The sequence below is a fragment of the Pseudomonas sp. KH_050 genome (assembly GCF_057838875.1).
Map to the genome: position 1 here is coordinate 2,337,128 of NZ_CM174478.1, position 55,692 is coordinate 2,392,819.

50 protein-coding genes and 3 pseudogenes (1 of these 53 running past the window's edge) are annotated in these 55,692 nt (G+C 60.7%); 24 read left to right on the plus strand and 29 right to left on the minus strand.

Annotation, left to right across the window (positions count from 1 at the left end):
• The first annotated feature begins 655 nt into the window (after positions 1 to 655).
• A complete protein-coding gene (locus AC3IUA_RS10655) occupies positions 656 to 1,807 on the plus strand; it encodes a methyl-accepting chemotaxis protein (RefSeq protein WP_489362305.1) in 1,152 nt (383 codons plus the stop codon).
• 118 nt (positions 1,808 to 1,925) lie between these two features.
• Positions 1,926 to 2,129, plus strand: coding sequence for a hypothetical protein (locus tag AC3IUA_RS10660; RefSeq protein WP_489360706.1), 204 nt, complete (start codon positions 1,926 to 1,928; stop codon positions 2,127 to 2,129).
• 8 nt (positions 2,130 to 2,137) lie between these two features.
• Here AC3IUA_RS10660 and AC3IUA_RS10665 read toward each other — a convergent pair whose 3' ends face one another.
• From AC3IUA_RS10665 to AC3IUA_RS10675, 3 genes are all read right to left on the minus strand, one after another.
• Positions 2,138 to 2,377, minus strand: a complete 240-nt coding sequence (locus AC3IUA_RS10665) for a DUF2789 domain-containing protein (protein ID WP_489360708.1) — start codon at positions 2,375 to 2,377, stop codon at positions 2,138 to 2,140.
• 214 nt (positions 2,378 to 2,591) lie between these two features.
• Complete coding sequence (locus tag AC3IUA_RS10670) at positions 2,592 to 2,822, minus strand: hypothetical protein (RefSeq protein ID WP_489360710.1); 231 nt, start codon at positions 2,820 to 2,822, stop codon at positions 2,592 to 2,594.
• Positions 2,823 to 2,979: 157 nt separating this feature from the next.
• Positions 2,980 to 3,228 (minus strand): hypothetical protein, encoded by a 249-nt coding sequence (locus AC3IUA_RS10675; RefSeq protein WP_489360712.1) that lies wholly within the window; start codon positions 3,226 to 3,228, stop codon positions 2,980 to 2,982.
• A 434-nt stretch (positions 3,229 to 3,662) separates the two neighbouring features.
• Here AC3IUA_RS10675 and AC3IUA_RS10680 point away from each other — a divergent pair, with 434 nt between their 5' ends.
• The 3 genes from AC3IUA_RS10680 (at position 3,663) to AC3IUA_RS10690 (ending at position 5,449) form a co-directional block, all read left to right on the plus strand.
• Positions 3,663 to 4,109 (plus strand): hypothetical protein, encoded by a 447-nt coding sequence (locus tag AC3IUA_RS10680; RefSeq protein WP_489362307.1) that lies wholly within the window; start codon positions 3,663 to 3,665, stop codon positions 4,107 to 4,109.
• Positions 4,109 to 4,312, plus strand: coding sequence for a hypothetical protein (locus tag AC3IUA_RS10685; protein WP_489360714.1), 204 nt, complete (start codon positions 4,109 to 4,111; stop codon positions 4,310 to 4,312). Before AC3IUA_RS10680 ends, AC3IUA_RS10685 begins: the two co-directional genes overlap by 1 nt.
• A 120-nt stretch (positions 4,313 to 4,432) precedes the next feature.
• Positions 4,433 to 5,449: an ABC transporter substrate-binding protein gene (locus tag AC3IUA_RS10690; protein WP_489360716.1), complete on the plus strand. Its 1,017-nt coding sequence runs from the start codon at positions 4,433 to 4,435 to the stop codon at positions 5,447 to 5,449.
• Positions 5,450 to 5,512: 63 nt separating this feature from the next.
• Here AC3IUA_RS10690 and AC3IUA_RS10695 read toward each other — a convergent pair whose 3' ends face one another.
• The 9 genes from AC3IUA_RS10695 to AC3IUA_RS10735 all read right to left on the minus strand — a co-directional run bounded on the left by AC3IUA_RS10695 (position 5,513) and on the right by AC3IUA_RS10735 (position 15,686).
• Positions 5,513 to 7,648, minus strand: a complete 2,136-nt coding sequence (locus tag AC3IUA_RS10695) for a TonB-dependent receptor (protein WP_489360718.1) — start codon at positions 7,646 to 7,648, stop codon at positions 5,513 to 5,515.
• A gap of 90 nt (positions 7,649 to 7,738) precedes the next feature.
• Positions 7,739 to 8,125 (minus strand): DUF2946 domain-containing protein, encoded by a 387-nt coding sequence (locus AC3IUA_RS10700; RefSeq protein WP_489360720.1) that lies wholly within the window; start codon positions 8,123 to 8,125, stop codon positions 7,739 to 7,741.
• 195 nt (positions 8,126 to 8,320) lie between these two features.
• A complete protein-coding gene (locus AC3IUA_RS10705; protein WP_489360722.1) occupies positions 8,321 to 8,689 on the minus strand; it encodes a Na+/H+ antiporter subunit G in 369 nt (122 codons plus the stop codon).
• Entirely contained in the window at positions 8,686 to 8,964 is a 279-nt protein-coding gene (locus AC3IUA_RS10710; protein WP_489360724.1) for a K+/H+ antiporter subunit F, read from the minus strand. Before AC3IUA_RS10710 ends, AC3IUA_RS10705 begins: the two co-directional genes overlap by 4 nt.
• Positions 8,961 to 9,449 (minus strand): Na+/H+ antiporter subunit E, encoded by a 489-nt coding sequence (locus tag AC3IUA_RS10715; RefSeq protein WP_489360725.1) that lies wholly within the window; start codon positions 9,447 to 9,449, stop codon positions 8,961 to 8,963. The genes AC3IUA_RS10710 and AC3IUA_RS10715 overlap by 4 nt, the downstream gene beginning before the upstream one ends.
• A complete protein-coding gene (locus tag AC3IUA_RS10720; RefSeq protein WP_489360727.1) occupies positions 9,446 to 11,131 on the minus strand; it encodes a monovalent cation/H+ antiporter subunit D in 1,686 nt (561 codons plus the stop codon). The genes AC3IUA_RS10715 and AC3IUA_RS10720 overlap by 4 nt, the downstream gene beginning before the upstream one ends.
• Positions 11,128 to 11,472 (minus strand): Na+/H+ antiporter subunit C, encoded by a 345-nt coding sequence (locus AC3IUA_RS10725; RefSeq protein ID WP_007986256.1) that lies wholly within the window; start codon positions 11,470 to 11,472, stop codon positions 11,128 to 11,130. Before AC3IUA_RS10725 ends, AC3IUA_RS10720 begins: the two co-directional genes overlap by 4 nt.
• Entirely contained in the window at positions 11,472 to 14,390 is a 2,919-nt protein-coding gene (locus tag AC3IUA_RS10730; RefSeq protein ID WP_489360729.1) for a monovalent cation/H+ antiporter subunit A, read from the minus strand. Before AC3IUA_RS10730 ends, AC3IUA_RS10725 begins: the two co-directional genes overlap by 1 nt.
• Before the next feature lie 270 nt (positions 14,391 to 14,660).
• Positions 14,661 to 15,686: a DMT family transporter gene (locus AC3IUA_RS10735; protein ID WP_489360730.1), complete on the minus strand. Its 1,026-nt coding sequence runs from the start codon at positions 15,684 to 15,686 to the stop codon at positions 14,661 to 14,663.
• Between AC3IUA_RS10735 and AC3IUA_RS10740 the strand changes: the two genes are divergently transcribed.
• The 3 genes and pseudogenes from AC3IUA_RS10740 (at position 15,681) to AC3IUA_RS10750 (ending at position 17,918) form a co-directional block, all read left to right on the plus strand.
• Complete coding sequence (locus tag AC3IUA_RS10740) at positions 15,681 to 16,244, plus strand: helix-turn-helix domain-containing protein (protein ID WP_489360732.1); 564 nt, start codon at positions 15,681 to 15,683, stop codon at positions 16,242 to 16,244. The genes AC3IUA_RS10735 and AC3IUA_RS10740 overlap by 6 nt on opposite strands.
• Before the next feature lie 87 nt (positions 16,245 to 16,331).
• Positions 16,332 to 16,456: pseudogene (locus AC3IUA_RS10745) on the plus strand (ABC transporter ATP-binding protein); the annotation flags it as partial.
• A 25-nt stretch (positions 16,457 to 16,481) separates the two neighbouring features.
• Positions 16,482 to 17,918, plus strand: a complete 1,437-nt coding sequence (locus AC3IUA_RS10750; RefSeq protein WP_489360734.1) for an FAD/NAD(P)-binding protein — start codon at positions 16,482 to 16,484, stop codon at positions 17,916 to 17,918.
• 188 nt (positions 17,919 to 18,106) lie between these two features.
• Here the strand turns inward: AC3IUA_RS10750 and AC3IUA_RS10755 are convergent, their stop codons facing one another.
• Positions 18,107 to 18,859, minus strand: a complete 753-nt coding sequence (locus AC3IUA_RS10755; RefSeq protein ID WP_489360736.1) for an anti-sigma factor family protein — start codon at positions 18,857 to 18,859, stop codon at positions 18,107 to 18,109.
• On the minus strand, positions 18,856 to 19,362 hold the full coding sequence (locus AC3IUA_RS10760) for a sigma-70 family RNA polymerase sigma factor (RefSeq protein ID WP_489360738.1): 507 nt from the start codon (positions 19,360 to 19,362) through the stop codon (positions 18,856 to 18,858). The genes AC3IUA_RS10755 and AC3IUA_RS10760 overlap by 4 nt, the downstream gene beginning before the upstream one ends.
• Before the next feature lie 150 nt (positions 19,363 to 19,512).
• On the opposite strand from AC3IUA_RS10760, the gene AC3IUA_RS10765 reads away from it, so the two are divergent.
• Together AC3IUA_RS10765 and AC3IUA_RS10770 are read left to right on the plus strand one after the other, a co-directional pair.
• Positions 19,513 to 20,586, plus strand: a complete 1,074-nt coding sequence (locus tag AC3IUA_RS10765) for a catalase family peroxidase (protein ID WP_489360740.1) — start codon at positions 19,513 to 19,515, stop codon at positions 20,584 to 20,586.
• Positions 20,583 to 21,128, plus strand: a complete 546-nt coding sequence (locus AC3IUA_RS10770) for a cytochrome b (protein ID WP_489360742.1) — start codon at positions 20,583 to 20,585, stop codon at positions 21,126 to 21,128. Before AC3IUA_RS10765 ends, AC3IUA_RS10770 begins: the two co-directional genes overlap by 4 nt.
• A 345-nt stretch (positions 21,129 to 21,473) precedes the next feature.
• On the opposite strand, the pseudogene AC3IUA_RS10775 reads toward AC3IUA_RS10770, so the two are convergent.
• A pseudogene (locus tag AC3IUA_RS10775) lies at positions 21,474 to 21,923 on the minus strand (MFS transporter); the annotation flags it as partial.
• Here AC3IUA_RS10775 and AC3IUA_RS10780 point away from each other — a divergent pair.
• Positions 21,917 to 22,102 (plus strand): annotated as a pseudogene (locus tag AC3IUA_RS10780) (winged helix-turn-helix transcriptional regulator); the annotation flags it as partial. The pseudogenes AC3IUA_RS10775 and AC3IUA_RS10780 overlap by 7 nt on opposite strands.
• Before the next feature lie 45 nt (positions 22,103 to 22,147).
• On the opposite strand, the gene AC3IUA_RS10785 reads toward AC3IUA_RS10780, so the two are convergent.
• A complete protein-coding gene (locus AC3IUA_RS10785) occupies positions 22,148 to 23,299 on the minus strand; it encodes a M14 family metallopeptidase (protein ID WP_489360744.1) in 1,152 nt (383 codons plus the stop codon).
• A 515-nt stretch (positions 23,300 to 23,814) separates the two neighbouring features.
• Positions 23,815 to 24,171, minus strand: coding sequence for a DUF6124 family protein (locus AC3IUA_RS10790; protein WP_489360746.1), 357 nt, complete (start codon positions 24,169 to 24,171; stop codon positions 23,815 to 23,817).
• A gap of 129 nt (positions 24,172 to 24,300) precedes the next feature.
• Between AC3IUA_RS10790 and AC3IUA_RS10795 the strand changes: the two genes are divergently transcribed.
• Positions 24,301 to 24,960: a LexA family protein gene (locus AC3IUA_RS10795; RefSeq protein WP_489360748.1), complete on the plus strand. Its 660-nt coding sequence runs from the start codon at positions 24,301 to 24,303 to the stop codon at positions 24,958 to 24,960.
• Between the two features lie 43 nt (positions 24,961 to 25,003).
• Here the strand turns inward: AC3IUA_RS10795 and AC3IUA_RS10800 are convergent, their stop codons facing one another.
• The 4 genes from AC3IUA_RS10800 to AC3IUA_RS10815 form a co-directional block, all read right to left on the minus strand.
• A complete protein-coding gene (locus AC3IUA_RS10800) occupies positions 25,004 to 26,953 on the minus strand; it encodes an acetyl/propionyl/methylcrotonyl-CoA carboxylase subunit alpha (protein ID WP_489360750.1) in 1,950 nt (649 codons plus the stop codon).
• Positions 26,953 to 27,768, minus strand: a complete 816-nt coding sequence (locus AC3IUA_RS10805) for a gamma-carboxygeranoyl-CoA hydratase (protein WP_489360752.1) — start codon at positions 27,766 to 27,768, stop codon at positions 26,953 to 26,955. Before AC3IUA_RS10805 ends, AC3IUA_RS10800 begins: the two co-directional genes overlap by 1 nt.
• Positions 27,769 to 27,884: 116 nt before the next feature.
• Positions 27,885 to 29,492, minus strand: coding sequence for a carboxyl transferase domain-containing protein (locus AC3IUA_RS10810; protein WP_489360754.1), 1,608 nt, complete (start codon positions 29,490 to 29,492; stop codon positions 27,885 to 27,887).
• Between the two features lie 15 nt (positions 29,493 to 29,507).
• Positions 29,508 to 30,671, minus strand: a complete 1,164-nt coding sequence (locus AC3IUA_RS10815) for an isovaleryl-CoA dehydrogenase (protein WP_489360756.1) — start codon at positions 30,669 to 30,671, stop codon at positions 29,508 to 29,510.
• A gap of 178 nt (positions 30,672 to 30,849) precedes the next feature.
• Between AC3IUA_RS10815 and AC3IUA_RS10820 the strand changes: the two genes are divergently transcribed.
• Positions 30,850 to 32,541 (plus strand): AMP-binding protein, encoded by a 1,692-nt coding sequence (locus AC3IUA_RS10820; protein WP_489360758.1) that lies wholly within the window; start codon positions 30,850 to 30,852, stop codon positions 32,539 to 32,541.
• A gap of 15 nt (positions 32,542 to 32,556) precedes the next feature.
• Here AC3IUA_RS10820 and AC3IUA_RS10825 read toward each other — a convergent pair whose 3' ends face one another.
• Positions 32,557 to 33,528 (minus strand): IS110 family RNA-guided transposase, encoded by a 972-nt coding sequence (locus AC3IUA_RS10825; protein WP_489355766.1) that lies wholly within the window; start codon positions 33,526 to 33,528, stop codon positions 32,557 to 32,559.
• Between the two features lie 356 nt (positions 33,529 to 33,884).
• Here AC3IUA_RS10825 and AC3IUA_RS10830 point away from each other — a divergent pair, with 356 nt between their 5' ends.
• Complete coding sequence (locus tag AC3IUA_RS10830; RefSeq protein ID WP_489360760.1) at positions 33,885 to 34,142, plus strand: hypothetical protein; 258 nt, start codon at positions 33,885 to 33,887, stop codon at positions 34,140 to 34,142.
• Between the two features lie 390 nt (positions 34,143 to 34,532).
• Here AC3IUA_RS10830 and AC3IUA_RS10835 read toward each other — a convergent pair whose 3' ends face one another.
• From AC3IUA_RS10835 to AC3IUA_RS10845, 3 genes are all read right to left on the minus strand, one after another.
• Entirely contained in the window at positions 34,533 to 35,432 is a 900-nt protein-coding gene (locus AC3IUA_RS10835; protein ID WP_489360762.1) for a hydroxymethylglutaryl-CoA lyase, read from the minus strand.
• A 155-nt stretch (positions 35,433 to 35,587) separates the two neighbouring features.
• Positions 35,588 to 35,989, minus strand: a complete 402-nt coding sequence (locus tag AC3IUA_RS10840; RefSeq protein ID WP_489360764.1) for a MerR family transcriptional regulator — start codon at positions 35,987 to 35,989, stop codon at positions 35,588 to 35,590.
• A 134-nt stretch (positions 35,990 to 36,123) separates the two neighbouring features.
• A complete protein-coding gene (locus tag AC3IUA_RS10845; RefSeq protein ID WP_489360766.1) occupies positions 36,124 to 37,053 on the minus strand; it encodes a LysR family transcriptional regulator in 930 nt (309 codons plus the stop codon).
• Positions 37,054 to 37,205: 152 nt separating this feature from the next.
• On the opposite strand from AC3IUA_RS10845, the gene AC3IUA_RS10850 reads away from it, so the two are divergent.
• Complete coding sequence (locus tag AC3IUA_RS10850; RefSeq protein WP_489360768.1) at positions 37,206 to 38,435, plus strand: acyl-CoA dehydrogenase; 1,230 nt, start codon at positions 37,206 to 37,208, stop codon at positions 38,433 to 38,435.
• 51 nt (positions 38,436 to 38,486) lie between these two features.
• Here the strand turns inward: AC3IUA_RS10850 and AC3IUA_RS10855 are convergent, their stop codons facing one another.
• Together AC3IUA_RS10855 and xthA are read right to left on the minus strand one after the other, a co-directional pair.
• Positions 38,487 to 39,821: a substrate-binding domain-containing protein gene (locus AC3IUA_RS10855; RefSeq protein WP_489360770.1), complete on the minus strand. Its 1,335-nt coding sequence runs from the start codon at positions 39,819 to 39,821 to the stop codon at positions 38,487 to 38,489.
• A gap of 255 nt (positions 39,822 to 40,076) precedes the next feature.
• Positions 40,077 to 40,889: an exodeoxyribonuclease III gene (gene xthA / locus AC3IUA_RS10860; RefSeq protein ID WP_489360772.1), complete on the minus strand. Its 813-nt coding sequence runs from the start codon at positions 40,887 to 40,889 to the stop codon at positions 40,077 to 40,079.
• A 211-nt stretch (positions 40,890 to 41,100) separates the two neighbouring features.
• Here xthA and AC3IUA_RS10865 point away from each other — a divergent pair, with 211 nt between their 5' ends.
• The 7 genes from AC3IUA_RS10865 to AC3IUA_RS10895 all read left to right on the plus strand — a co-directional run bounded on the left by AC3IUA_RS10865 (position 41,101) and on the right by AC3IUA_RS10895 (position 52,236).
• The gene (locus AC3IUA_RS10865; RefSeq protein WP_489360774.1) at positions 41,101 to 41,748 is read left to right on the plus strand and encodes a GNAT family N-acetyltransferase; all 648 of its coding nucleotides are present in this window, start codon (positions 41,101 to 41,103) and stop codon (positions 41,746 to 41,748) included.
• Between the two features lie 65 nt (positions 41,749 to 41,813).
• Positions 41,814 to 43,541 (plus strand): autotransporter assembly complex protein TamA, encoded by a 1,728-nt coding sequence (locus tag AC3IUA_RS10870; protein WP_489360776.1) that lies wholly within the window; start codon positions 41,814 to 41,816, stop codon positions 43,539 to 43,541.
• Positions 43,538 to 47,209, plus strand: a complete 3,672-nt coding sequence (locus AC3IUA_RS10875) for a translocation/assembly module TamB domain-containing protein (protein WP_489360778.1) — start codon at positions 43,538 to 43,540, stop codon at positions 47,207 to 47,209. The genes AC3IUA_RS10870 and AC3IUA_RS10875 overlap by 4 nt, the downstream gene beginning before the upstream one ends.
• 273 nt (positions 47,210 to 47,482) lie before the next feature.
• Entirely contained in the window at positions 47,483 to 47,956 is a 474-nt protein-coding gene (locus AC3IUA_RS10880) for a MarR family winged helix-turn-helix transcriptional regulator (protein ID WP_489360780.1), read from the plus strand.
• Positions 47,953 to 49,422, plus strand: coding sequence for an efflux transporter outer membrane subunit (locus tag AC3IUA_RS10885; protein ID WP_489360781.1), 1,470 nt, complete (start codon positions 47,953 to 47,955; stop codon positions 49,420 to 49,422). Before AC3IUA_RS10880 ends, AC3IUA_RS10885 begins: the two co-directional genes overlap by 4 nt.
• Before the next feature lie 15 nt (positions 49,423 to 49,437).
• Positions 49,438 to 50,640: an EmrA/EmrK family multidrug efflux transporter periplasmic adaptor subunit gene (locus AC3IUA_RS10890; protein ID WP_489360783.1), complete on the plus strand. Its 1,203-nt coding sequence runs from the start codon at positions 49,438 to 49,440 to the stop codon at positions 50,638 to 50,640.
• 66 nt (positions 50,641 to 50,706) lie between these two features.
• Complete coding sequence (locus AC3IUA_RS10895) at positions 50,707 to 52,236, plus strand: DHA2 family efflux MFS transporter permease subunit (protein WP_489360785.1); 1,530 nt, start codon at positions 50,707 to 50,709, stop codon at positions 52,234 to 52,236.
• A 132-nt stretch (positions 52,237 to 52,368) separates the two neighbouring features.
• Here AC3IUA_RS10895 and lpxH read toward each other — a convergent pair whose 3' ends face one another.
• Positions 52,369 to 53,097 carry a UDP-2,3-diacylglucosamine diphosphatase gene (lpxH, locus tag AC3IUA_RS10900; RefSeq protein ID WP_489360787.1) on the minus strand — a complete coding sequence of 243 codons (729 nt, stop codon included), beginning with the start codon at positions 53,095 to 53,097 and terminating at the stop codon, positions 52,369 to 52,371.
• Positions 53,094 to 53,597: a peptidylprolyl isomerase gene (locus AC3IUA_RS10905; RefSeq protein WP_489360788.1), complete on the minus strand. Its 504-nt coding sequence runs from the start codon at positions 53,595 to 53,597 to the stop codon at positions 53,094 to 53,096. Before AC3IUA_RS10905 ends, lpxH begins: the two co-directional genes overlap by 4 nt.
• 264 nt (positions 53,598 to 53,861) lie before the next feature.
• Here AC3IUA_RS10905 and AC3IUA_RS10910 point away from each other — a divergent pair, with 264 nt between their 5' ends.
• Both AC3IUA_RS10910 and cysS read left to right on the plus strand, forming a co-directional pair.
• Positions 53,862 to 55,559: a glutamine--tRNA ligase/YqeY domain fusion protein gene (locus AC3IUA_RS10910; RefSeq protein ID WP_489360789.1), complete on the plus strand. Its 1,698-nt coding sequence runs from the start codon at positions 53,862 to 53,864 to the stop codon at positions 55,557 to 55,559.
• 43 nt (positions 55,560 to 55,602) lie between these two features.
• A protein-coding gene (gene cysS / locus AC3IUA_RS10915) for a cysteine--tRNA ligase (RefSeq protein ID WP_489360790.1) crosses the window boundary here: on the plus strand, positions 55,603 to 55,692 show its 5' portion. 1,293 nt of this gene lie beyond the right edge of the window; the window shows 90 of its 1,383 coding nt (coding positions 1–90); the start codon lies at positions 55,603 to 55,605; its stop codon lies beyond the right edge, outside the window.

Sequence of the window (55,692 nt, forward strand, 5' to 3'; positions counted from 1 at the left end):
TGGACGAAGATGGTGTAGGAGCTGCCGCAGGCTGCGATCTTGGCGGATATTCTCGCGCTGACATTTTGAGTCAGACACCTCGCACTTCTATTGATCTGCTGCAACCCCACGACTAAGGGACCATAGATAATGGCCCGGTAGTGGCGTTTAATGCCGGCAAAATAATAGAAACAGCATTGGGGTGACGAACATGACGAGCGACGGATCTCTGGCTGGCGCTACGCCGAATTCTGTGGCGTCGCTCAAGACGCCGGCACGCTGGCTGGCCCCTACGCTGCAAAGCATCGCCCTGATGCTGGTGCTCGGTGGCATGGCCTTCGGCGGCTGGTCACTTTACCTTTGCCTTCCGCTGGCGGTATTGACCATCTGGCTGCCGCGCCTGCGCTCGCGCCCGATGAACGATCCAACGGCTGCGGATGCTTGCGGTGCCATCGCCGAGTTGACTCGCGACCTTTCCTGCACCACCAGTCATAACGCCTTGTCCGCCGCTGGCGTGGCCTTCTCGGTCAAGCAGTTGGCCGCCAGGGTGCAGTCGCAGCTGGATGCCGCCGCGCGGATCGTCAGCAGTGCCGAAGTGATGATCGGCACCGAGCAAGTCACCTCGCAACTCAGTCGACAAGCGCTCAGCGCAGCCAGTGAGGCCCATCAGAGCAGTATGGAAGGACGCACGGTGCTTGCCGAGTCCATAACCCGCATGCATCAGCTCAGCCGGCGCGCCAATGACAGTCGTCAGTTGATGGAAGCCCTGAATCTGCGCAGTGAAGAGATTCAGCGGGTGACCCTGGTGATTCAGTCAATCGCCAGCCAGACCAACCTGTTGGCACTGAACGCGGCGATTGAAGCGGCGCGTGCGGGCGAACACGGACGCGGCTTCGCCGTGGTTGCCGATGAAGTTCGCAGCCTGGCCGGACGCACGGCGACGGCAACCGAGGAAGTCGGGGTGATGGTCGCCGATATTCAGCAGCGCACGGCGCAGGTGGTGGAACAGATTCGCCAGTTGTCCAGCGACCTCAATACCGGGGTCGAGCAGGTGGAGCATACCGGCCAGTCGCTGCAGACTATTGCCCGGCTGGCGGCGGGAGTGGAGAGCCAGGTGAGTGACATCGCCAAGGGGGCAGACACCAATCGCGAACAACTCGACAGCCTGTTCCATGCTGTCGAGCAGATGCGCAGCGACCTGGCGGTCAGCGATCAACAGACCCGGAGCCTGGCCGAGGCCGCGGTGCAGATGCAAGGCCAGGCCGAAACCATCAGTGAACGCCTCGCCGAGGTCGGGCTGGACGATTATCACCAGCGCGTCTATGACCTGGCCCTGGACGGTGCCAGGCAGATTGCCGCGCAGTTCGAGGCGGATATCGATCAGGGCCGTGTCAGTCTGGAGGACCTGTTCGATCGCAACTATCAGGCGATCCCGAAAACCAGCCCGGCAAAATTCCAGACCCGATTCGATCGTTACGCCGACCAGGTGTTGCCGGCGATCCAGGAGCCGTTGCTGGCGCGTCATGAAGGCCTGGTGTTCGCGATCGCCTGCACCCAGGAGGGTTATGTACCGACCCACAACACCCTATTCAGCCAACCACTGACCGGTGATGCGCAGGTGGATGCGCTGCATAACCGTACCAAGCGAAAGTTCGCCGACAGAACCGGGATCCGCTGTGGCAGCCATCAACAACCGGTGTTGCTGCAAACCTATACCCGTGACACCGGTGAGCTGATGCATGACCTTTCGGTGCCGATCATGCTCAAGGGGCGGCATTGGGGTGGCTTGCGGTTGGGCTACAAGCCTGAAAGCGCGCGACGCCATTGAGGGGATTGTTACATTTGATGCAATTAACCTGTACAGGGCGCTAGCTTTTTCCCTACCTGGTTACTCACTAACATGCCGACATTGTTAGGCAGCTAATGAAAAGCTCGGGAAAGTGCTCATGCAAAGCAAGGTCGATGTTGCGGTAATGATTGGTAGCGGGGTGCCTGCCGCGTTGCGGGCGCTGGGGCAAAGCGTCTGCTGGGTCGTATTGCTCAATGGCGAGCGACGCGGGACGGCGTTCTGCAGTCGGGATGAAGCCGAGGAGTGCAGGGCTGCCTGGCTGGCTCAACTGAATGTCGAGAAGCCCGACAGCCTGCATTGAACTGTGCGTTAGTGCCTTTGATGCATGCGCAGGTTCAGGTCGTCGACCACTCGTGCCCAATCGGCATCTTCACGCAGCTGTTCTTTCAGGAACGCCGCCTGCTGGGGTGACCAGAATTCAGCGTCTATCAGCTTTTTATCGTTGGCCAGCGGCGAGTGGCTGGCAATGAAATCGTCGATAGCCTTCTGGTTGGAATCCAGTCCCAGCTGATCGAACAGTCCTGTCAAATCATGTGTCGGTGACTCCATGGTCATCTCCTTTCCGATTGGCAACCCAAGGGTTCGAGGGTTGAGGTCTCATTGCCACACTGCATCTGAGGGGAGACTGACGCCAAGAGTTCGATTGGCAGCAGAGCCAGCCTCAGGCTGAAGTGTCGATCATGCCGTCAAGGCTAGCTCAGGTCTGGAACAAGGCCATGGTCGCCATGGAAATTGCACGGGTGACTGCCGCCAGGCAGATCGATCAAGCGTTCAATGCGCCTTCATCGACGGCAGTTTTCAGCGACTTGGCCGCCTCTCTGGCTGCCGTTGCGGCAACGTCCGAGGTCTTGAACCAGCGATCCTTCTCGACCTGATGGTAAGTCACGGTGGTCAAGGGCGGCTTGGCCCGCATCACGATGACCGCTTGAAACTCGCCTTCTACTTCCCTGGCCTCGCCATGGATGAAAAACTCACCGATATCAAATTCCGTCACGTAACGCCTTCCCATGGAGGTTATTGTACTTTTTGAAGCACAGCCCGGCAGGCTGGTTTTCAATGGTCGGGCCAGTATGGCAGTTGTTGCCTGCCGGTGGCTGAGTTAAGTCATCGGAGTGACGAAACGATTGCACCGGCAAAGCCTGGCCGGCGGTTCAACTATTGATTTCAAGGGCCCTTGCCAGCGCGCAGGCTTCGTTGTGATTGCGGCGAAATCCTCTGACGCGTCCGCTGGAGATCTCTTTGATGTGAAAAAAATTTTTTCCGGCGTTGAGTACCTGGTAACGCACCAAAGGCAGGTATTCAGGTGCCGGCTCCAGTGAGTAGAATGGCTTGTCACGCAGCGGTGCCACGCAGTTTGCGAAAGTGCCTGTGTCCTGGGCGAAGGGTAGATGTGTGTGCATAAGAAATCCTTTTCCATGAATTTACCGACGTCTGACCGACGCTATCTGTAGTCTCGATGAGCATCGCTGCTCTAGAATTACCTTTAGCGCTGGAGGTATAGGCATATCTAAAGCATTTTTTTGCTGGCGATATGTCAGAAAAGTGCTTTTCTAAAAGAGTTTTTTCCCTGAAATTGATAGTCCAGTATTCTCTGGCCATAAGAAGGGTGATTTCCTTCAAGGTCTGACGATGGCATGGATAGGCAGCGCCAGCGTTGCTCCACTAGTCTTGGCCTGTTGTATGTTGGAGCCGCGTTCAACTCTGTTCAGGGATCTGAGTATCAGTCATTGGAGTGTCAGTGCCGGCACCGGCGTTTTTTGTGCTGTCTGTGTTTCATGCGGACAGAGTCATTTTTAGATTCGGGGACGTTTCCTTGGCAGTAAGTAATCTCGATATGCATGCTTTGTTCGTGCTCGGTGATTTGCGCGCAAAGCTGGTCAAACAGTTTCAATCACGTTTCGTCTACATCACCGAACAGACTGCTGAAGGTATCTACATCGCCGAGATCGATACCGAATCGGCAATGGTCGTCGATGATAAACAGCACCTGGAGCTCAAGGTGGGTGATCATTTCCGCGCTGCGGTATTGCCCAGTCGTGAAGGTGGCAAGTTCGAAATCAAGTTTCGCGAGATCAAACTCACGGTTTATGGACTGGGCGAATATGCGTTTGTCACCACCGCCGACGGCCATGCCATCCTGTTCAAGGAAGGGCAAACCGTCGTGACGGTGTTCGCCGCCAACGAACAGCTGGAGGGCGGGCTGACCAAGACCTTGAAAGCAGTCACCGCTAAAGCAGCGAAGTGGCGCAAGGGCGAACTCACGTTCAAGGCCAGCGAGTAATGACCCTGACCCGCGCCGATTTCCATGAGCAGAACCTTGAGAGTGCCAGCGTGCTGGCCCTTCGCCTTTTCGCTGAAAAGGCCGCTCTCCAGGGCGCCTGGTTGGGTTGGGTAGCCTCGCAGATCTACAGCTTGCATCCGGCGGAGTACGCCAGCATGGTCAGGCGGGAACTCAAGCGCTTGCAGGAATCCTGCGAAAAATAGCCGACATGCCTCGAAAGCAGGAACCTCTACTACAGTCAGTTGACTGAACTACCAGGGGCTCGCGGTCTTCTTCTGGAAGATCATCCTGCTATTGCTGTGAAAAGCACGAGGTGCATAAGCATGAAAGGATTTCGAGTGCTGCTGGCCAGCACATTGACCACGCTCTGTTTGTTGACTGCGTCCATCCCGGCATCAGCGGCTCCGGCGCCGATTCATTTTGCCGACCTCAACTGGGAAAGCGGCAGCCTGATCACCGATATCCTGCGGATCATTGTCGAGACGGGTTACGGCTTGCCCACCGATACGCTGCCGGGTACCACCATCACCCTGGAAACCGCCCTGGCTAACAATGACATCCAGGTCATCGGCGAAGAGTGGGCCGGGCGCAGCCCGGTGTGGGTCAAGGCCGAGGCCGAGGGCAAGGTGGTGAGCCTGGGCGATACCGTCAAAGGCGCGACCGAAGGGTGGTGGGTGCCCGAATATGTGATCAAGGGTGATCCGGCCAAAGGCATCAAGCCCATGGCGCCGGGCTTGCGCAGCGTGGCCGATCTGCCGCGGTACAAGGATGTCTTCAGGGATCCGGAAACTCCCGGCAAGGGGCGGTTTCTCAATAGCCCGATCGGCTGGACCTCGGAAGTGGTCAACGCGCAGAAGCTCAAGGCCTACGGCCTGAGCGACAGCTATGTGAATTTTCGCAGCGGCTCCGGTGCGGCGCTGGACGCGGAAATCAGCTCGTCGATCCGGCGTGGCAAACCGGTGCTGTTTTATTACTGGTCACCCACGCCGTTACTCGGGCGCTTCAAGCTGATCCAGCTGGAGGAACCGCCATTCGACGCCGAAGCCTGGAAAACCCTGACCGACGCTGATAATCCCACTCCCAAACCAACGCGCTCGTTGCCGTCGAAACTGTCGATTGGCGTGTCCACGCCGTTCCAGAAGCAATACCCGCAACTGGCGGAGTTCTTCACCAAGGTCGATTTCCCGATCGATCCTTTGAACAAGGCGTTGGCCGACATGAGCGAAAGCCACACCGCCCCGCGCCAGGCCGCCGAAGCTTTTATGAAAGCCCATCCGGATGTGTGGCGGGCGTGGTTGCCCAAGGATGTGGCGGACAAGGTAGCTGCGGCGTTGAAGTAAGGGGAAGTGTGGAGATCAATTGTGGCGAGGGGGCAAGCCCCCTCGCCACAGCTTTTGATTTACTCAAAACCGGCTCTGCACCGCCAGCTCGAATGTCCGTGGCGTTCCCAGGTAGTACGCCGGAGAAACATGGGCGAATTCGGCGTACACCTCGTTGGTGAGGTTGCGCACCCGGCCAGTCACTGTGGTGTGCCGGTCCACCTTGAAGCTGAGGAAGGTTCCGTACAAGGTGTATGACGGCAATGTCAGGGTATTGGCGTTGTCGGCGTACACCGACGCCACATAACGCGCATCGACGCCGCCTTGCCAGGCTGGGGCAAAATCATAGGTCAGCCACAGATTGCCGACCCGCTCCGGGACGTTGGTCGGGGTATTGCCCTTGCGTGAGACCACCACTCCCGCGGCATTTTTCTCATTGAATTCGTCGTACTCGGCATCGACCCAGGCGAAGTTGCCTTCGGCCAGCAGCTTCGGGGTGATCCTGAAGGATCCTGCAAGCTCGATGCCTTTGGAGGTCTGCTGGCCGACCGGAATGCTTTGGGTCGGGTCTAGCGGATCGGTTACCGCGAAGTCCTTGCGCTCGATCGTATAGGCCGCCAGCGTCGCTGAGCCGCGACCGTCCAGGTAGTCGAATTTGCTGCCGACCTCCCACTGTTTGCCGGTAGAGATATCGAAATCCTGAGTGCCCCCCGGCTGCTCGGCGGCGGTGCTGTATTGCACATACACATTGGCGCTCGGAATGAACTGGTAGGTCAGGCCCACCCGGCCGGTCAGCGGCTCCCAGCTGCGCTCGAGATGCCGTGGATTGCTCGCAGTCACCACGCGGTGGTTGGTCACCTCAAGGTCGATGTCGTCGTAGCGAAGACCGGTCAACAGCGCCAGTTTGTCGGTGAGCGCCAGGCGGTTCTCGGCGAAGATCGCCCGGGTGGTGACTTCATTGGTCTTGTCGCTGACGAAGCCTGATCGGGTCCCGGGAATGTCATAGAAATGCCCGGGGTCGTAATGGTCCGGGTCGACCGTGCTCGGTCCTTTGACGTTCAGCGGCGAGTTGGTGGTGCGGTTGACCTTGTACTCGAAACCGCCGGACCAGGTGGTGTCGAGGCCGAACAGGCGATTGTCGTGACGCAGCTCGAACTGGTTGCCGTTCTGCTCGCCCTGATGACGCACCTGATAGGCGGTCGAGCGGTTCACCAGACTGTTATCGGCGTTGTACTGGTACGTTTCCAGGTTGCGGTAATCGCGCTGGCTGTCCAGGTGGTAGAGGGTGTTGCGCAGGCTGGTACTGTCATTGATGCGGTAGTCGATGATCGAGCGGGCCCAGATTGTCCGTTGTTCATAACGACCGTCCTCGACGTTGTAGTTGTTGAAGCGATTGTGTCGGTCGATCTTCAGCTCGCCGCGTTTGGGGTTCAGCACCGGCGTGCCCCAGTAAGGGCTGTCTTCATGTTCGTCCTGGTACTCCAGGGCCAGGGTGTGAGACAGGTTGGGGGTCAGGTCGCTGAGCAAGGAAAATGCCGCACTCCAGGCATTGCGCTCCTGGCGGTCGATATAGCCGTTGCTGGCATTGCGACTGACGTCCAGTCGCGCGTAGTGCTGTACGTCCGAGCTGGCGTCGCTCAGGGCATGATTGAGACCGAAGGCGACCTCTCCGGTGTCATAGGTGCCATAGCTGACCCGGCCTTCAGCCGCTTGCTCCTCGCGGGTCGCGAGTTTGGTGATGTAGTTCAACGAACCGCCGACGGAACCGGCGCCATTGATCAGCGACGATGGGCCGCCGACCAGCTCCACCCGGTCATAGATCCAGGCATCCACCGGCCGTGCCAGGCCGCCGGAAACATTCACACCGTTGAACATCTGCGTGATCTGGCTGCTGGTGAAGCCGCGATAGGAGACGAAGCCGCCAAACCCCGGCGGTGCGCTGGCATTCACCCCGGGCAGGGTGTTCGCCGCATCCTGGAAGTTCTGCGCGCCGTGGCGTTCGATGTCGTTGCGGTTGGCCACGGCGACCGAGGCCGGGGTTTCGCGAACGCTCAAGCCCAGACGCGACGCCATGCCGCTGGATTGATCCAGGCTCAGGCCGGGAGTGGACTGCGGTTCAGCGCCGCCAATGGTGGTCGGTGCCAGCTCAATAGGGTTTTGCGCCCAGGTAGTGGCGGACAGGCAGCCGAACAGGCCTGCGAGCAGGGAAACGTGTTTCATCGATAAATCCTGAAGTCTTGGCGTGGAAAACAGCCCACGGGCCAACGCCACGCGTTAGCGAGCCGGGCTGATCAAGAAAAGGCGAAAGACTTAAACGACAGGAGGGGCGCGAGGATTGGCCGTCGGCCAGATTGAACGGGAGGGGAGATCAGCGTTGGGCAGCAGCAACAGCGGCGGGCTGTGTTGCTGCGGCAGGAGCGCCAGGGTCAGGCTGGAATTGAATGCCGGACCCATGCCGCCGGTGGAACACAACGGGCAGCCAAAGGCCTTGGTCAGGGTGGGCAGTTTTTCTTCGGCGGGATTCGACTGGGTCGGCGCCTGGGTGCGCGGGTCGACCGTACAGAACTGGCCGCCAATGCCATTGAGCTGCATGCCGACCATTTGCCCGTGACCGATGCTGCAGGCGAACACGTTGAACAGGACGCAGCAGTAAAGCATCCAGGCAATCAGTGAGCGGTCGGTACGAGCGAGTTTCATGGGGCGGCACTGTAGCATTACTGATGACACAGAGACTTACAAAAAGTGCCTGGGGCGTTCATTCTTTTGCGCCAGCGCCTACGCCGACCCTGGCTTGCCAAAAGATCTGCGAGATGCCCACGGCCTTACGTGTTGACGCAAAGGCTCAGGGCGCAATGACGGTCCTCCAGACGACGATAAAGGTCCAGAAGCCCTTCAGCTCCCCCCTTCAGCCCTTCGACTACTCACCTCGGCCGGCACATCATCCCCGGCCATGCGCTTGCGGAACAACGCCGCCCGCGCCAGCAGCAGGGTGGTCACCGGCATGCTGATCGACAGCAGAATCGGGATCAGCCAGGCGTGCAGCACCGGACTGGAGTTGAGGCCGGAGAAATAGATGATCGAGGCCAGCGCCACGCACCAGGCGCCCAATGTCGAGGCCAGGGCTGGTGGGTGCATGCGCTGGAAATAGTCCTTCATCCGCACCAGACCGAAAGCGCCAATCAGCGCAAACACACTGCTGAGCACCAGCAGGATGGCCACCGGAATCTCGATCCACAGCGACAGTTCGCTGAGTTCGTTCATTCGATCACCTCGCCACGCAGGAGGAATTTCGCCAGGGCAAACGAGCCGACAAACCCCAGCAAGGCGATCAGCAGCGCCGCTTCGAAGTAGGTGTCACTGGCGTAGCGAATGCCCAGCACCAGCATCATCAGCATGGCGAGAATGTACAGGTAGTCCAGCGCCAGGACCCGGTCCTGGGCCGATGGGCCTTTGAACAGGCGGACCAGGGTCAGGATCATGGCCACGGAAAAGATGAACAGACTCAACAGAACCGCATTCGACAGCAAGGCACTCATTCGAAGATCTCCATCAACGGGCGCTCATAAGTCGCCTTGAAGTGCTGGATGAATTGCGTGTCGTCATCCAGATCGAACACATGCAGTAGCAACACGCTGCGGTCCAGCGCCAGTTCCGACCAGACCGTGCCGGGAATGACCGTGGTGATCATCGACAACGCGGCCAGGCCATTGGCATCGCGCAGGTCCAGCGGCACCTTGATGAACCGCGAGCGCGGCGCCCGCCGCCCGGCGTTCAGCACGCCCCAGGCGACGACCAGGTTGGACACCAGCACGTCGCGCCCGACCAGCAAAAACAACCGCACAATCACCCCGGGCCGACGGATGCGGATCGGCAGCGGGCGCAACGGTTTCATCATCAGCGGTGCGACAAACCCGAGCACGGCACCCAGCAGCAGGTGGCCGGGGCTGACCGACAGGTTAAGCACCAGCCACAACAGCCAGAGCGCCAACGATAACCAGGGAGCAGGGAACAGACGCTTCATGGTTGCACCTCCAGCAGCGCCGCCGTGGCTTGCGGGCTTGGTACGGCGCGCGTACCCAGCACCGCCATGACGTATTGTTGCGGGTCATTCAGGGTATCGGCGGCGGCCTGGGTATAACGCAGCAGCGGTTCGGCCTTGAAGGTCAACAGAATGCTCAGGCCCAGCAGCACGAAGATCGGCACGCATTCGAGGCGCCGCAGCAGTGGCGACGGGCGCTCCGCGGGGGTCCAGAAACGCTGGATGCCCAAGCGCGAGAAGGCGATCAGCGAAGCCAGCCCGGACAGTATCAGCAACGCCAGCAAGCCCCAGGCGGCATTCGAGATGGGCTCGTCTGCCGCATTGCCCAGGCCCGCGGGGTTGAGCAGGGCGCTGAGCAAACTCAGTTTGCCGATAAACCCCGACAGCGGCGGCATGCCGATGATCAGCAGGGCGCAGGCAATGAAGCTCAAGCCGAGAAAGGCCATGGTCCAGGGAATCACCTGGCCGACCACGGCTTTCTGTTCATCATCCAGGTTGGTGCCTTTGGGCGGCTGCAAGGACTCCAGGGGGCGCGGCAGGATCTCGCCCTCATAGTCCAGCGGCACTTCATTGGCCGAGCGCGAACGCTCGATCAGTTCCGCCAGCAGGAACAGCGCGCTCAAGGCCAGGGTCGAGCTGACCAGATAGAACAGCGCGCCAGCGGTAAGGCTCGGCTGGGCGAAGCCGACGGCCGACAGCAGGATGCCTGCCGAGACCAGAATGCTCAGGCTGGCCATGCGCTCCAGCCGTTGCGCGGCGAGAATCGCCAGTGCCGCGCAGACGATCGTCGCCATGCCGCCGTAGATCAGCCAGTCGCCGCCAAAGAAGGCCGAAGCGCCGGCCTGCCCGGAAAACAACAGGGTCCACAAACGCAGCAAGGTGTACACGCCGACCTTGGTCATGATCGCGAACATCGCCGCCACTGGCGCGCTGGCCGCGGAGTAGGCGGGCACCAGCCAGAAATTCAGCGGCCACATGCCAGCCTTGGCCAGGAATGCCACGGCGAGGATCGCCGCACCGGCGTGCAGCAGGCCACGATCGGCTTGCGCTACCAACGGGATCTTCAGCGCCAGGTCGGCCATGTTCAGGGTGCCGGTGACGCCGTAGATCAACGCCGCGCCAATCAGAAACAGCGACGAGGCCAGCAGGTTGATCGAAATGTAATGCAGCCCCGATGACACCCGTGCCCGCCCGGAACCGTGCAGGATCAAACCGTAGGAAGCCGCCAACAGCACTTCGAAGAATACGAACAGGTTGAACAGGTCGGCCGTCAGGAAGGCCCCGTAAAGGCCCATCAGCTGGATCTGGAACAGCGCGTGGAAGCTCGCGCCGGCACTGTCCCAGCGGGCCATGGCGAACAGCAGGGCGCAGACGCCAATGATGCCGGTCAGCACCAGCATCAAGGCCGACAGGCGATCGACCACCAGCACGATGCCGAATGGCACTTGCCAGTTGCCGGGCAGGTAGACGCCGATGGAGCCGGGCACCGCGGTTTGCTCGGTCCACTGCAACAGCAGAATCGAAATCCCCAGGCCGAGCAGGCTCGAGAACAGGTTGATCCGGGCCTTGAGTGGTCGACGTTTTTCCCCGAGCATCATCATCAGGGCGGCTGTCAGCAACGGCAGCAGAATCGGCGCGGCGATCAGGTGGGGCATCCAGCTCATTCCTTAGGCTCCCGGCCATCCACATGGTCGGTACCGGTCAGGCCGCGGGATGCCAGCAGCACCACCAGGAACAAGGCGGTCATGGCGAAGCTGATGACGATGGCGGTCAACACCAACGCCTGCGGCAGCGGGTCGGTGTAGTGCAGCAGATCCTGGGGTACGCCGTCCTTGATGATCGGCTCCTTGCCGATAAACAGGCTGCCCATGCTGAAAATGAACAAGTTGACTCCGTAGGACAACAGGCACAACCCCATCACTACCTGGAAGGTCCGTGGCCGTAATATCAGCCAGACTCCGGAGGCGGCCAGGACCCCAATGGCAATTGCGATGACTTCTTCCATCAGACGACTGCTCCTTGCGGGACAACGGGTTTGGGCTGGCTGCTCGGTTTATGGCCACGCACCGATTGATGCGCCAGCGCCGTGAGGATCAGCAACGTCGAACCCAGCACCACGGCGTACACGCCGATATCGAAGAACAGCGCGCTGGCGATATGGATATCGCCGACGATCGGCAGTTCGAAATGCCAGGTGTGGGTGGTCAGGAACGGATAACCGACAGCCATCGCACCCAGCCCGGTGACGGTGGCGAATAGCAGCCCGGTGCCCATCCAGCGCACCGGCCGCAGGCTCATCTGCGCTTCGACCCACTGGGTGCCGGCGACCATGTATTGCAGGATGAACGCCACCGACATCACCAACCCGGCGACGAACCCGCCGCCCGGCTGGTTGTGCCCGCGCATGAACAGGTAGAACGACACCACCAGGGCAATCGGCAGCAGCAGCCGCACCAGCACCGCCGGAACCATCATGAAACCCAGCGCGGTGTCGCTGGCGTGGCGCGGGTTGACCAGATCGGTCACGACGTCGGGTGCCAGCAGGCGCTGCTGAGCCGGCAGCTGCATGCTTTCCTTGGGTGGGCGGAAGCGTCGCAGCAGGGCGAATACGCTCAGGGCCACGGCCGCCAGCACGGTGACTTCGCCGAGGGTATCGAAGCCACGGAAGTCCACCAGCATCACGTTGACCACGTTGCTGCCACCGCCTTCGGGCAGGGCGCGGCTGAGGTAGAACGAGGAGATGTCGTTGGGGGTCTGCCGGGTCAGCATGGCGTAGGACAACAACGCCATGCCGCCACCAACGACCGTCGACAGCAGCAGGTCGCGCAGTCGACGCACCCGCGCCTTGCGCAGGCTGCTCGGCAGCGGCGAGACTTCTTCGATCCGTCGGGGCAACCAGCGCAGTCCCAGCAGGATCAGCACCGTGGTCACCACCTCGACCACCAGTTGGGTCAGGGCCAGGTCCGGCGCCGAAAACCAGACGAAGGTCACGCAGGTCATCAAACCGCAGACGCTGACCATGGTCAGGGCCGCGAGCCGGTGATACTTGGCTTGCCAGGCGGCGCCGAGGGCGCAGGCAATCGCCAGCAGCCAGAGGGTGACAAAGACGATCGAGCCGGGAATCTTCGGCCGGTCGCCCCAGCTCAGGCTGCTGTGGAGCATCGGGATCAGCCCGGCGAGCACTGCCGCCAGCACCAGCAGGAACAGTTGGCTTTGCAGGCGCCGGGTGCTGATCCATCGTTCGCTGCGCCGAGCCAGGCGCATCATGACCACCAGGCTGCGCTCGAACATCCGCTTGCCATTGAAGTGGCCGATGATCGGCGGGTAGTTGAACCGCCCGCGCTTGAGCTGCTTGCGCAACAGCAGGTAGAGCAGGATGCCGCCGGACATGGCGATCAGACTCATGATCATCGGCGCGTTCCAGCCGTGCCAGATCGCCAGGCTGTACTCGGGCAGCGTGCCGACCACCGGCAAGGCTGCGGCCGCCAGCACCGGACCGACCACCTGGGCCGGGAAAATCCCCACCACCAGGCAGGCGAACACCAGCAACTCGACCGGCGCGCGCATCCAGCGCGGTGGTTCGTGCGGGGTATGCGGGAGGTCAGTGGCGGTCGGACCGAAAAACACATCGGCGGTGAAGCGCAGCGAATAGGCGACGCTGAACGTGCCGGCGATAGTCGCGACCACTGGCAGGGTCATTTCGACCCAGGCGGTGGCGGAAATGAACACGGTTTCAGCGAAGAACATCTCTTTCGACAAAAAGCCGTTGAGCAGCGGCACGCCGGCCATCGAGGCGCTGGCAACCATGGCCAGGGTGGCGGTGAACGGAATCAGCCGGATCAAACCGCTGAGTTTGCGGATGTCGCGGGTGCCGCTTTCATGATCGATGATGCCGGCGGCCATGAACAACGAGGCTTTGAAGGTGGCGTGGTTGAGAATATGGAACACCGCCGCCACCGCGGCCAGCGGACTGTTCAGGCCCAGCAACAGGGTGATCAGGCCCAGATGGCTGATGGTCGAGTAGGCGAGCAGGCCTTTGAGGTCGTTCTGGAACATTGCGCAATAGGCGCCCAGCAACAGGGTGCAGGCACCGGCTCCGCCGACGATGTAGAACCATTCTTCGCTGCCGGAAAGTGACGGCCAGAGCCGCGCCAGGAGGAACACCCCGGCCTTGACCATGGTTGCCGAGTGCAGGTAGGCCGAGACCGGTGTCGGGGCGGCCATGGCGTGGGGCAGCCAGAAGTGGAAGGGGAACTGTGCGCTTTTGCTCAAGGCGCCGATCAGGATCAGCGGCAGCAGGACCGGGTACAGGGCATGGGCGCGGATCAGGTCACCGGCGGCCAGCACCTTGTCCAGGTCATAGCTGCCGACGACATGGCCGAGCAGCATGACCCCCGCCAGCAGGCACAAACCGCCCGCGCCGGTCACCATCAGCGCCATATAGGCACCTCGGCGGGCGTCGGCGCGGTGGTGCCAATAGCCGATCAACAGGAACGAGAACAGACTGGTCAGTTCCCAGAAAAATACCATTTGAATCAGGTTGCCGGAGATCACCAGCCCGAGCATGGCGCCCATGAAGGCCAGGAAAAACGCAAAGAAGCGCGGCACCGGATCTTCCGGCGACATGTAATAACGCGCGTACAGCGATACCAGTGTGCCAATGCCCAGCACCAGCATCGAGAACAGCCAGGCGAAACCGTCCATGCGCAGGACGAAATTCAAGCCCAGGCTGGGTAGCCAGAAAAACTCTTCGCGAATCACGCCGCCATCGGCGATCTGCGGGTAGAGCAGGGCGACCTGGATGGTGCCGATCAGGGCAACCACACCGGCGAGCAGGGATTCGGTATTACGCGCGTTGTGCGGCAGCACGGCCGCCAGACAACTGCCGATAAAAGGCAAAAGCAGTAGAACTATCAGGGACATAGGCTTCTAATCTGCGGAGTTTGTGATGAATCATACGTGCCGGGCCCCGGATCACCAACTGCCAAGCTGTGGCAGGATCCTACAAGGTAGGCGGAAAAGTCTGGGCTTCATTGTTTTGAAGAGCGATGTGTCGGCATCAGATTTTGGTTGTCTGCGAAAAGATCGCAGCCTGCGGCAGCTCCTACGGGATTGCATGCACCCACAACATCGCGGGTGTATTCGGTCGACGCGTAGGAGCTGCCGCAGGCTGCGATCTTTTGGCCGTTCAGGCTACCTCAGGGTTTCCCGCTCCGGCTCTTCCTCAGCGTCAACCGTACCCCTGCCCTTGGTCTTCAACTCGCTGACGATCACCGCCGCCACGATCAACCCGGCACCGAGCAAGGCAATCGCGGGCAATCGCTCACCGGCAATCCGCCCGACGATCCCGGCCCACACCGGTTCGCCGGCATAGATCAGGGTCGCACGGGTCGGTGAGACGCTTTTCTGCGCCCAGTTCATCGCCACCTGAATCGCCGCGCTGGCCGCGCCAAGACCTACGGCGCTGATCAGCAGCAGCCAGGAAAACCCGGGAATGGCTTCCTGGGTCGGCACCACCATCAGGAACGCCAGTACCGAGGTAACGGCCAGTTGCACAACCGTGACCCGGCGCACATCGACCTGCCCGGCGTAGGTACTGATCAGAATGATTTCGGCGGCAATCGCGATGGCGCTGATCAGCGTGGCGATTTCCCCCGGGCTGAAATTCAGCGATGCCCCGGCAGGACCCGAGATCAGCATCAGGCCGGTGAACGCCAGCATGATGCCGATACTCGGCATCAGTCCTGGCCGCCGCCCGAGCACCAGCCATTGCAGCAGCGGTACAAAAGGCACGTAGAGCGCGGTAATGAACGCCGACTGACTGCTGGGGATGGTCTGTAAACCGACGGTCTGCAGACCGTAACCGAGCATGATCGCCACGCCGATGAACGCCCCTGCCTTGAACTCGAACAGGCTCAGATTGCGCAAATGCCGGGCCGAGAACAGCGCCACCAGGCCAGCTGCCGCCGCGAACCGCAGGCCGACGAAAAACATCGGGCCGCTGACAGTCATTGCGTGCTGCACCAGCAGAAATGTCCCGCCCCAGATCATGGTAATCAGCACCAGCACGCACTCGGCTTTGCTGAACCGGGAGAACAGGGGAGAGGATGGAGATTTCACCGACGTCATGGCCTTGCGCGCTACCTGAGGGCGACGCACAATGCGCCTGAAGTTGGGCAGTATACTGCGCAAACCTGTCAAGTGAGCAATATAGTGCACAAAGATCCTACGCAACGCGCTTCCGTCCTGCAGCACGTCAGCCAGAACGTGCGTCGGCTGCGGCATGCCGCGCAGTTGAGCCAGACCGCGCTGGCGGAAAAATCCGGGGTCAGCCGGCGAATGCTGGTGGCCATCGAAGCCGGCGAAAAGAACGTCAGCCTGACCACCCTGGATCGGGTCGCCGAAGCCCTGGACGTTGCCTTCAGCGACCTGATCCAGGCCCCCGATGCCCGCGACCCGAGCCGCATCAACGAGCTGGCCTGGGCAGGGGTGATTCCCGGCAGCAAAGCGGTGCTGCTGGCCAAGGCGACGGCCAGTCGTGAAGTCGAGTTGTGGGAATGGCGGCTGGAACCGGGCGAACAGTACTTGTCGGAACCGGACGCCGAGGGCTGGAGCGAGCAACTTTATGTGTTCGAAGGCTGCCTGACATTGATGCTCGGCGATCAGGCGCACACGCTTGAAGCCGGGGAGTTCTTCATGTACGCCAGTCACCAACCTCATTCCTACCGCAACGACGGTTTGGTGGCGGCGCGATTCGTGCGTAACGTGGTGATTTGAGCCAGGCAACCCACAAGTTACCTGCACACCGCCTATTTTGTGGTGTGTCGGGTTTTCTGTGGAAAGGTGCCGGGCGCTGATGACTGTCCTACTTTGGTACTACTGGACGGGCCGTCCATGGTTTTGCGCCTATCATCGTTCAGGAAATTTTCGAGATCATCGCGCAGCATTCCGATCGCCGGGTAAATATTAATGTGGCGTTGAAACAGGCCCCCCACAGTGACAAGTGAGCACAGCATGAGCGAAACCAAAAGCCCACAGGCGACCGACGTCAGCCGCAGCGCGGACATATTGATTGTCGGCGGTGGCCTGAGCGGGGCGTTGCTGGCGGCGCAGCTGTTGCGTCTGCCGGGCCAACGCCGGCTGCTGGTCATTGAGCCGCGCGCCGAACTGGGACGCGGTGAGGCCTACAGTGCGGTCGAGTTGGGGCATACCTTGAACGGCAACGCGGCACGCATGAGTGTCGACCCGGACAACGCCGATGACTTGACTCAATGGCTCGGCGAGTTCATCGCCGCCGGTGGCTGGCCGGAGTCGGATCAGCAGCATGTGCCGGTCAGCGAGTTGTTCCCGCCGCGGGGGATTTTTGGCCTGTACGTGCAGCAGCGCCTGGCCGAAGCCCAGGTCGTCGGTGCGCAGCAGGGCTCCAGTGTCGAGCATGTCCGTGGCGAAGCGGTCGATCTGCAAATGGACCAACGCGGCGCGCTGTTGACCCTGGATGACGGCAGACAATTGCGCGGGGCTTTCGCGGTTCTGGCCACTGGCCTGTTCCCGGCCGCGCGTACGCCGCAAACCGAGTCCAGTGGCTTGAACACGGCCGCGCTGGACCCTTGGGATGTTGCGGCGATGGCCCGGCTCGATCCCCAGGCCAGGGTGCTGATTATCGGCTCCGGGTTGACCATGGTCGATGCCGTGGTGTCGCTGGAGCAGGCCGGGCATCGCGGACCGATCGAGGTGTTTTCCCGGCACGGGCTGTTGCCCCATGTTCGTCGCCAGCCGCCGGCCTGGGTGGATTTTCTCGCCGAAGACCCGAGCATCCGCAGCCCCGGACAGCTGATGCGCGAACTGCGTCGCCAGTGCCAGGCGGCAATGGCGGCCGGTATCGACTGGCAAGCGCCGCTGGACACTGTGCGCGTACATATCGGTCGCCTGTGGAGCCAGGCGACTGACGAGCAGCGCCGGCAGTTCGTGCGCCACGTACGGCCATGGTGGGAGAGTCATCATCACCGCTCGCCGCCGCTGAGTGCCGAACTGGTGGAGCGTTTGCATAACGAGGGACGTTTGCGGATTCAGGCGGCGTCGTTCAAGGGCCTCGAACCGTCGGCTGACGGCCAGGTGAGCATTCGCCTGCGTCGGCGCGGTGAGATGCACACTTGCGTGGTCAGCGGTGGAGCGCTGATCAACTCCAGCGGCATCGAATACGACTGGCGCCGAGTGGCCCGGCCGCTGCCGCAGCAGCTGCTGGCGCGCGGTCTGATTCAACCGGGGCCGCTGGCCCTGGGGATCGCCGCCGATCCTGGCGGCGCCCTGATCAATGCCCGGGGGCAAGTCGCCGAGCGGCTGTTCGCCATGGGCCCGCCGTTGCGTGGCATGTGGTGGGAAAGTACTGCGGTGACCGACGTGGCCAGTCAGGCCAAGGCATTGGCGCAACGGTTGGTGGAGCGGCAGTGTTAGTGACTGATGCATAGATTGCATCCCGTAGCAGCTGCCGAAGGCTGCGTCCGGCCGCGTAGCGGTCGTAGAATCAGACACCGCGGTTTTTCTGGTTAACCGTGGAAGCATTTGCGACGTTCGATGTCGGGTGCTGCTCTTTAACCTGATCCTCGATCAAGCCCGCGAAGAAGATGGCTCGGGTTTTCCTGCTAGAACCCTATCGTCTGCTGCAGCATCCTGGCGGCGGATGAATCCGCCGGGCTGACCATCGCGTAGTTGTACCCGGCCCCCGACCAGTACTCGGCCTGCAATTCGCCGTCACTTCGGCTGCCACGGGGCAGCAGTTTGTTTTTCGGTCCTGGTGGGCGGATGTAGAAGCTGACCTTGCGCCCGTCCTGATCCTCATACAACACCATCGCCGCCGGGCCCTGGTCGGTGCTCAACAAGCGTGCGCTGACGGCCTTGAACCCGGCGTGCCGCAGGTCGGGCAGGCGGTTGGCATGGTTGAAGTAACGGTCGAGCCAGGCTTGCATATCGCCGTTGTTCTGCACTTTCAGGTCGGCCGGCAGGATGCCTTGCTGGGCGAACATCCGGTACGCCTGCATGGCATCGGTCATCGGTGGCGACGCCCCGGTCATGGTCATTTCCCGCGCCTGCCAGCCGCTCAAGCCACCGACACCGACTGCAATCAACAGCAGGGCGGCACTGGCCAGATGTCGTCGGGTCTGACGTTTGAGGCGCTGGCGGATGACCAGCGGATCGTGGTCCGGGTTGGCCGGGTGCTGCAGGGTACCGCTCAGGGCGGCGCGCAATTGTTGGGCATCCTGCTGCCAGGCTTCGATTCGCGCGGCGACCTCGGGCTGAGCGCACAGGTAGGTTTCGACCAGACGCCGTTCGGCATCGCTGAGTTGATGGTCGACATAAGCGTGCAGGTCGCGTTCGCTTGGAGGCGTGTTGATCATTTGAGTATCCGCAGAGAAGGGCTGGTGATCTCGCCGTCGCTGAGCTGGCGCAAGGCCTGGCGGGCGCGGGACAGGCGAGACATCACGGTGCCGGTGGGGACGTCGAGAATCTCGGCGACCTCTTTGTAACTCAAGCCTTCCACCGAGACCCAGAGCAGCAGGGCGCGCTGCTCGGCGGTCAGCCGGTCGAATGCCTGGAGGGTCGATAACGCGATCACTGTGCGCTCCACCGAAGGCTGTGCATCGTCGCGCCCGGTGAAAAACTCCAGCATCCGCGCATAACGTCGCGAGCGCCGATGGGCGTCGAGAAACTGTCGATAAAGAATCGAGAACAGCCAGGCCCGCAGATCGCCGTCGGGGCGTTTGTCGCCCCAACCCGACAGCGCCCGCTCAAGGCACGACTGCACCAGATCGTCAGCGCTGCTGGAGTTACGGGTCAAGGATACGGCGAAGCGTCTGAGCCGCGGAATAAGTGGGCGTAACTGTTCGTCGAGATCGTTCATGAAATTCTGGCTGGTCTTGGGACTTGAGAGACGCCCCGTACTCAAGATTATTCCAGCCCCTGGAAAATAAACATCGGGCGATGGAATAAACCCTGCCGGGCTTCGTCTGATTGATCCTTGTCATTTGCGGCCCACGGCCTGGAGTTTTTCATGGTTAATCGCTCACCACCGCCACTGAGTACCGCGAGTCTGACGCTGCGCCTGGTAGGGATTGGTGTGGTGGTCGCGGCGATTGCCGGGGTGTTTGCCTATGTCAACGGCACCTTCGACCCGCAACGCCTGACGCCCAAGGCGTTGGTCGATGTACTGGAGAAAAACAACGGGGTGCATCCCGGATTCCGTCGTAATCACGCCAAAGGCGTGTGTGTGGCCGGTTATTTCGAGAGCAGTGGTCAGGCCCGTGAGTTTTCCCGCGCCCAGGTGTTCGGTGAGGCGCGTACGCCAGTGGTGGGGCGCTTTGCGTTGCCCAGCGGTAATCCCTATGCGCCGGACAGTAGCGTGCCGATCCGTAGCCTGGCGTTGCGTTTCAACCTTGCCAACGGCCAGCAATGGCGTACCGGGATGAATAGCATGCCGGTATTCCCGGTGGGTACGCCCGAAGCCTTCTATCAACTGCAACAGGCCAATTCTCCGGACCCGGCCACCGGTAAGCCCAATCCGGCGAGTCCCCCGGCGTTCTTTGCCGCGCACCCTGAAACCGCGCCGTTCCTGCAATGGGTCAAGACCGCCAAACCTTCGGCCAGCTACGCCACCGAAACCTATAACGGTATCAATGCCTTTTATCTGGTGAACGCGGCGGGTAAGCGTCAGGCCGTGCGCTGGAGCGTGGCGCCACTTGTTCAGGATGCAGCGGGAGCCAGTGCGCCTGAAGGTGCCGACTTCCTGGAAAAAGATCTGGTGCAGCGGCTGGCCGCCGGACCCTTGCGTTGGCAGTTGAACATCACCTTGGCCAACCCCGCAGATCCCACCCATGACGCCAGCAAAGCCTGGCCGAACGATAGAAGGGTGTTGAATGCCGGCACCCTGGTGCTTGAGCGCACCCAGGCACAAAGCAACGGCGAGTGCCGCGACATCAATTACGACCCGCTGATCCTGCCGAGCGGGATCGAAGGGTCCGACGACCCGCTGCTGGCTGCCCGCTCTGCGGCGTATGCCAAGTCTTACCTGCGGCGCGCCAGCGAAGTCAGCCAGTTGCCTGCCGCTACCCAGGAGTCGCACCCATGAGCGCCCAACCCAATCATTTCGCACCCCTGGCGCGGCTGCTGCACTGGCTGATGGCGCTGATGGTGATTGCCATGCTGTTTATCGGCGCGGGCATGGCGGCCTCGGTGTCCGCGCGGCACGAATGGCTGATCCATATCCACAAACCCTTGGGCGTGGCGATTCTACTGCTGGTGATCGTGCGCCTGGTGGTGCGCTTCTCGACCCGGCAACCGCTGTTGCCGGCTGACCTGCCCGGTTGGCAAGTGCTGGCGGCCAAGGGATCCCACGTGTTGCTATACGCCTTGATGCTGATCCTGCCGCTGCTGGGTTGGGCCATGATCTCGGCGGCCGGTGACCCGGTGATGCTCGGCGGTTCGGTGCAACTGCCGTCGATATTGCCGGCCAATGCCCAGGTGTTCGCCTTCCTGCGCAAGGCTCACGGTTACCTCGCGTACCTGCTGTTCCTGACTGTGCTGCTGCACCTGGCGGCGGCGCTGTTCCATGGTTGGGTGCGCCGGGACGGGGTGCTGCAGAGCATGTTGTTCGGCAAGGATCAGGGCTGAAAATCCGGGCAACGCCTGGCTCTGTGGTGAAGGGGACTTGCCCTGATGCCAGTCAGTGAGGGATTGGACGCTCCCAAAAGATCGCAGCCTGCGGCAGCTCCTACAGAGGTTTATGTACACCCACCAGATTGCAGGTGTACCCGGTCAGCGTAGGAGCTGCCGCCAGGCTGCGATCTTTTCGGGGGCGCCGCAGATGCAGGATCAAAAGATCGCAGCCTGCGGCAGCTACAGGTTTTGCATACCGGATAAATCGCGGGTGTGTAGGAGCTGCCGCCAGGCTGCGATCTTGACGATCTGGCACGCGCCGCAATTCTCTGGTTCATGTCGAAGTACCGTGCATTTCTCTTAACTGCCTGGTATTGGAGCAAGCTCCCTCGCCACAAGGTTGGGGGAACCGACCCACCACCAATACCCCAGCGCCAGCGCATTGATTCCCGCTCCCAGCAGGCACACACCGACCCAGCCTGACCAGGCGTACATCGCCGTCGAACCGATCGATCCCAGTGCGCTGCCAATGGAGTAAAACACCATGTAGCCTGCCGCCAGCCGGCTCCGGGCTTGCGGGCGCGCGTTGTAGATCATGCCCTGGCTGGTGACGTGGACTGCTTGCAGGCCCAGGTCGAAGGTAATCACCCCGAGCAACAGTGCCCACAAGGATGACTGGGTGAAGGCGATGGCCAGCCAGGAGACCAGCATCAGCGTCAGGGCCAGGCCACTGGTCCATTGCGCCAGGCCGCGATCAGCCAGCTGCCCGGCGCGTGCTGCGCCGAGCGCGCCGGCGGCTCCGGCGAGGCCTGTTCACCCTGATCATCGGCTTGCGCCAGTGGGGCGAGGCGTTTTTCTATGAGGCGGGGGAGCCGCATTCGGTGATGGTCGACCGCGAGAATGGGAAACCGCTGCGGCGCCTGGAGTTGCACTCGGAAGATGGGCGGTTGTTGGGGCCCGGGGACTGTCGGCGGGTGGCGATAGAGTAGTCCAGCCCGCATGCCCTGGCATAGGCATGCGGGTTGGTTGCCGGCTTAGCGCACTACGTCGACCATGTCCGCCACGGTCGTCAACACGTCCTTGCCTAGCTGCATCGAACGCTTGCCGGACCAACCGGTGCGCACATTGGGCGCATCGTTGTGGTCCTTGAACGGCATCTCCAGGGTCAACGACAGGCAATCGAATTTCTCACCGACGCTGTTGCAGGCCAGGGTCATGTTGGCTTTGCCCGGTTTGTCGCGGGTGTAGCCGTGGGTGGTCTGAAAGTCGCGGGTCTGGTGTTTCAAGTGATTGCGAAAGTGCGCTTCGAGTTTTTCGATCCGCGGGGTGTAGCCCGGATTGCCTTCGCAACCGGCAGTGAAGACGTAGGGGATTTCTTCGTCGCCATGGATGTCGAGGAACAGGTCGACGCCGTACTTGTCCATTTGTTGCTGAACGAAGAACACTTCCGGGCTGAGTTCCTGGCTCGCACTCTGCCAGGCGCGATTGAGGTCCTGGCCCATGGCATTGGTCCGCAGATGGCCATGGAAGGCGCCATCCGGGTTCATGTTGGGCACCAGGTACAGGTCGGCACGCTCCAGGAGTTTTTTCATCAGCGGATCGTTGTGCTGTTGCAGACGTTCGATGATGCCTTCCATGAACCATTCGGCCATGTGCTCGCCGGGGTGCTGTTGCGCGATGATCCAGACCTTGCGTTGGCCTTCGGCGCCGGTGCCTTTGCGCAGCAACTGAATATCGCGGCCTTCGACGCTTTTGCCGGTGGCGAGCAGTTCGGTGCCGGCCTTGGTCAGTGCCTGCTCGATCAGCCAGTCGTGACGTCCGCGGCTATAGGGTTCGAAATAGGCGAACCAGGCATTGGTGGCGCTGGCTTCAAGGCTGAACCGCAAGGTATCGCCCTCGAAAATCGTCGGCACCCGAAACCAGTTGACGTGATCGTAGGAGGCCACGGCCTGGTAGCCAGCCCAGGCTTTGTTGTAGGAAGACGTGCTCACGTTACTCAGGCGGAACCAGTGCTCCTGGCCCACATGCAGACCACTGGCCTTGAAGTGGAACCATTGGAAGTGATTGCTGCGGGTATCCGGTTTGATAGCCAGCAATATCTGCAGCGGATTGCTGGTATCCAGCACCTCGATATTGCCGCTGTCGAAGTTCGAAGTGATTTCAACAGCGCGCTGAGCCACGGTCATAGTCTGGGTCCCTGAGTATGATTTTTATGGCTGCTACTTTACACGCAAGGAGGGGGAAAACAGGCGGGCAATTTCGGCAAAAAGGGGGGCGTCGTCCCTGACGCGCCGGCAGCTTAGGGGGTATGCGATTGATTCTCAAGTGCTATTTTTTATTACTTTTGCCCCAGTATCCACGGCGCTCTCTTGCAAACAGATGTTCTTTTGCTATCATCGCCGCCCATTAAATAGCAGCAACCAATCTTCATTAGCCTGAAGCCAAGCCAGAAAAAACTGGCAAAAAAAAAAGACCCGGCAAAAAGCCGGGTCAAAAACCGTGATTAGCCTGATGAGGAGATATTCCAAGAGTCCGACCTAAGGTCTCCTGGGCTATCGACTGATCTCGCGACCAGATGCATGCAATAATAATCATTATCATTTGCAAGTCAAATGTTTTCCCCTGCTTCACTGGGATTTTTTTCCTGCCCCTGCAATTCCTCTCTATCTTGACGTCTACAGCCTTGCCGCCTTTACGCCTTTCACAGGGGTGGGAGCCCATCGCCGCGATTGCCGTCCAGCGCCCGATCGACCAGGGTTTTCGCCATATCGATCATATGTACCACCGAGAACGCCAGATCACGGTTGGCACCGAACAGGTTGTCCGCTGATTCATGAGCGGTGGCCGCAGCGCAACGCAACAGGCTGCAGGCGTGGACCAGGGCCTCCTCGCTGCCGATACCGGGTCTTACCTCAAAGAGTTTTTCCTCCAACGCGGATTCTGAAACCTCCGGTTTCAAGTAATAGTCCAGTGCACGCTGTGCCGCGGCGTTACCTTTCAACGAGACAAAGTCGATCTCTGCTTCCATTTCTATCGAGTGATTGCTGGGTGTGCTCATGATTTCGGGTGCTCTGCCGGTAAGTCATACAAGTCAATCCAAGACTAGTACATAGTGTATTTGTGACGATAATTTAAATACTACAATATGTGTATTGAGGGTCCGAGTACACAAAGTATTGTTCCGCCCATGGATAAATGGATCGAATTGGTCAAGGCCAAAATGAGTGACCTCAAGGTCACCCAAGAGCAACTCGCAGAACGCCTCGGAATGTCCCAGGGCGGCGTCGGCCATTGGCTGAACAAACGTCGCCAGCCGAAGATCGAAGACATGAACCGTGTGCTTCAGGAGCTGGGGTTGGGATTTCTGGAGGTGGCGCTAGTGATCAGGGAGCCCGAGAAAGAGGCGGGCGAGGAAAAGGATTACCAAATGTCACTGGCCGATAAATACAATCCGTATTTCCGCTATCCGGTCAGCGACTGGCGAGACGTCTGCGAAGTGCGCGAGGCTGAGCAACCGGTCTATGCCAGCGAACGCTACGAACTGTCCGATTACCCTGCGCGGGGCGCGGCGTTCTGGCTGGTGGTGGTCGGGGACGCCATGACGGCTCCGAGCGGCATCAGCATTGCCCAGGACATGCTTATACTGGTCGACCCGGCGGTTGAGGCAGTGCCAGGCAAACTGGTGATTGCCCAATGGCCGGGCAACGCCCAGGCGACCTTTCGCAAGTTGATCGAAGAGGGTGGTCAGCGTTACCTGGTCCCCCTCAACCCGACCTACCCGAAAACCCTGTACACCGATGAATGCCGGATCATCGGCGTGGTGATGCAGGCCACCGCGAAGTTCTGATGCTGATCGGTCCTGATGCGCAGGACCGATCGCTTCGCCGCTTTTACTCCAGCTCCACCAGCGCACTGCCTTCGCTGACCATTTCGCCTTCCAGGCAATACAGCGCCTTGATCACCCCGGCATGGGGTGCGCGAATGCTGTGCTCCATTTTCATCGCTTCCAGCACCACCAGCTGCGCACCGGCTTCGACGGCTTGCCCGGCTTCGACCAGCACCCGCACGATACTGCCATTCATTGGCGCGGTGAGGCCGCCGTGGTGGCTGTGGCTGGCTTCTACCGCGGCAATCGGGTCGTAAGGCTTGATGCTGCGCAGTTCGCCTTCCCAGTGCAGATAGAGCGTGTCGCCGCGACGGATCGCCCGATGCTGGCGCCGCAGGCCGTCGTGCTCGATCAGCAACTGCTCGGCGCAAAGCTCGGCGCTGCGAGTGTCTGCCGGGTCCAGCGTGAGGGCTTTATCCTGCCCCTCGCAACTCAAGTGCAAGGTGGTTTCCAGTGGCAGCCCGGCGCGGAACCCGCTGGCCAGTGCCCAGGGTGAACTGCGGTCATCGGCGCGCACCGAGTCTGGCTGGCTCTGCCCGAAGGCTTGTGCCGCGGCTTGCCAGAACTCGTCGCTGAGTTCGCTCGGCGGCGGCAGCAGTTGTTCCTGATAGCGCGGGATAAAGTCGGTATCCAGTTCCGCTGCCGCGAAGGCCGGGTGGCCGACGATACGTCGCAGGAAGCTGATGTTGGTCTTCAGCCCGCCGATGGCGAACTCATCGAGCATGCTCAGCAAGCGCAGGCGCGCCTGTTCCCGGTTCTCGCCCCAGGCAATCAGCTTGCCGAGCATCGGGTCGTAGAACGGCGAAATGCTGTCGCCTTGTTCCACGCCGCTGTCGACCCGGCGCCCCGGACCTGCTGCCGACTCGCGATACAGATCAAGACGGCCAGTTGCCGGCAGGAAGTCATTGCTCGGGTCTTCGGCATACAAACGCACTTCGATCGCATGCCCGTTCAACGGGACCTGCTCCTGGGTCATCGGCAACACTTCGCCCTGCGCGACGCGAATCTGCCAGGCCACCAGGTCGAGGCCAGTGATGGCTTCGGTGACCGGGTGCTCGACCTGCAAGCGGGTGTTCATCTCCATGAAGAAAAATTCGCCGCGCGAATCCAGCAAGAACTCCACGGTGCCGGCGCCGACATACCCAATCGCCTGGGCGGCACGCACTGCCGCTTCGCCCATGGCCCGACGCTGTTCGGCGCTCAACCCTGGTGCCGGTGCTTCTTCGACGACTTTCTGGTGGCGACGCTGGATCGAGCAGTCGCGCTCGTTGAGGTACAGGCAGTTGCCGTGCCGATCGGCGAACACCTGGATTTCCACGTGACGCGGTTTGAGCAGGTATTTTTCCACCAGCATCTGCGAATTGCCAAACGACGATTGCGCTTCACGCTGAGCCGAGGCCAGGGCTTCGGCCAGCTGGCTGACGTCCTCGACCACTTTCATGCCTTTGCCACCACCGCCGGCCGTGGCCTTGAGCAGCACCGGATAGCCAATGCGCTCGGCGGCGGCGCGGAAGGTTTCCAGATCCTGGGCTTCGCCGTGATAGCCGGGCACCAGCGGCACACCAGCGGTTTCCATCAAGGCTTTGGCCGCGGATTTGCTGCCCATGGCATCAATGGCCGAGGCGGGCGGGCCGAGGAAGATCAAACCGGCGGCTTCGATGGCGCGGGCGAACCCGGCGTTTTCCGAGAGGAAGCCATAGCCGGGGTGGATCGCCTGGGCGCCGCTGGCTTTGGCGGCGGCAATCAGTTTGTCGATTTGCAGGTAGCTGTCAGCGGCCTTGCTGCCGCCCAGGTCGACGCGAATATCAGCTTCGCGGCTGTGCCGCGCATCGCGGTCGGTGGCGCTGTGCACGGCCACAGTGGTCAGGCCCAGGGCCTTGGCGGTACGCATCACCCGGCAAGCGATTTCGCCGCGGTTGGCCACCAGCAGGGTGGTGAGAAGAGGTGCGCTCATCAACGCGGCTCCTTGGTGGTCGTGTCGGGCTGCCAGTTCGGCGGACGTTTTTGCAGGAAGGCGCGCAGGCCTTCCTGACCTTCGGGGCTGACGCGGATCCGCGCGATAGCGTTTTCGGTGTAGCGCCGTAGTGCCGGAGTCAGTGCGCCGTTGCCGACTTCGCGCAGCAAGTCCTTGCTGGCGCGCATGGCGGCCGGGCTGTTGAGCAGCAGGTTGTCGATCCACTGTCCGACTTTCTGCTCCAGCTCAGTGGCTGGATAGCTTTCGGACAACAAGCCGATTTCCTGCGCCCGTTGCCCACCGAATCGCTCGGCGGTCAGGGCAAAACGGCGTGTCGCGCGTTCACCGATGGCCTGCACCACGAACGGGCTGATGACCGCTGGCGCCAGGCCAATGCGCACTTCCGACAGGCAGAACTGCGCGTCATCGGCGCCAATCGCCATGTCGCAGCAACTGATCAGGCCCAGCGCGCCGCCAAAGGCCGCGCCTTGCACCACGGCCAACGTCGGGATTTTCAGCTTGGCGAGGTTGTACATCAATTCCGCCAATTCCCGGGCGTCGTCGAGGTTGGTGTGGTAATCGAGTTCGGCCGATTGCTGCATCCAGGCCAGATCGGCACCGGCACTGAAATGCTTGCCGCGACCGCGTACCAACAGAAACCGCAGGCTGGCATCGCTCGATACCATGTCCAGGGCGAGGATCAGTTCGCGGATCATTTCGGCGTTGAACGCGTTGTTCTTTTCTTCACGACTGAGCCACAGGGTCGCAAAACCACGGGGGTCGGTCAGCAGTTCGAGGGTGTTGAAGTCGCTCATATTGTTTTTGTCCTTCACTGCTTTTTGGGCTTGCCAGGCAGTTAACAAGAATCTATGGAGTGTCGATCAATTGTGGTTTTACATTCGACTCTTGACTGACAGGCACTCCCACAGGTTCACATCCGGAACACACCGAAGCGGCTCGGTTCGATTGGGGCATTCAGCGATGCGGACAAGGCCAGGGCCAGCACGTCGCGGGTCTGCGCCGGGTCGATGACGCCATCGTCCCACAGCCGCGCGCTGGAGTAGTACGGATGGCCCTGCTGTTCGTACTGGTCGAGGATCGGTTGCTTGATCTCGGCTTCCTGAGCATCGGAGAAGCTGTGACCGCTGCGCTCGGCCTGCTCGCGTTTGACCTGTACCAGCACCCCGGCCGCCTGTTCGGCGCCCATCACACCGATTCGGGCGTTGGGCCACATCCACAAAAAGCGCGGATCGTAGGCACGGCCACACATGCCGTAGTTCCCCGCACCGAAGCTGCCGCCGATGATCACGGTGAACTTCGGCACCTTGGCGCACGCCACCGCGGTCACCAGTTTCGCGCCATGTTTGGCGATACCGCCGGCCTCGTATTTCTGGCCAACCATGAAGCCGGTGATGTTCTGCAGGAACAGCAGCGGAATGCCGCGCTGGCAGGCCAGTTCGATAAAGTGCGCGCCTTTTTGCGCGGCTTCGGCGAAGAGGATGCCGTTGTTGGCGAGGATCGCAATCGGGTAACCGTGCAGGTGGGCGAAACCGCATACCAGGGTGGTGCCGAACAGCGCCTTGAATTCATCGAACACCGAACCGTCCACCAGGCGCGCGATGACTTCACGCACGTCGAACGGTTGCTTGGCGTCGGCCGGAACCACGCCGTACAACTCCTCGCAAGGGAACAGCGGGGTAATCGGCGCGCGCTGTTGCAACTCGCCGAGCTTGCGCCAGTTGAGGTTGGATACGCTGCGTCGCGCCAGGGCCAGCGCATGTTCATCACTGTCGGCGTAATGGTCGGCCACCCCGGAAATCTTGCAGTGCACATCGGCACCGCCAAGGTCTTCGGCGCTGACCACTTCACCGGTGGCGGCTTTCACCAACGGAGGACCGGCGAGGAAGATGGTGGCCTGTTGGCGAACCATGATCGCTTCGTCGGCCATGGCCGGCACATAGGCGCCGCCGGCGGTGCAGGAGCCCATGACCACGGCGATCTGCGGAATGCCCATGGCGCTCATGTTGGCCTGGTTGAAGAAGATCCTTCCGAAATGCTCGCGGTCGGGGAACACTTCATCCTGACGCGGCAGGTTGGCGCCGCCGGAGTCCACCAGGTAAATGCACGGCAGGCGATTCTGCTGGGCGATGGTCTGGGCGCGCAGGTGCTTTTTCACCGTCAGCGGGTAGTAGGAGCCGCCTTTAACCGTGGCGTCGTTGGCGACGATCATGCATTCGACGCCTTCGACCCGACCGATTCCGGCAATCACTCCAGCGGCGGGAACATCTTCGCCATACACCTCGTAGGCTGCCAGTTGGCTGATTTCCAGAAACGGCGAACCCGGATCGAGCAGGCGATTGATGCGCTCGCGCGGCAGCAGTTTACCCCGCGAGGTGTGCCGCTCCTGGGCCTTGGCGCCGCCGCCTTGCTGGACCTGGGCGAGCAGGGTGTGCAGCGCGTCGACCTGGGTGAGCATCGCCGCACGGTTGGTCGCGAACTCCGCCGAGCGCGGATTGAGCTGAGTATGCAAGATGGTCATGGGGCGCTCGCTCTGTTAGCGGGTTTCGTTGAACAGTTCACGACCGATCAGCATGCGGCGAATCTCGCTGGTGCCGGCGCCGATTTCGTAGAGCTTGGCGTCGCGCAACAGGCGACCTGCCGGGAATTCATTGATGTAGCCGTTGCCGCCGAGAATCTGGATCGCGTCCAGCGCCATCTGCGTTGCGCGTTCGGCGCTGTAGAGGATCACGCCGGCGGCGTCCTTGCGGGTGGTTTCGCCACGTTCGCAGGCCTGGGCCACGGCATACAGGTAAGCGCGGCTGGCGTTGAGCTGGGTGTACATGTCGGCGACCTTGCCCTGGATCAGCTGGAACTCGCCGATGCTCTGGCCGAATTGTTTGCGGTCATGGATGTAGGGCACTACCAGGTCCATGCAGGCCTGCATGATCCCGGTCGGGCCGCCGGAGAGCACTACGCGCTCGTAATCGAGGCCGCTCATCAGGACTTTGACGCCACCGTTGAGGGCGCCCAGCAGGTTTTCTTCCGGCACTTCAACGTCGTCGAAGAACAGCTCGCAGGTGTTTGAACCGCGCATGCCGAGCTTGTCGAATTTGTTGCTGCGGCTGAAGCCTTTCCAGTCACGCTCGACAATGAAAGCACTGATGCCGTGCGGGCCTTTTTCCAGGTCGGTCTTGGCGTAGATCACATAGGTGCTGGCATCCGGACCGTTGGTGATCCAGGTTTTGCTGCCATTGAGGACAAAACGGTCGCCACGCTTGTCGGCGCGCAATTTCATCGAGACCACGTCGGAACCGGCATTCGGCTCGCTCATGGCCAGGGCACCGACATGTTCGCCGCTGATCAGTTTTGGCAGGTACTTGGTTTTCTGTTCGTGGTTGCCGTTACGGTTGATCTGGTTGACGCAGAGGTTGGAATGCGCGCCGTAGGAGAGGGCGACCGAGGCCGAGCCGCGGCTGATTTCTTCCATGGCCACCACGTGGGCCAGGTAGCCCAGGCCGGCACCGCCGTATTCTTCCGGCACGGTTATCCCGAGCAACCCCATGTCACCAAACTTGCGCCACAGGTCGGCGGGGAACAGATTGTCGATATCGATCTGCGCGGCGCGCGGGGCGATCTCTTTGGTAACGAAGGACTGGACCTGATCGCGCAGCATGTCGATGGTTTCGCCCAGGGCGAAGTTCAGGGTTGGGTAGCTCATGGGGTCACCTTTGGGCTTTTTGTTAGAGAGCGGAGAGCGCCTGATCAGCTCTCACCTTTACGTTAACGTAAGCCTGCGATCGACGGCTGTCAATCACCCTTTACGTTAACGTCAACTTGCGCCAGAGTAGAGGCAGATTTGTTGTTCAAACCCACTAATAAACACAATAGGGGTCGTCATGGATCAACCAGGTGCCAATCAGCATAGCTACACCCGTGGCTCGCAGGACAAAGCGTTGCTGGCGCTGACCATCGGTCAGGCGTTCGATAATACCGTTGCCAACTATCCGGACGGCGAGGCGCTGGTGGTTCGCCATCAGCAGCTGCGCTACAGCTGGAAGCAACTGGCCGAAACCGTCGACTTGCACGCCAGAGCGCTGCTGGCGCTGGGTTTGCAGGCCGGTGATCGCCTTGGCGTCTGGGCGCCGAACTGCGCCCAGTGGTGCATCAGTCAGTTTGCCAGCGCGAAGATCGGGGTGATCCTGGTCAACATCAATCCGGCCTATCGCAGTTCCGAACTGGAATACGTGCTCAAGCAATCCGGCTGCCAATGGCTGGTGTGCGCCGGGTCCTTCAAGACCTCCGATTACCACGCGATGCTGCAGGGTCTGGTACCGGAACTGGCGGAGCAGGCCATCGGCCAGTTGCACAGCGAACGCCTGCCGGACCTGCGCGGCGTCATCAGTCTTGATCCGCAGCCGCCAGCGGGTTTCCTGCCCTGGCCGCAGTTGTCCGCGTTGGGTGCCGGGGTGGCAGTCGAACGCTTGCAGGAACGGCAGAGCAGCCTGCATTTCGATCAGGCGGTGAACATCCAGTACACCTCGGGTACCACCGGCTTTCCCAAAGGCGCGACCCTCAGTCACCACAACATTCTGAACAACGGTTACATGGTTGGCGAAAGCCTCGGCCTGACCGCCGCCGATCGGCTGGTGATTCCAGTGCCGTTGTATCACTGCTTCGGCATGGTCATGGGCAACCTCGGTTGTATGACCCATGGCAGCACCATGATTTATCCGAACGATGCCTTCGATCCGCTACTGACCCTGACCACCGTCGCCGAAGAGCAGGCCACGGCGTTGTACGGTGTACCCACCATGTTTATCGCCATGCTCGATCAGCCACGGCGCGCCGAGTTCGACCTGTCGAGCCTGCGCACCGGGATCATGGCCGGGGCGACCTGTCCGATCGAAGTGATGCGTCGAGTCATCAATGAAATGCACATGAGCGAAGTGCAGATCGCCTACGGCATGACCGAAACCAGCCCGGTGTCCTTGCAGACCGGTCCCGCGGACGATCTGGAGCTGCGCGTCACCACGGTGGGTCGAACCCAGCCGCAACTGGAAAGCAAGATCATCGATGACGTCGGTAACACCGTTCCTCGCGGGCAGATCGGCGAGCTGTGCACCCGTGGTTACAGCGTGATGCTTGGTTACTGGAACAACCCGAAAGGCACCGCCGAGGCCATTGATGAGGCCGGCTGGATGCACACCGGTGACCTGGCGACCATGAACGAGCAAGGCTATGTGTGCATCGTCGGGCGCAACAAGGACATGATCATTCGCGGCGGCGAAAACGTTTACCCCCGTGAGCTGGAAGAGTTCTTCTTCACTCACCCGGCGGTGGCCGATGTGCAGATCATCGGTATTCCAGACGCTAAATACGGCGAGGAAATTGTCGCCTGGATCAAGTTCCATCCCGGTCATGCAGCCAGCGAGCCGGAGCTGCAAGCCTGGTGCAAGGAACGCATCGCGCACTTCAAGACCCCGCGTTACTTCAAGTTCGTCGACGAGTTTCCGATGACCGTGACCGGCAAGATTCAGAAGTTCAGGATGCGCGAGATCAGCATCGAGGAGCTCAAGGCGATGCCGTAGATACCGTCTTAACCCTCACCGGGCAAGCGCAAGTTTCGGGTCAAATGGTTGGCCCGATTTGATCACTCCAAAGATGATGTGCAGCAGCTTGCGCATCGCTGCACAGATGATCTGCTTGGGGGCCTTGCCGTTGGCTTTCAATCGCTCTTTGAGCGCGATAATCGCTTCGTTATGCTGCATCGCCACCAGACCTGGCATGTAGAGCCCGGTGCGGAGTCGCGCTGATCCGATTTTCGAGATAAAGGTGCGGCCCTTAAGCTGGCCAGACTCTTCCAGCTTTGGATTTAAGCCCGCCGCCGCCACCATTTGTCGAGGATTCGAATACTTTCGCAGGTCGCCCAGCTCGGCAAAAAGCATCTGCGCCGATTTGTCGGCAATGCCATCAATGGTCACCACCAAGTCGCGCATTTGGCGCATGTCCGGGTCGTCATCAATGTGTTTCTTCAGCGCCTTTTTGGTTTCGGCAATCTCTTTCTGGATGTGGTTGATGACGGAATTGATCGAAACCTTGACGCTGTCGTCGGACACGTCCAGACGATTACGTTCCATTTGCAGCATTTCCTGAAGGTCATTCAGGCGACGAACCATGGCCTTCACCTGTCGATACTTCAGTGGCTCCGGCGCCCACAGCGTTAGCTTTTCATGCTTTTCCTTGGCGAAATCGGCGATTAGCTTGGCGTCGGTCTTGTCTGTTTTGACCCGTTGCAAATCACTCCTGGCATGGGCTTTGGTCTGCGCAGGATTGACGACACAGACCCGATAGCCCTTGTTGTACAAGAACTCGGCCAGCGCTTCGTGGTAGATGCCGGTGGCTTCCATCACGATTAAGGCTGAAGGCTCGACGTGCTTCTGCAGCCAGGCGTGGAACTCCTCGAACCCCTTGATTGCATTGGGCAATTTTGCTTTGGTTTTATGTTTGCCGTTAGGCAGGTATTTGGCGATGTCAAAGGTGTGTTTAGCGGCGTCGACGCCAACATAATCGGACATGATCGTCTCCCAATTGAATCAATTGTGATCATCACTGCACTCTGTCCAACCTTGCGAATGCGGGCTCTCGCCAGAGACGGGCCCAAGATACCGTTCGAACTATATGAGTGAGTGTGGAGGGTTGGAGCACGATCTACGTCGCAGGCTCTAGGCCTAAGGAGCTGCACGGCTTCCAAATCCCTCCCTCGATGATCAGTCGAGAACTATCGCTCCTGGCGGAGCGATAGTCGAGATACAAGGAGCTGCCGCAGGCTGCGCCAGCTCCTACGCCGACCGAGCAAATACCCGATATTGCGAGCGAATGGAGATCCCGTAGGAGCTGCCGCCAGGCTGCGATCTTTTCAGGGGCGCCGCCAATGCCGGATCAAAAGATCGCAGCCTGCGGCAGCTCCTACACCGCAGGCTGCGATCTTTTGGCGGTGCCGCATATTAGGGGGGAGGAAAACCTGAACACCAGAAAGCACAAAGGGGAGCCGAAGCTCCCCTTTAATTTGTTGTCACGTGCTCTTTTTTTATTATTGAGGGGCGGTCTGTTGTTGTTTTTGGCAACCGTGGCCCTTTACCGCTGTTATGTCGATCCCTATCCAGGATCAAGAGCAAACGTATTTTTTTGAGCGCTGATCTACCTTCTCGCCAAGCGATCCAACCAGTTCGGGAGCTACCTGAAGGTAGTTTTATTGTTCTCTGCCCGGTTGCGGGTTGCTTCGAAAAGCACCCTGAAAAGCACACCTTCTCCAAAAAAATCTGTTAGCTGCGTCTCTGCCGTGTTGTTTTTGTTATGTCAGAGTCGTTACGTCTTATTTTTATTAGGTTTGTCGCTTTTTTTGTTCTTGTTATACAGAAGAGATAGCAGGAGCCGTGCCAACTTTAAAAAACCCTTTAAAATCAATGGTTTGATAATTTTGTAGGAAAACCCCCTCAGGAAAACCCCGGCAATCTGTTCCCGTGTTACTCGTTTTCACTCCGGGATTGAGGGGGCGGTAACACCCCGACACATCCGCACCTCACACTGCGCTGCGAGCCTTGGCCACGCGAGAGCCCGTTGGCCGCCCCAGTACCGTGCAGATCTGCTGGCCAGCCTGGATCAGCCGGTCCATGTCGATCCCGGTGCTGATCCCCAGGCCATTGAGCAGGTACAGCACGTCTTCGGTGGCGACGTTACCGCTGGCGCCCTTGGCGTAGGGGCAGCCGCCGAGGCCGGCGATGGAACTGTCGAACACCGCGATGCCTTCCAGCAGGCTGGCGTAGATATTGGCCACGGCCTGACCGTAAGTGTCGTGGAAGTGTCCGGCCAGTTTGTCCCGTGGCACCTGAGCACCGACCACCTCGAACATCCTGCGGGTGGCGCCGGCGGTACCGGTGCCGATGGTGTCGCCCAGCGAGACTTCGTAGCAGCCCATGGCGTACAGCTCCCGCGCGACAGCGGCGACTTGCTCGGGCGCCACCTCACCTTCATACGGGCAGCCCAGCACGCAGGACACATAACCGCGCACGCTGATGCCGTGTTGCCTGGCGGCCTCCATGATCGGCACGAAGCGCTCGAGGCTTTCGCTGATCGAGCAATTGATGTTGCGTTGGGAAAAGGCTTCGGAAGCGGCGGCGAACACCGCGACTTCCTTGACCCCGGCCGCCAGTGCGTCTTCGAAACCACGCAGGTTTGGCGCCAGCGCACCGTAGGTCACGCCTGGCTTGCGCTGGATCTGTGCGAAGACTTCGGCGGAGCCGGCCATCTGCGGCACCCATTTGGGCGAAACGAAACTGCCGACTTCAATGTAGCCAAGGCCGGCGGCGGTCAGCGCATCGACCAGTTGCACCTTGTCCGCCACGCTGATGGGCTGGGCTTCGTTCTGCAGACCGTCGCGGGGGCCGACTTCGATCAGGCGTACATGGGTTGGGAGAGACATAAGGGGTTCACCTGTTTTTATTGATACTGCATTTAGCGGTACTACCGCGTACCCGTAGCAGCTGCCGTCAGGCTGCGTTCGGCTCGGTCCGCGTTCGGGCGCAGGCTTCGCCAGCTGCTACGCACAACCGCATTCAACCTCGGCCACGGATGTTTCTATTGCACAACCTTCTGATTCTCGATCGTCTCTTCCAGCGCCTGGATACAGCGCTCTTCCGCGGTGTCCAGCTCAAGCTTCATCTGCTCGATATCGAGCATCTGCTGTTCCAGCTGTTCGCGACGCTCGTTGATTTTCGCCAGCATGCTGTGCAGCTGTTTCTGGTTGCCGCTGCTGGGGTCGTAAAGTTCGATCAGCTCGCGACATTCGGCCAGGGAGAAGCCGATCCGCTTGCCCCGCAGGATCAGCTTCAGGCTGACTTTATCGCGGGGCGAGTAGATGCGTTCCTGCCCGCGCCGTTCCGGGGCAAGCAAGCCTTGCTCCTCATAGAAGCGAATGGCGCGGGTGGTGATGTCGAGCTCGCGGGCGAGGTCGGAGATACTGTAAGTCTGGCTGCTCATGGAAGCGCTCGAGAAAGGTCTTGCTGCTAAGCTAATGGCAGGTTGACGTATACGTCAAGCTATGTAGGTCTTCGGTGTCAGTACGGGCCTCATCGCGAGCAGGCTCGCGATGAACGATGACGCGGTCCTCAGTCCTACACTTTGTCGAGCTTCTTTTCATGCGCTGTCACTTGCTGGCACAACTCGATCATCTGCTCGCGCATCCAGCGGTTGGCCGGGTCCTGGTCGGTGCTTTCGTGCCAGTAGAGATGGGTTTCGACCGGTGGCACGTCATTGACCGGCAAGTTGAACGCATGCAGGTCATGCCGACGGGCAAAACGCTCCGGCACGGTCATTACCATGTCGGTCTGCTGCAGCACTTGCGAGGCCATCAGGTAATGCTGCGAGCGCAGGGCGATTTTGCGCTGGATGCCCATCTTGCCCAATGCCAGGTCGACATGCCCCAGGCCACTGCGACGGCTGGAAATATGGATATGGGTCAGCGACAGGTAGTCGTCGAGGGTGAATTTGTCTTTGCCTGCCAATGGATGCCCCTTGCGCATGGCGCAGACATACCGGTCTTCCATCAGCTTGACGTGGCGCACTTGCGGGTCGGTATTGAGGGGCGCGTCGACCGCGAAGTCGAGGCGACCGGCCGCCAGTTCCTTGGTGGTTTCCCGGCGTTTGGATAAAAAGCTCTCGATGATCACCGTCGGCGCCAGACGCCGCAGACGCTGGAACAGCGGCGGCAGGATCACCGCTTCGGTGAGGTCGGTCATGCTGATGCGATAAGTTTTGCTGGCTTGCAGCGGGTTGAAAATCCGGCTTTCCTGCACCGACACCCGTAGCAGCGATAACGCATTGCGCACCGGGCCGATGATGTTTTGCGCCATGGGCGTAGGCACCATGCCCTGGGCGGTGCGCACGAACAACGGATCGTTGAAGGTCTCGCGCAGGCGGGCCAGAGCGTTCGAAACGGCTGGCTGAGTGATGCCGACGATCTGCCCGGCGCGGGTCAGATTGGCTTCTGTGTAGATCGCGTCGAAGACGATGAAAAGGTTCAGGTCGACCTTGCTCAGATTCATTGCGCTGCACTCTTATTTTTAGGTTTCGATCAACTGATCATATATCGGTGATGAATGTTAATACACGCCGAGAATAGGCTAGGTAAATTTTAGTAGCTGTTCTAGCATCGATTGCATGACCTCAACAACCTCCTAGAAGAAGGTAGCTGCTCATGGATTTCGCTTATTCCCCCAAGGTTCAGGAACTGCGTGAGCGCGTGACCGCGTTCATGGATGCATACGTTTACCCGGCTGAAGCGGTGTTCGAACGCCAGGTCTCGGAGGGCGACCGCTGGCAGCCGACTGCGATCATGGAAGAGCTCAAACTCAAGGCCAAGGCCGAAGGCTTGTGGAACCTGTTCCTGCCCGAGTCCGGGTTGGGTGCAGGCTTGACCAATCTTGAGTACGCACCGCTGGCAGAAATCATGGGCCGCTCGCTGCTCGGGCCGGAGCCGTTCAATTGCTCGGCGCCGGACACCGGGAATATGGAAGTGCTGGTGCGTTACGCCAACGAAGAACAGAAGCAGCGCTGGCTGGAACCGCTGTTGCGCGGCGAGATCCGCTCGGCCTTTGCCATGACCGAGCAGGATGTGGCTTCCTCCGACGCCACCAACATGGCCGCCCGTGCAGAGCGCGATGGCGACGAGTGGGTGATCAATGGCAAGAAATGGTGGACTTCGGGCGCCTGCGACCCACGTTGCAAGATCCTGATCTTCATGGGCCTGAGCAATCCGGATGCGCCGCGTCATCAACAGCATTCGATGATTCTGGTGCCGGTGGATGCTCCGGGTGTGAAGATCGTCCGTCCGCTACCGGTGTTCGGTTACGACGACGCGCCTCACGGCCATGCGGAAGTGCTGTTCGAAAACGTCCGGGTACCCTACGAGAACGTGCTGCTGGGTGAGGGCCGCGGTTTTGAAATCGCCCAGGGTCGCCTTGGCCCGGGCCGGATTCACCACTGCATGCGCTCGATCGGCATGGCTGAGCGGGCACTGGAACTGATGTGCAAACGTTCGATCAGCCGGACCGCGTTCGGTAAACCGCTGGCCCGACTGGGCGGCAATATCGACAAGATCGCCGACTCGCGGATGGAAATCGACATGGCGCGACTGCTGACACTGAAAGCGGCGTACATGATGGACACCGTCGGCAACAAGGTGGCGAAAAGCGAAATCGCCCAGATCAAAGTCGTTGCACCGAACGTGGCCTTGAAGGTCATCGACCGGGCGATCCAGATCCATGGCGGCGCCGGGGTTTCCAATGATTTTCCGCTGGCCTACATGTACGCCATGCAGCGCACCCTGCGCCTGGCCGACGGCCCGGACGAAGTGCACCGCGCGGCAATCGGCAAGTTCGAGATCGGCAAGTATGTGCCCAAAGAGATGATGCGTAGCGGGCAGTAAGACCCTGTGGTGAGGGGGCAAGCCCTCTCACCACAATAATTTTCACTCACTTCAATACACCCAAACCTCCACCCGCCGATTCTTCATCCTGCCTTCATCGGCGCTATTGGCCGCCACTGGCATCTCGGCGCCAAAGCCGCGAATCTCGCGAAACACCACGCCGTTCTTCACCAGTTCCCGTCGTACTGCCATGGCTCGCAACTTCGACAGGAGGTCCGCTCGCGCCGGGTCGCTCTTGGCATCGCCAAAGCCCACCAGCGTCACCTGTTTATCGAGCTTGCCGTGGAGCCTTAAATAGTCGAGCACCCGCGACAGATCCTGGCGGGCTTTGTTGTCGAGGCTGGCGCTGCCTTCCTCGAAGCGAAAATTCACCGACAGCCGTTGCGCGTGACGGGTAATGGCCTCATAGCCGTCAGGCATCTGCGCGCCGGCCGTTACCGTCATGGCTTGCACGCTCTGGGCAATAAAACCGTTGGCGGCGACGATGGCCTGACCCTTGCTGCTTTGGGCAAAGGCCACCAGCGCCGTGGCCCACGGGTTTTGTCCGGCAGGCGGCAGGTAAAAGAACAAGCGCCGCGACAGCGGATAGTCTTCGGTGGCGATCAGGCTATTGAGCGCCAGCATTGGCTGCGAAGCGCCGTCGACAATCGCCACGGCCTTGGCCTGTCGTACATAAGGCAGGCCGATAAAGCCGATGCCCTGCGGGTCCTGGCTGACCGCATCAGACAGCTGCTCGCTGGATTCAAAACGTTTCGCCGCGCTGCCCAGGGTTTTCCCGCGACGGCTAAGCACCAGCTCCTTGAAGGTGTCGTAGGTGCCCGATTGGTCATCCCGGGCATACAGCTGGATCGTCCCGCCGATGCCGCCCAGATCTTCCCAGGTTGTTATCTCGCCGCTGAAAATTCGCGCCAGTTGCTCGGTGTTCAGTTGATTCAGCGGGTTCTGCGGATGGAGGATGATCGCCAGACCGTCAATGGCGATTACCTGTTCGGCGCCCGGGCTTTTCAGGTCACCCAACGCTTCCAGGTCGACCAGTTCACTGTCCTTGATCGGACGCGAGGCGGCTGCCAGATCGGCGTCGGAGGTTTTCAGAGCGACGAAGCCGGTACTGGAGCCATGGGCCGCGACTTCCACCACCACCTTGCGACCTTCTGCCGTCTGGCCGACGATCCGCTGTTCGTTGTCTTTGCCGGTGATTTCGCTGCGCACCTTGAGCAGGCCCTGATCTTCCATCAGCCCTTTGACCAGTGCCGGACCCAGTGCCGCGCCGATGGTGTTGGATCCCTGGATGCGCAGGGCAGGGCCATGCTCCGGGGTCGGCAGCTGATTGGCGAAGACCGGAACAGTCAGGCCGCAAACCATCATCAATAACAGCGCGCGCAGCATTGGAGCGGCACCTTCTAAAGCGAGGGAAGTGCCGGGAGAATAAGTCAGTCAGGTTGCTGAAAGATGACAGCTTGCTCAACGGGAGGGGGGTTGAGCGCAAACCCCCTGTGGCGAGGGAGCTTGCTCCCGCTCGGCTGCGCAGCAGTCGTAAAAACGGCTGATGCGTTCTATCTGATGATTCGTGGTGGCAGGTTTTAGGGCCGCTTCGCGACCCAGCGGGGGCAAGCCTCCTCGCCACAAGATCAGCGGGTCAGGTCAGCTCAACTCAAGCCAGATCGGCGCATGGTCGGAAGGTTTTTCCATGGCACGCAGGTCGTAGTCGACGCCGGCAGCCTTGATTCGCGGCAACAGTGCGTGAGAGGTCAGGATCAGATCGATGCGCAGGCCACGCTTGGGTTCGTCTTCAAAGCCACGGCTGCGGTAGTCGAACCAGCTGAAACGGTCGGCGACGTCCGGGTTCAGGTGCCGGAAGCTGTCCACCAGGCCCCAGTTCTTCAGGCGGGCCATCCACTCGCGTTCTTCTGGAAGGAAGCTGCACTTGCCGGTTTTCAGCCAGCGCTTCATGTTGTCCGGGCCAATGCCGATGTCGCAGTCTTCCGGGGAAATGTTCACGTCGCCCATCACCACCAGCGGCTGGTCATTGCGAAACTGGGTTTCGAGCAATTGCTGCAGGTCGTTGTAGAAGCGTTGCTTGGCCGGGAACTTGGTCGGGTGGTCGCGGCTTTCACCTTGTGGGAAATAGCCGTTCATGATGGTCACCAGCTCGCCGTTGGCGTCGGCGAAAGTGCCCCAGATAAACCGTCGCTGCGCGTCTTCTTCATCACTGGCAAAGCCTTTGTGCAGGGCGGTCGGTGCCTGACGGGAGAGCAGGGCGACGCCGTAATGGCCCTTTTGCCCGTGGTAATACACTTGATAGCCGAGGGCCTGGATTTCGGCGAACGGGAACTGGTCGTCATGGACCTTGGTTTCCTGCAGACCGATGACATCCGGTTGGTGCTTCTCGATCAGCGCTGCCAGCTGATGCGGCCGGGCGCGCAGGCCGTTGATGTTGAACGAGACGATCTTCATGGTCGGCAGTCCTGGCAAAACTGCGATGCTAGCCGACAAGTCCGGCGGCGGCCAGCGTGGCAACAGGTCAGATGCGCTGCTAAGGTCCTTTGGGCGTAGAGTGTGAGCCGTTGTTACGTGGAACTGTGCACTCATACACAGGCTCGTAGTAACAAGGCTTTTGTATAAAGAGCACGGCCACGTTGAGCCGCGCCCTGGGAGATCGATTGTTATGCCTGAAACCTCTGCCATCGCTGACATTCATATGCTCGACAGCGGTTATTCCAGCGAAGCGCGTTCCTTGCTGTATCAAGCCTACCGGCATGAGCCGACGTTCGCGTTTTTGTTCGAGTCCGAGCGGCCTGGTTATGAGCAGCGGGTCCGGGCCACGGTGCGCGAACTGGTCAAGCAGCACTTTCTCCAGGACTTGCCGGCCATCGGCCTGTTGGTCAATGACCGGCTGATCGGTATCGCCCTGATCGCACCGCCGCAACGTCGCCTGGGCATCACCGAAAGTTGGGCCTGGCGCCTGCGGATGGTGCTCAGCACCGGCTTTCGTTGTACCCGGCGTTATCTGGACTATCACGAGGCGGTGGTGGCCTGCCTGCCCTCCGATGCGGTTCATGTCCTGCCGTTGCTGGGGATTCATCCGCAATTCCAGGGCAAGCACTTCGGCGAGCAGTTGCTACAGGCGGTGCATAATTGGTGCGCAGTGGACGAGCATTCGGAAGGTGTAGTACTCGACACCGGGAACCCTCGTTATCTGGAGTTCTATAAGCGTCAGGGTTATGAGGAAATTGGCGAGGTCGCTGTAGGACCTGTCCGTGAGCATGTGTTTTTTCACCCCAACCCGCAGGCGTTACAAACAGCAACTGCTTAACCTGGAAACTTCCGGTCAAACCAGGGCTCTATCACGCTCCCTTGCTCGTGATAGCATCCGCGCCTATGAAGTTTCCAGGAAGAATTACCAGCGGTTTGCTCGTGCTGGTCACAAGCTGTGCGGCGCTCGCGCAAAGCGAATTGGACGTCCGGATCAAACCGTCCAACAATGAACTGAAGGCCAATATAGAAGGCTATATCGGAGGCCTCGGCGAGCGCGATGAAGAAGCCTTGTTGCGCTTCAGTCGCGGCGCCGAGGAGCAGGCGCGAAAGGCCGCCCAGGCCTTGGGTTATTATCAGCCGCAAATCGACAGCGAGGTCAAAGGCGGCAAGTCGCCACGGCTGGTGTTGAACATTGACCCCGGCGAGCCCGTGCACTTGCGCAATGTCACCGTGCGCGTCGATGGTCCCGCGGCCTCCCTCAAAGCCTTCCGGGTGCCGAAAGGCGCTCAGCTGAAATCCGGCGCGGTGCTCAATCACGGTCATTACGAAGACGCCAAGCGCCTGATCCAGAATCAGGCCTCGCGCTACGGCTTTTTCAGCGGGCGCTTTACCCGTCAGAAATTACTGGTCGATCCCCAGGCCGGCGTCGCCGACATTGAGCTGGTCTACGACAGTGGTCCGCGTTATGCCTTGGGCAAGGTCAGCTTTGCCGGCGACACCCCGTTCGATGAAGACCTGCTGCAACGCATGGTGCCGTTCAAGGCCGGTGATCCCTACGACTCCGAACAGATCGCCGAGTTGAACCAGGCGCTGCAGTCGAGCGGTTATTTCGAAGGGGTGCGAGTCGATGCCGCGCCCGCCGCCGCGGCCGACAATGTGATCCCGGTGGCCGTGCACCTGGAAACCCGCAAGCCGCGGACCATGGGCCTGGGCCTGGGTTTTTCGACCGACGTAGGGCCGCGCGCCAAGGCCAACTGGACCCGGCACTGGGTCAACCCCCAAGGTCACAGCTATGGCTGGGAGACCGAGGTGTCCGCGCCACGGCAGAACGTCGGCCTGTGGTACGACGTGCCGCTGGATCCGCCGCTGACCGACAAACTTCGTTATGCCGGCGGTTATCAATACGAAGAACTGGCGAGCAACGACAGCCTGAGCAAACTGCTGACCCTCGGCCCCGAGTGGCACAGCAAGTTGCCCAGTGGCTGGCAGCGCGTGGTTTCGCTGAAATGGCAGCGCGAGGAGTACCGCCTCGGCGATGATTCCGGTTTGAGCACCTTGCTGATGCCCGGCGTCAGTTATTCCTACCTGCGCAGTGACAACCGCATCGATCCGCACAATGGCTATCGTCTGCAATTCGACACCAAGGTCGCCAAGGAAGGGTTGGGCTCGGATAACAATCTGCTTTATGGCACTGCACTGCTCAAAGGCTTGACCACGGTCTGGGACAAGCACCGGTTCCTCGGTCGCGTGCAGTTCGGCGGCAGCGCCACCAATGGCTATGCCTCGATACCGCCGTCATTGCGCTTCTTTGCCGGTGGCGATCAAAGCGTGCGCGGTTACGACTATCAGAGCCTGTCGCCGAAAAACTCCAATGGCGATCGCATCGGTGGCCGCTACATGGTCGCCGGCAGCGCCGAGTATCAATATTCTGTTACTGATAAATGGCGGGTCGCGACCTTCATCGACCAGGGCAACTCGTTCAATACCCTTGAACTGCCGAACCTCAAGACCGGGGTCGGTATCGGTGTGCGCTGGGTTTCGCCGGTCGGGCCGTTGCGCCTGGACGTTGCCCGGGCAATGGACGACGACGGCGGCTTGCGTTTGCACTTTTCCATGGGGCCTGAGCTGTGAATCGTGGTGTGAAAATAGCGCTGCTGGCGATCCTGGCGCTGGTGATGATGGTGTTGCTGGCGTTGGCCACGGTGCTGGGAACTCAGTTTGGCAGCCGTTGGGCACTGGGCTGGGTACCGGGTTTGACGGTGGAAGATTTCCAGGGTCGCCTGGGCGGTCAATGGAGTGCCGAGCATCTGCTCTGGCAGCAGGACAGCAGCCGGGTCGAGCTGAGCCGGCCGGTGTTTGCCTGGTCGCCGCTGTGTCTGGCGCGCATGACCTTGTGCATCGGACAACTGAAGGTCAAGCAGATCAGCCTGCAGTTTCCACCGGGCAGCGATGAAAGCAGCGGTCCCATCAGCCTGCCAGACCTGAAGCTGCCATTGGCAATCGAGTTGGGCGAAGTGCAGATCGGCAGCTTGCTGTTCAACGGCAGCGAAGAACTCAAAGGCTTGCAACTGGCGGCGCAATGGACGGCCAAGGGGTTGCAGATCGACTCGGTGCACCTGCAGCGGGACGAGCTGAGCCTGGACCTGTCCGGTCTGCTGCAACCGAGCGGCGACTGGCCGTTGACGGCTGAAGGTCGATTGACGTTGCCGGCACCGGGCAGCGAACCCTGGGCACTGGCCTTGAAAGTCGACGGCAATCTGCTGAAAACCCTGAAGCTCAAGGCCGACAGCAGCGGCTACCTGCAAGGCCAGTTGACCGGCGAGTTGCAGCCTTTGGTGGAGAACCTCCCGGCTCAGGTGCGCATTACCGCGGATGGCTTCAAGGCCAGCGCCGATTTGCCGGACACCCTGCACCTCAATCAGCTTGAGCTCACCGGCAAGGGTGATCTGAAAAACGGTTACCAATTGCTGGGCAACGCCACCTTGCCGGCCGAACAGGGGCCGGTCAGCCTGCTGCTGCAAGGCAAGGTCGACGCCAAGGGCGCGCAAATCGCCGCGCTGGACCTCAGTGCCAACGCCGAGCAGAGCCTCAAGCTCAGCGGGCAACTGGACTGGAGTGAAGGCTTCAGCGCCGAGGCCAGGGTCGACTGGCTGAACTTCCCCTGGCATCGGCTCTATCCGCTGATCGACGAACCTGAAGTGGCGCTGCAGACCTTCAATGCTGAAGTGTCTTATCGCGATGGCAACTATCTGGGCAACTTCAAGGCCGCCCTCGATGGCCCGGCGGGGGCGTTCAGCCTGAGCAGCCCGTTCAGTGGCGACCTGACAAAAATCTACCTGCCGGAGTTCAAGCTGGTGGCCGGGCAGGGCAAGGCCGAAGGGCATTTGAACCTGCAATTCGCTGACGGCATCGCCTGGGACACGGCACTCGACCTGTCGGCGATCAACCCGGCGTATTGGCTGGCGGAGTTACCGGGCACTCTCGCTGGACCGTTGCGCAGCACAGGCGAGATGAAGAATGAACAGCTGAAGCTGAACGCTGACCTGGACCTCAAGGGCAAGCTGCGCGGTCAGCCCGCGGTGTTCCAGGCCAAGGCCGATGGCGGCGGCGAACAATGGACCCTCAACGCCCTGGATATTCGCCTGGGTGAAAACCGCATTCACGGCAGCGGCAGCCTGCAACAGAAACTGGCCGGGCAGATCGACATCAAGATGCCGCGCCTGGGTCAGCTCTGGCCGCAATTGCGCGGCCAGCTCAATGGCCGGGTCGATGTCGCGGGGACGCTCAAGGCACCCCAGGGCAAGCTGAGCCTGCAAGGCCTGCAGCTGGCGCTGGCCGATAATCGCCTGCAAAGCCTGAACCTGGACGCCAGGCTGGACAGCGCGCAACGGGCGAGCATCGACCTCAAAGGCAGCGGCATCCAGGCTGGCGATACGCGGCTGGGCACGCTGACCGCCAGCGGCCAGGGCGATATCAAGCAGCAGAAGCTGCAGCTGGACTTACAAGGCCCGTTGCTCAAACTGGCGCTGGGGCTGGACGGCAATCTGGATAAAGGTAACTGGCGCGGACGTCTGGCCAGCGGTGACATACAGGCCGGAGGCCAGGACTGGAAGTTGCAATCTCCGGCGAAGCTCGAGTACCTGGCCGATGGCAAGCTCAACTTTGGTGCCCACTGCTGGGTGTCCGGACACGCCAGTCTGTGTGGTGAAGACCAGCGATTGATGCCCGAGCCGATGCTGCGTTACCACCTCAAGCAGTTCCCGATTGAAAGCCTCGCGCAATGGCTGCCGAAGGAATTCGCCTGGAAAGGCAGGCTCAATGCCGACGTGCAGCTGGATCTGCCGGCCAGTGGTCCGAAAGGCCAGGTCACGGTCGACGCCAGCGGCGGCACGTTGCGCATCCGCGAAAAAGACCAGTGGCTGGATTTCCCTTACCAGACGCTGAAACTCGACAGTCGCTTGAGCCCGACCCGCATCGATACCCAACTGAATTTCGTCGGCGGCAAGCTGGGAGAACTGATGCTGCAGGCGCAGATCAATCCGTTACCCAAGAACAAGCCACTTACCGGCTCGTTCCGTCTCAGTGGCCTGGATCTGTCGGTGGCCCGCCCCTTCGTGCCGATGGTCGAAAAGCTGTCCGGGCATTTGAGCGGCAGCGGCAATTTGTCCGGTGGTTTGTTGGCACCCCTGGTCAATGGCAGCTTGATGCTCAGCGATGGGGAAGTGTCCGGGGCGGAATTGCCCAGCAGTTTCGAGGCGCTGCAGATTCAGGCGCTGATCGCTGGCGAAAGCGTGCAGCTGAACGGCGGCTGGAAAAGCGGCAAGAGCGGGCAGGGTAGCCTGAGCGGACATGTAGCCTGGGGCGAAGCGCTAGTGGTTGACCTGGACCTCAAGGGTTCGCAATTGCCGGTCACGGTCGAGCCTTATGCGGTGCTGGAGGTGGCGCCAGACCTGAAGATCTCGATGCAGAACGACAAACTGGCGGTCACCGGCAAGGTGCTGGTGCCCAAGGGTGATATCACCATTCGCGAGTTGCCGCCGTCCACCGTCAAGGTCTCGGATGACACGGTGATCGTTGGCCATCAGACCGAAGAGGGCAAGCCGCCGATGGTCATGGCGATGGATATCGATGTGATCGTTGGCAAGGACAAGCTCAGCTTCAGCGGTTTTGGCCTGACCGCCAACCTGCAAGGCCAGGTGCATATCGGCGATAACATGGACACCCGTGGCGAACTCTGGCTCAACGAGGGTCGCTATCGCGCCTATGGCCAGCGCCTGACGGTGCGCCGTGCACGGTTGCTGTTCGCTGGCCCCATCGACCAGCCGTATCTGGACATCGAAGCGATTCGCCAGACCGGCGACGTGATCGCCGGGATCCGTTTGAGCGGCAGCGCCGAGCAGCCGACCACGCAGATTTTCTCCGAACCGGCCATGAGCGAAGAGGATGCGCTGTCCTACCTGGTGCTCGGTCATAAGCGAAGCACCACCGGTGAAGACAACAATATGCTGGCTCAGGCGGCGTTGGGTCTGGGGTTGATGGGCAGCTCCAAACTCACCGGCACGCTGGCCAAGGATCTGGGGATCGAGGATTTCCAGCTCGACACCGAAGGCAGCGGTGCAACCACCAGTGTGGTCGCCAGCGGCAACATCTCCGAGAAGCTCAGTTTGCGTTATGGGGTGGGGGTGTTCGAACCGGCCAATACCATCGCATTGCGTTACAAACTGAGCAAGCAGGTCTATCTGGAAGCCGCCAGCGGCATCGCCAGTTCGCTGGATATCTTCTACAAGCGGGATTTTTAGGCCGGAAAGCTAAAAGATCGCAGCCTGCGGCAGCTCCTACGGATGGACGTACACCTGCAATACCACGGATAGACCGGATTGGCGGAGCTGCCGCAGGCTGCGATCTTGGCAGCCTTACTGCGCCTGATCTGTACCTGCTAACACCTCCCCTTTCAAAAAACTCGTCGCTCATCCCCTAAATACCAAGCTTCCTAACTATTTCATTGACATTCGCTGCCTAGGCAGTAACATCTGGACACACACTCTCTGCCTAGGCAGCTATTTGGTGGTCAGATGAAGCACTTCACGCCGGACAACTTTCTAAATTGCCATCTCGGGCTGCTGCTCGGCCGTGCCGCGTTGCTCAAGGACCGGATCATCGACACCCATATGGAACCCCACGGCATCACCGCCGCGCAGTTCAAGGTGCTGATCATCATGGCCCAGTTCGGCGTCGACACCCCGGCCGAGCTGTGCCGCCACCTGTCCCTCGACAGCGGTTCGATGACGCGGATGCTCGACCGGCTCGAACACAAAGGCCTGCTGGCGCGCCAACGCAGCGAAGGTGACCGGCGCCAGGTGCAGCTGGTGCTGACAGTCGAAGGGCAGCGGCTGGCCGACAGGCTTCCGGAAATCGGCGCCAACGCGATGAATCAATTGGCCAGCGCACTCGACCCCGAGGAGCTGCAAACCCTGGAGCGGATCCTGAAGAAAATATTGGTGGCGGCCGGTGATCCGATCACCTTGCTGCGGGTAGGTGATAAATGAGCAGTCAATCCTTGCGTAGCGGGCTGAGCCTGGTGCTGCTGGCCCTGAGTCTGGCCGGTTGCGCCAGCTACAGCGGCCTCGACACCGAAGGCGTCAGCCTCGAGGCGAACCACCTCAAGGCCGGGCAATCGCTCAGTGGCGTGACCCTGTCGCCGGCGGCCTGGCCGAAAAGCGACTGGTGGAAAAGCCTCGGCGATCCGCAACTCGACGGCTTGATCCGCGAAGCCCTGCGGGACAGCCCGGATATGCAGATCGCCAGCGCCCGCGCCCATCAGGCCAGTGCGGCCGCCTATGCCGCCAACGCTGCGCGGATGCCGACCCTCGACGCCAGCGCCAGCGTCAGTCGTTCGCGGCTGGCCCGCGACCAGGACCCGAGCGGGCAGGGCGGCAACTACAGCACTCTGCGCAGCTTGGGCGTGGACTTCAATTACACGTTCGACCTCTGGGGCGGCCAGCGCGCCACCTGGGAAGCCGCGCTCGGCCAGGCCCGTGCTGCCGAGATCGACCGCCAGGCGGCGCAGTTGACCCTGGCCGCCGATGTCGCCCGGGCCTACAGCAATCTGGGCCAGGCGCATATCGTCCATGATCTGGCCAATGAAGATCTCAAACGCACCCGGCAAATGCTCGACCTCGGTAAACGTCGATTGAGTTCCGGGATCGACAGCCAGTATCAGTACCAGCAAACCGAAAGCCTCGAGGCCAGCTCCCAGGCCGCGTTGATCGACGCCGAGAAAAACCTGCAAAGCGCCCGGATTGCCCTGGCGGTGTTACTCGGTAAAGGCCCGGATCGCGGCAACGAAATTGCTCGACCGAAGGTCCTGCAGGCCAGCGCCGTGGCTTTGCCCTCGGTGCTCCCGGCCGAGTTGCTGGGTCGCCGTCCGGACCTGGTCGCCGCTCGCTGGCGGGTCGAAGCGGCGAGCAAGGATATCGTCGCCGGCAAGACCAACTTCTATCCAAACCTCAACCTGAGCGCGGCGGCCGGGGTGCAATCGCTGTTGGGCGATGCGATGTTCGGCTCGGCGAGCCGCTTCTTTAATGTCGCACCGACCGTATCGCTGCCGATTTTCGATGGGGGTCGCCTGCGTGCCGATCTCGATGCTCGTGACGCCGACTACGACCTCGCCGTGGCGCAGTACAACAAGAGCCTGGTGACCGCCTTGGGGGATGTCAGCGACACCCTCTCGCAACTGAGCGACATCGGCCGGCAGATCAAAGCCCAGCAACACGCCACTGATATTGCCCAGGACTCTTACAACACCGTGGTCCAGCGCTTCGGCTCCGGAATCGGCAACTACCTCGACGTACTGAGCATCGAGCAGCAACTGCTGCAGACCCAGCGTCAGCTGGCGAACCTGAATGCCGAGCAGATCGACCTTTCGATTCAATTGATGCAGGCACTGGGCGGCGGGTTTCAGGCCGACACCCTGGCCGCGGCCAACCCCACCCCAGCCACGCGGACTGAATAATTCAAGGTACTTGTCATGGCCACTGAAGACACCCTCAACACTGCCGAAAACTCCCAGGACACGGGCAACCAGCGCAAGCGCAAGGTCATGCTGCTGGCGCTGGCCGTCATCGTCGTCCTCGGGGGCTTGAGCGCCTGGGGCTGGCACGAACTCTACGGGCGCTGGAATGAAAGCACCGACGATGCCTACGTGAACGGCAACGTAGTGGAAATCACGCCCTTGGTCACCGGTACGGTGGTGAGCATTGGCGCCGATGACGGTGACCTGGTGCATGAGGGCCAGGTGCTCATCAACTTCGACCCCAATGACGCCGAAGTCGGTTTGCAGAGTGCGCAGGCCAATCTGGCCCGTACCGTGCGTCAGGTCCGCGGCCTGTACAGCAACGTCGACGGCATGAAGGCCCAGGTCAATGCGCAGAAAGCCGAAGTGCAAAAAGCCCGGGAAAACTTCAATCGACGCAAGAACCTGGCGGCCGGTGGGGCAATTTCCCAGGAAGAGCTGTCCCACGCCCGGGATGACTTGAGCTCGGCGCAAAACGCCCTGGCCAATGCCCGGCAGCAACTCAATACCAGCAATGCATTGGTCGACGACACCGTGGTCTCGTCCCATCCGGACGTGCAGGCCTCCGCCGCGCAATTGCGTCAGGCCTACCTGACCAATGCCCGCAGCACCTTGATCGCCCCGGTCAGCGGTTATGTCGCCAAACGCACCGTGCAACTCGGTCAGCGGGTTCAGCCAGGTACCGCGCTGATGGCGGTAATCCCGCTGGATCAGCTGTGGATTGATGCCAACTTCAAAGAAACCCAGCTGCGGGACATGCGCATCGGCCAGCCGGTGGACATCGAAGCCGACCTCTACGGCAGCGACGTGAAATACAGCGGCACCATCGACAGCCTCGGTGCCGGCACCGGCAGCGCCTTCGCCTTGCTGCCGGCGCAGAATGCCACCGGCAACTGGATCAAGATCGTCCAGCGGGTGCCGGTGCGGATTCATATCAACGCCGAAGAACTTGCCAAACATCCGTTGCGGGTCGGTCTGTCGACTCAGGTCCAGGTCAATCTGCACGACCAGAGCGGCCCGGTGCTGGCGCAACAGCCGGCGCAAAAAGCCTCGTTCAGCACCAGTGTCTACGACCGTCAGTTGGTTGAGGCCGATGCAATGATCACTCGTTTGATCCACGACAACAGCTCTGCGGCGAGCAAAACCGTCCAGCGCTGATTCTCGCCAGTCCCTGCGCTGCGGCCCTGGCGCTCGCAGCGCCAGCCAGGTTTCAAAGGATTCGCGATGAGCAATAACGCCTCGTTCACGCCGCCCAGCTTGTTGTTCGCCACCCTCGGCCTGTCCCTGGCGACCTTCATGCAGGTGCTCGACACCACCATCGCCAACGTGGCCTTGCCGACGATTTCCGGCAACCTGGGGGTGAGTTCGGAGCAGGGCACCTGGGTCATCACCTCGTTTGCCGTGAGCAATGCGATTGCGCTGCCGTTGACCGGTTGGCTCAGCCGGCGCTTCGGTGAGGTGAAGTTGTTTCTCTGGGCGACCATCCTGTTTGTGCTGGCGTCGTTCCTGTGCGGTATCTCCACGTCCATGCCCGAACTGGTCGGCTTTCGGGTGGTGCAGGGCCTGGTGGCGGGGCCGCTGTATCCGATGACCCAGACCCTGCTGATCGCAGTCTATCCGCCGGCAAAACGGGGGATGGCATTGGCATTGCTGGCGATGGTCACTGTGGTTGCTCCGATTGCCGGCCCGATACTCGGCGGTTGGATTACCGATAGCTACAGCTGGCCGTGGATTTTCTTTATCAACGTGCCGATCGGTGTGTTCGCGGTCATGGTGGTCAAGCAACAACTCAAGGCCCGACCGGTGGTGATCAGTCGCCAGCCGATGGATTATGTGGGCTTGTTGACCTTGATCATTGGTGTCGGTGCGCTGCAGGTCATCCTCGACAAGGGCAACGACCTGGACTGGTTCGAGTCAAATTTCATCATTATCGGCGCGGCCATCTCGGCGGTAGCGCTGGCGGTGTTCGTAATCTGGGAAATGACTGACAAGCACCCGGTGGTCAATCTGCGGTTGTTCGCCCATCGTAACTTCCGCATCGGCACCATTGTGCTGGTGTTCGGTTATGCGGGGTTCTTCGGCATTAACCTGATCCTGCCGCAATGGCTGCAGACGCAGATGGGCTATACGGCGACCTGGGCCGGGCTGGCGGTGGCGCCGATCGGGATTTTGCCGGTGCTGATGTCGCCGTTTGTCGGCAAGTACGCGCACAAGTTCGATTTGCGGCTGCTGGCCGGGCTGGCGTTTCTGGCGATTGGCTTGAGCTGCTTCATGCGCGCCGGGTTCACCAATGAAGTGGATTTCCAGCACATAGCCCTGGTGCAACTGTTCATGGGCATCGGTGTGGCGCTGTTCTTCATGCCGACCCTGAGCATTCTGATGTCGGACTTGCCGCCGCACCAGATCGCCGATGGCGCCGGCCTGGCAACCTTCCTGCGGACCCTGGGCGGCAGCTTTGCGGCATCCTTGACCACCTGGATCTGGATCCGTCGCGCCGATCAGCATCATGCCTATCTGAGCGAAAGCATCAGTACCTATGAACCTGCGACCCGGGATGCCTTGAACAGTCTGGGCGGGGCGGGTAACCCGGCCTACGCGCAGCTGGATCATGTGCTGACCAGCCAGGCCTACATGCTCTCGACCGTGGATTATTTCACGTTGCTGGGGTGGGCTTTCATGGGCTTGATACTGCTGGTGTGGCTGGCCAGACCGCCGTTTGCGGCGAAGGCCGGGCCGGCCGCGGCAGGGCATTGATTTAGCGGCGGCCGCTAAAAGATCGCAGCCTATCGGCAGCTCCTACGCCGACCACGGACATCCGCCATTGCCCGGGTGTACGCAAATCCCTGTAGGAGCTGCCGGAGGCTGCGATCTTTTGATCTTTGGTTTTTAGGGTGTAACGAAGTCAAACGCCGCCAACGCAAACCCTTGCTCATCCACCTGCAACGCCCAGCCCTGACGATCCCAGTCCCCCAGCACAATGCGCCTGGCCGCTTGCTCGCCAATCTGCAGTTTGTGGATGGCCGGGCGGTGGGTGTGGCCGTGGACCAGGGTGCGTACGCCGTATACCTGCATGATCCGCGGGATTTCCTCGGGGGTCACGTCGACGATGTCGTTGGCTTTCATCCGGGTCTGGGTGCGGCTTTCATTGCGCAGCTTGCGCGCCAGCTTGTGCCGGGTGCCCAAGGGAAGATGCCGCAGGATAAACAGGGTGATGGGGTTGCGCAGATAACGACGCAGCTTCATATAGGCTTCGTCGCGGGTGCACAGGCTGTCACCGTGCATCAGCAGCACGGGTTCGCCGTTCAGTTCAACGACACTCGGGTCTTTGAGCAGGGTTGCACCTGCGGCCTTGCAGAAGGCCTGGCCGAGCATGAAGTCGCGATTGCCATGCATCAGGAAAATCTGCGTACCGCTGTCGCTGAGTTCCCGTAGTGCCTGGCAAATGGAAAGCTGGTAGGGGGTCATGGCATCGTCGCCGATCCATGCCTCGAAAAAATCTCCCAATATGTACAACGCTTGCGCCGAGCGGGCGCGCCCGCTCAGTAAATCCAGAAACGCCCGGGTAATGTCCGGGCGCTCCTCTTCCAGATGTAAATCTGAAATCAGCAGTATCACTCAATGATCTCGGCTTTCTCGATGATCACGTCGTCGCTTGGCACGTCTTGATGGCCGGACTTCATAGTGGTGGCAACACCTTTGATCTTGTCGACAACGTCGCTGCCTTCGACCACTTTACCGAACACTGCATAACCCCAGCCTTGCGCGGTTTTGGCGCTGTGGTTGAGGAAGCTGTTGTCGGCAACGTTGATGAAGAACTGCGCGGAAGCCGAATGCGGCTCCATGGTGCGGGCCATGGCGACGGTGTACTTGTCGTTGGAAAGACCGTTGTCGGCTTCGTTCTGGATGCTTGGGCGCTTGTCTTTCTTTTCCTTCATGCCTGGCTCGAAACCGCCGCCCTGGATCATGAAGTTACCGATAACGCGGTGGAATACGGTGTTTTCGTAGTGACCGGCCTTAACGTACTCGACGAAGTTGGCCACGGTGATCGGGGCTTTTTCGGCGTTCAGTTCCAGGACGATGTCGCCCTTGTTGGTCGTCAGTTTGACTTTAGTCATGATCGTTATCGCTCTTTCAAGGAATTCGTGGGTGTCGGGGCGCTCATGCTGCCTGCGGACCCGAACCGGTTAGGCAAAAAAAACGCCAGGGTGCGCAGTTTAGCGTGCCGGGCGCGAATTTCGAGGCTGTTTTTCAAAACAGGTGCATTAAACGCACCTGATTTCGGGCCTCCTCTGTCAGGTGCTTGACAGCATCGGCTATGATAGCGGCTTTGTTTTGTCAGGCCCGTATTTCGGCCGCGCACTTGTACGTCCAAGGATCCTATGAGCAAGCCCACTGTCGACCCTACCTCGAATTCCAAGACCGGACCTGCCGTTCCAGTCAATTTCCTGCGCCCGATCATCCAGGCGGACCTGGACTCGGGTAAGCACACGCAGATCGTCACCCGTTTTCCGCCAGAGCCCAACGGCTACCTGCACATCGGCCACGCCAAGTCGATCTGTGTGAACTTCGGCCTGGCCGAGGAATTCGGTGGCGTCACGCACCTGCGTTTTGACGACACCAACCCGGCCAAGGAAGACCAGGAATACATCGACGCCATCGAAAGCGACATCAAATGGCTGGGCTTCCAATGGTCCGGTGAAGTGCGCTATGCCTCGCAGTATTTCGACCAGTTGCACGATTGGGCGGTGGAGCTGATCAAGGCTGGCAAAGCCTACGTTTGCGACCTGACCCCGGAGCAAGCCAGGGAATACCGTGGCAGCCTGACCGAGCCGGGCAAGAACAGCCCGTTCCGTGAGCGCAGCGTCGAAGAAAACCTTGACCTGTTCGCCCGCATGAAGGCCGGCGAGTTCAAGGATGGCGCGCGCGTCCTGCGGGCCAGGATCGACATGGCTTCGCCGAACATGAACCTGCGCGACCCGATCATGTATCGCATCCGCCACGAGCATCACCACCAGACCGGTGACACCTGGTGCATCTACCCGAACTACGACTTCACCCACGGTCAGTCGGACGCCATCGAAGGCATCACCCACTCGATCTGCACCCTGGAGTTCGAAGACCACCGTCCACTGTACGACTGGTTCCTCGACAACCTGTCAGTCCCGGCGCACCCGCGTCAGTACGAGTTCTCGCGGCTGAACCTGAACTACACCATCACCAGCAAGCGCAAGCTCAAGCAGTTGGTTGACGAGAAACACGTCGACGGCTGGGACGACCCGCGCATGTCCACGCTGTCGGGTTTCCGCCGCCGTGGCTACACGCCGAAGTCGATCCGCAACTTCTGCGAAATGGTCGGCACCAACCGTTCCGCGGGTGTGGTCGACTTCGGCATGCTGGAGTTCAGCATCCGCGACGACCTCGACCACAGCGCCCCGCGTGCCATGTGCGTGCTGCGTCCGCTGAAAGTCGTGATCACCAACTACCCGGAAGGTCAGGTCGAGAACCTCGAACTGGCGTGCCATCCGAAAGAAGACCTGGGCGTGCGCCAACTGCCGTTCGCCCGTGAGATCTACATCGACCGTGAAGACTTCATGGAAGAGCCGCCAAAAGGCTACAAGCGCCTGGAACCGAATGGCGAAGTGCGCCTGCGCGGCAGCTACGTGATCCGTGCCGACGAAGCGATCAAGGACGCCGACGGCAACATCGTCGAACTGCGTTGCTCCTACGATCCTGAAACGTTGGGCAAGAACCCTGAAGGCCGCAAGGTCAAAGGCGTGGTGCACTGGGTCCCGGCCGCGGCCAGCGTCGAGTGCGAAGTGCGTCTGTACGATCGCCTGTTCCGTTCGCCGAATCCGGAGAAGGCTGAAGGCAGCGAAGGTTTCCTGGACAACATCAACCCTGATTCACTGCAGGTGCTCACCGGTTGTCGTGCTGAACCCTCGTTGGGCAATGCACAGCCAGAAGACCGTTTCCAGTTCGAGCGCGAAGGCTACTTCTGCGCGGATATCAAGGACTCGAAACCCGGTCATCTGGTCTTCAACCGTACCGTGACCCTGCGCGATTCGTGGGGCCAGTGATTCAGCGGCAGGCCTGACCTGTTCTGATAAAAAGGGAGCATTCGTGCTTACGATCTACAACACGCTCACCAAGAGCAAAGAAGTCTTCAAGCCGCTGGATGGCAACAAGGTGCGCATGTACGTCTGCGGGATG

Excerpts from the sequence above, each read along its gene's own strand:
- AC3IUA_RS10655 (WP_489362305.1), top strand. The coding sequence starts at position 656 with ATGGAAGGACGCACGGTGCTTGCCGAGTCCATAACCCGCATGCATCAG.
- AC3IUA_RS10660 (WP_489360706.1), top strand. The coding sequence starts at position 1,926 with ATGCAAAGCAAGGTCGATGTTGCGGTAATGATTGGTAGCGGGGTGCCT.
- AC3IUA_RS10665 (WP_489360708.1), bottom strand. The coding sequence starts at position 2,377 with ATGGAGTCACCGACACATGATTTGACAGGACTGTTCGATCAGCTGGGA.
- AC3IUA_RS10675 (WP_489360712.1), bottom strand. The coding sequence starts at position 3,228 with ATGCACACACATCTACCCTTCGCCCAGGACACAGGCACTTTCGCAAAC.
- AC3IUA_RS10680 (WP_489362307.1), top strand. The coding sequence starts at position 3,663 with ATGCATGCTTTGTTCGTGCTCGGTGATTTGCGCGCAAAGCTGGTCAAA.
- AC3IUA_RS10685 (WP_489360714.1), top strand. The coding sequence starts at position 4,109 with ATGACCCTGACCCGCGCCGATTTCCATGAGCAGAACCTTGAGAGTGCC.
- AC3IUA_RS10690 (WP_489360716.1), top strand. The coding sequence starts at position 4,433 with ATGAAAGGATTTCGAGTGCTGCTGGCCAGCACATTGACCACGCTCTGT.
- AC3IUA_RS10695 (WP_489360718.1), bottom strand. The coding sequence starts at position 7,648 with ATGAAACACGTTTCCCTGCTCGCAGGCCTGTTCGGCTGCCTGTCCGCC.
- AC3IUA_RS10700 (WP_489360720.1), bottom strand. The coding sequence starts at position 8,125 with ATGAAACTCGCTCGTACCGACCGCTCACTGATTGCCTGGATGCTTTAC.
- AC3IUA_RS10705 (WP_489360722.1), bottom strand. The coding sequence starts at position 8,689 with ATGAACGAACTCAGCGAACTGTCGCTGTGGATCGAGATTCCGGTGGCC.
- AC3IUA_RS10710 (WP_489360724.1), bottom strand. The coding sequence starts at position 8,964 with ATGAGTGCCTTGCTGTCGAATGCGGTTCTGTTGAGTCTGTTCATCTTT.
- AC3IUA_RS10715 (WP_489360725.1), bottom strand. The coding sequence starts at position 9,449 with ATGAAGCGTCTGTTCCCTGCTCCCTGGTTATCGTTGGCGCTCTGGCTG.
- AC3IUA_RS10720 (WP_489360727.1), bottom strand. The coding sequence starts at position 11,131 with ATGAGCTGGATGCCCCACCTGATCGCCGCGCCGATTCTGCTGCCGTTG.
- AC3IUA_RS10725 (WP_007986256.1), bottom strand. The coding sequence starts at position 11,472 with ATGGAAGAAGTCATCGCAATTGCCATTGGGGTCCTGGCCGCCTCCGGA.
- AC3IUA_RS10730 (WP_489360729.1), bottom strand. The coding sequence starts at position 14,390 with ATGTCCCTGATAGTTCTACTGCTTTTGCCTTTTATCGGCAGTTGTCTG.
- AC3IUA_RS10750 (WP_489360734.1), top strand. The coding sequence starts at position 16,482 with ATGAGCGAAACCAAAAGCCCACAGGCGACCGACGTCAGCCGCAGCGCG.
- AC3IUA_RS10755 (WP_489360736.1), bottom strand. The coding sequence starts at position 18,859 with ATGATCAACACGCCTCCAAGCGAACGCGACCTGCACGCTTATGTCGAC.
- AC3IUA_RS10760 (WP_489360738.1), bottom strand. The coding sequence starts at position 19,362 with ATGAACGATCTCGACGAACAGTTACGCCCACTTATTCCGCGGCTCAGA.
- AC3IUA_RS10765 (WP_489360740.1), top strand. The coding sequence starts at position 19,513 with ATGGTTAATCGCTCACCACCGCCACTGAGTACCGCGAGTCTGACGCTG.
- AC3IUA_RS10770 (WP_489360742.1), top strand. The coding sequence starts at position 20,583 with ATGAGCGCCCAACCCAATCATTTCGCACCCCTGGCGCGGCTGCTGCAC.
- AC3IUA_RS10785 (WP_489360744.1), bottom strand. The coding sequence starts at position 23,299 with ATGACCGTGGCTCAGCGCGCTGTTGAAATCACTTCGAACTTCGACAGC.
- AC3IUA_RS10790 (WP_489360746.1), bottom strand. The coding sequence starts at position 24,171 with ATGAGCACACCCAGCAATCACTCGATAGAAATGGAAGCAGAGATCGAC.
- AC3IUA_RS10795 (WP_489360748.1), top strand. The coding sequence starts at position 24,301 with ATGGATAAATGGATCGAATTGGTCAAGGCCAAAATGAGTGACCTCAAG.
- AC3IUA_RS10800 (WP_489360750.1), bottom strand. The coding sequence starts at position 26,953 with ATGAGCGCACCTCTTCTCACCACCCTGCTGGTGGCCAACCGCGGCGAA.
- AC3IUA_RS10805 (WP_489360752.1), bottom strand. The coding sequence starts at position 27,768 with ATGAGCGACTTCAACACCCTCGAACTGCTGACCGACCCCCGTGGTTTT.
- AC3IUA_RS10810 (WP_489360754.1), bottom strand. The coding sequence starts at position 29,492 with ATGACCATCTTGCATACTCAGCTCAATCCGCGCTCGGCGGAGTTCGCG.
- AC3IUA_RS10815 (WP_489360756.1), bottom strand. The coding sequence starts at position 30,671 with ATGAGCTACCCAACCCTGAACTTCGCCCTGGGCGAAACCATCGACATG.
- AC3IUA_RS10820 (WP_489360758.1), top strand. The coding sequence starts at position 30,850 with ATGGATCAACCAGGTGCCAATCAGCATAGCTACACCCGTGGCTCGCAG.
- AC3IUA_RS10825 (WP_489355766.1), bottom strand. The coding sequence starts at position 33,528 with ATGTCCGATTATGTTGGCGTCGACGCCGCTAAACACACCTTTGACATC.
- AC3IUA_RS10830 (WP_489360760.1), top strand. The coding sequence starts at position 33,885 with ATGCCGGATCAAAAGATCGCAGCCTGCGGCAGCTCCTACACCGCAGGC.
- AC3IUA_RS10835 (WP_489360762.1), bottom strand. The coding sequence starts at position 35,432 with ATGTCTCTCCCAACCCATGTACGCCTGATCGAAGTCGGCCCCCGCGAC.
- AC3IUA_RS10840 (WP_489360764.1), bottom strand. The coding sequence starts at position 35,989 with ATGAGCAGCCAGACTTACAGTATCTCCGACCTCGCCCGCGAGCTCGAC.
- AC3IUA_RS10845 (WP_489360766.1), bottom strand. The coding sequence starts at position 37,053 with ATGAATCTGAGCAAGGTCGACCTGAACCTTTTCATCGTCTTCGACGCG.
- AC3IUA_RS10850 (WP_489360768.1), top strand. The coding sequence starts at position 37,206 with ATGGATTTCGCTTATTCCCCCAAGGTTCAGGAACTGCGTGAGCGCGTG.
- AC3IUA_RS10855 (WP_489360770.1), bottom strand. The coding sequence starts at position 39,821 with ATGCTGCGCGCGCTGTTATTGATGATGGTTTGCGGCCTGACTGTTCCG.
- xthA (WP_489360772.1), bottom strand. The coding sequence starts at position 40,889 with ATGAAGATCGTCTCGTTCAACATCAACGGCCTGCGCGCCCGGCCGCAT.
- AC3IUA_RS10865 (WP_489360774.1), top strand. The coding sequence starts at position 41,101 with ATGCCTGAAACCTCTGCCATCGCTGACATTCATATGCTCGACAGCGGT.
- AC3IUA_RS10870 (WP_489360776.1), top strand. The coding sequence starts at position 41,814 with ATGAAGTTTCCAGGAAGAATTACCAGCGGTTTGCTCGTGCTGGTCACA.
- AC3IUA_RS10880 (WP_489360780.1), top strand. The coding sequence starts at position 47,483 with ATGAAGCACTTCACGCCGGACAACTTTCTAAATTGCCATCTCGGGCTG.
- AC3IUA_RS10885 (WP_489360781.1), top strand. The coding sequence starts at position 47,953 with ATGAGCAGTCAATCCTTGCGTAGCGGGCTGAGCCTGGTGCTGCTGGCC.
- AC3IUA_RS10890 (WP_489360783.1), top strand. The coding sequence starts at position 49,438 with ATGGCCACTGAAGACACCCTCAACACTGCCGAAAACTCCCAGGACACG.
- AC3IUA_RS10895 (WP_489360785.1), top strand. The coding sequence starts at position 50,707 with ATGAGCAATAACGCCTCGTTCACGCCGCCCAGCTTGTTGTTCGCCACC.
- AC3IUA_RS10905 (WP_489360788.1), bottom strand. The coding sequence starts at position 53,597 with ATGACTAAAGTCAAACTGACGACCAACAAGGGCGACATCGTCCTGGAA.
- AC3IUA_RS10910 (WP_489360789.1), top strand. The coding sequence starts at position 53,862 with ATGAGCAAGCCCACTGTCGACCCTACCTCGAATTCCAAGACCGGACCT.